We start from the raw sequence: 55,158 nt of genomic DNA, 5'->3' as shown, positions 1-55,158 counted from the left end.
CCCCTCCACACACCTCCCCGCGCCCCCCCCCCCCCAAACCCCCGCGCCGGCGGCAACCCCCCCGCCGCGCCCGCTGACACCCCCCCAGACCCGCTGCCCTCCGGTCGCGCCCCCCCCCGCCCCCCGCACCCCCGCCGAGCGGGGTCACGGTGTCGGCCTGCAGGCCGCGCTGACCCGGGCTGGCCGAGTACTCGACCCGCTGGCCCTCGTCGAGGCTCCGGTACCCCCCGTCGTCGGCGATGGCGGAGAAGTGGACGAAGACGTCCTCGCCGCCCTCGTCCTGCTCGATGAAGCCGAAGCCCTTCTCGGCGTTGAACCACTTCACGGTGCCCTGCGGCATCCACTAGCTCCTGCGTGTCTCGACATCCCGGCCGCTGCTGCGGCCGTGTTCAGCTGGTCCCCGCCCGCGCGTTCGCGCGCGTACTGGCACGGGAGCCGGGAGCAACTGTGCCCCACTGCGGCCAGGAATGCTCCTGGACGTGCCGCCGAGTTCCGGTCAGCGGGGGTCGGCGGGGGCCGGACCGGTGCTGCCGCGGACGACCAGCCGGAGCTCCGCGGGCGGCGGCGACACCGCCGGGCGGCCGGCCAGCAGGGCGCGGACCAGCGCGCCGACCGCCTGGCCGCGCTCGCGCAGCGGCTGCGCCACGGTGGTCAGCGGCGGGGTGGTGCCGGCCGCGGCCGGCGAGTCGTCGAAGCCCACGATCGACAGCGCGCCGGGGACGGAGACGCCCGCCGCCCGCGCGGCCCGGATGGCACCGCGGCCCAGCTGGTCGCTGAGCGCGAAGACCGCGGTCGGCGGCTGGTCGCCGGCCAGCAGCGGGGCGAGCGCCGCCCGCGCGGACTCGGGGTCGTTGGTCGCGCACTCGACGACCGGCACCGCCGCCCAGTCCAGCCCGGCCCCGGCGGCGGCGGTGGCCGCACCGGCCAGCCGCTCGCGGACCACGGCGTAGGTGGCGCTGCGCTGCCGGTCGAGGTCGGCCGGGCCGCTGACCCGGTCGGCGGCCATCGGCATCGACAGCACGGCGAGCCGGCGGTGCCCGAGGTCGGTCAGGTGCCGGACGGCGGCCGCCGCTCCCCCGGCGTCGTCGACGCCGACCACCGGGACGCCGGGCAGCACCGGCTGGTCGAGCACGACCACGGGCCGGCCGCGCTCGAGGGCGGCGGTGACCGCGGGGTGGCCGTCGGGCAGCGACTGCAGCACCCAGGCGTCGACGGCGGCGTTGCGGACGTGCTGCAGGTCGCCGTCCACCGGGCCGGAGGCGTGCAGCAGCAGCCCCACGCCGTCCTCCTCGAGCTCGCGGGCCAGGCCGTCGAGCAGCTGGACGGCGGTCGGGTCGGAGAACGCGTAGGACAGCCCCTCGTCGACCAGCACGCCGACCGCGCCCACCCGGCCGCGGCGCAGCCCGCGGGCCATCGGGTCCGGGCCGGAGAAGCCGAGCTCGGCGGCGCGGGCCAGGATCCGCTCGCGGAGCGCGGGCGAGAGCTGGTCGGGCCGGTTGTAGGCGTTGGACACCGTCGCGCGCGAGACGCCGAGGTCCTGGGCGAGTGCGAGCAACGTCACCCGCCCGGGGTGCGGTTCGGCGGCCTCGTTCTTCGACATGTCTTAACCGATTCAGTAGACTCGTTGCTGTAACGATCAAGAAGGTACTGGCCAGGGACACCGACGCCCCTCCCAGCCCCTCTCGCCCGAGCAGGAGGCCCACGGTGACCGTCCGAACCACCACCCCCACGACCGATCCCAGCACCGAGCTCGCCGCGCTGCGCGCCGAGTACACCCGCAAGGTCAACGCCGCCCTCGAGGCCGGCCGTGACGACCTCGCCGGGGAGCTCGCCGCCGCGTACACCGACGAGTCGCTCCGCGTCATCACCGACGCCGAGGCGCCCGCCGGCGGGTCGGCGTCCGGGTCGTTCCGCACGCTGCTGCGCCGCTTCGACCGCTACACCCTCGAGGCGTTCCGGCCGGCGGCCCCCTACCGCATCGAGCTGGTGCGCTCCGGCCGCTGACCGGCCACCGCACCACCGAGCACCAGCACTCCCCAGCACGAGCACCCAGCAGGACCCCCGGGCGCCGCGCCACTACGGTGACGCGGTGCCCGCGCCGTTCATCGCCCGCCCCGCCCTGCTCGACACCCCCGACGCCGACCCGCTGCAGCCGACCGGCCGCCCGGTGGGCTGGGGCGTGATCGCCACCGGCGCGATCGCGGCCACCGTCACCGCCGACCTCGCGCTGCTGCCCGACGCCGTGCTCGCCGGGGTCAGCTCCCGCCGCGCCGAGAACGCCCGGGCGTTCGCCGACCGGTTCGGGTTCGCCGCCGCCTACTCCGACGGCCCCGCGGGATCCGGCCGCGACCAGCTGCTCGCCGACCCGGCGGTCGAGGTCGTCTACGTGGCCACCCCGCACGCCCAGCACGCCGACGACGTCCGCGCCGCCCTGCTGGCCGGCAAGGCCGTGCTGTGCGAGAAGCCGTTCACCCTCAACGCCGGCCAGGCGCAGGAGCTCGCCGACCTGGCCCGGGAGCGCGGGCTGTTCCTGATGGAGGCGGTCTGGACCCGGTTCCTGCCGGCGATGCAGCGGGTGTTCGAGATCGCCGCCTCGGGCGAGATCGGCACCGTGCGCTGGGTGTCCGCCGAGGTCGGCTTCGTCGCCCCCGCCGACCGCACCGCCCGCATCTGGGCGCCGGGGGCCGGCGGCGGTGCGCTGCTGGACCTCGCCGTCTACCCGACCCTGTGGGCGTGGGGCACCCTCGGGCTGCCGGCGTCGGTGACCGCCACCGGCACGCTCAACGACGAGGGCGTCGACGCGCAGGACGCGCTGGTGCTGCGCTGGCCGTCGGGCGCCCAGGCGCAGCTGACCACCTCGCTGGTGGCCACCTCCCCGCACTCGGCGATCGTCGCCGGTGACCGCGGCTGGATCCGCACCTCCGGCGCCGACTCGGTCTACCGGCCCACCCGGCTGGAGGTGCAGGCCGGCGAGGGGCCCTCGCGCACCGAGGAGTTCCCGCTGGTCGGCTCCGGCTACCCCGGCGAGCTGCGCGAGGTCACCCGCTGCGTGCAGGAGGGCCTGACCGAGAGCCCGGTGCTGCCGCTGGACCACACGCTGGCGATGATGCGGCTGCTCGACGACGCCCGCGCCCAGCTCGGCGTCGTCTACCCCGGCGACTGAGCACCGCGCCGCCGGACGGCGGATCATGAGGTCGTGAGCCGAGGCAACGACCTGTCCGTCCAGCTCACCGACGACGTCCTCACCCAGCAGCCGCGCGCCCGCAGCCCGCGGGCCTGGCTGCGCGAGGCGGTCGACCGGCTCGCCGGCGCCGACCCCGGGCTCAACCAGCTGCGGATGGGCCTTCAGGCGGTGCTCGGCATCGCGCTGGCCGTGGGCCTCGTCCACGGGTTCGTGCAGTGGACCGGGGGCCTGCAGGTGGCCCCCGGCAGCGCCCCGCCGGCCGCGGTCGCCGCCGGCGACCACGCGCTGCTGGTCGTCTCGATGCTGCTGGGCGGCATGGTCGCGATGATGGCGTCGTTCGTCGCCAACGACCCGCGGCCGCGCGACCAGCTGGTGACCACGGTGCTCCTCCCGCTGCCGATGCTCGCGGCGGTCGGCGCGGGCCTCGCGATCGGCTCGTACCGGGTCCCGTCGCTGGCGTTCCTGGTCGTGCTGCTCACCCTCGCCGTGTACGTGCGCCGCTGGGGGCCGCGGGGCTTCGCCGGCGGGATGGTCGCCTTCAACGGAGGCTTCCTCGGGTTCTTCCTGCACGCCCAGCTCGGCCTCGGCGACCTGGGCTGGCTGGCCGCCGACCTCTACCTCGGGGTGCTCGCGTCGCTCGTCGTCCGGTTCGGGCTGCTCCGCCCGGACACCGGGCGCACCCTGGCGCGGATGCGGCGGTCGTGGGAGGCCCGGGCGCGGCGGCTGCTGCGGCTCTCCGCCGCGGTCCTGACCGAGGACGACGGCCGCCGCCGCACCGACCGGCAGGAGCAGCTGCGCCGCCAGCTGGTGCGGCTCAACGAGTCGACGCTGATGATCGACGCCCAGCTCGCCGCGGCCGTGCCGGCCACCGCGGAGGTCCAGGCCCAGCGGCTGTACGACGCGGAGGTGTCGCTGGCCAACTGCGCCCGGTTCGCCTCCGCGCTGGCGGTGACCGGGGCGCCGGCCACGGTGCGGGTGGCCGCGCAGAGCGCGCTGGCCGCGCTGCTCACCGGCGACGCGCAGGCCGTCGGGGCCGCGACCACCGCCCTGCGCGCCAGCGGGACCGGCACCTCCGCGCGCACCGGCCTGCTCGCCGCCCGACTCGCCACCTCGGTCGACGACCACGCCGGGGCCCGGCGGGCGCTGACCGCAGCGGTCACCGACCGCCCCGACGGCCCGCCGGCCGCGGAGTTCGTGCCGGCGGTGGAGCTCGCCGCCGGGTGGCTGCCCGGCTCGTTCCCGGTGAGCCTGGCGGCGTCGACCACCCCCGGCCGCGGCGGCGTGCTGGACCGGTCGGCGATGCCGCCGTACGTGCGCACCGCCGTGCAGATCGCGGTCGCCGGCACCCTCGCCGTCGTCGTCGGCGACCTGATCAGCCCGCAGCGGATGTACTGGGCGGTGCTGTCGACGTTCCTCGCGTTCATGGCCGCCACGAACTCCGGTGAGCAGCTGCGCCGGGCGCTGTTCCGGGTCACCGGCACCGCCGCCGGCATCGTGCTCGGCGACCTGCTGGTGCACCTGACCGGCGGGAACACCTGGGCGTCGCTGCTCATCGTGCTGGTCGCGCTGTTCTCCGGCATCTACCTGATCCGGGTCAACTACGCGTTCATGGTCATCGGCATCACGGTGACCATGTCGCAGCTGTACGTGCAGCTCGCCGAGTTCAGCTGGCACCTGCTGCTGCTGCGGCTGCTGGAGACCGCGGTCGGGGTCGGCGCCGTCGTCGTCACCGTGCTGCTCGTCGTCCCGCTGCGGCCGCAGCGGGTGCTCACCGCCGGGGTGCTGCTGTGGGCGACCGCGCTGCGCCGGCTGGTGGAGGCGACCCTCGACCGGTTGTCCGGCGCCGGAGAGGAGCCGCTGCGGCCGCTGGTGCGCGAGGCCGACGCCGCCTACGCCGGGCTGGTCGACACCGCCCGGCCGCTGCGCAGCACCACCTTCGGCCGCAACTCCGACCAGCTCGCCGAGCTGCTGGCCACCAGCGCGGCGGCCCGCGCCTACGCCCGGTCGCTGGCCGCGCAGGCCGACGCCGTCGACGCCCCGGTCCCGGACGCCGGCCTGGCGGCTGCATCGGACCGGCTGCGGGAGTCGCTGGCCGCGGTCCAGCACCGCATCGAGACCGGTGAGCACGGGCGCTACGTGCGCTCGGCCGCGCTGGTGGAGCTGGCCGCCGAGCAGCTGCGCCCGCGGCACACCGCGCTGCACGACGCGCTGCGCGACCTGATCATGCTCGACGGGGCGCTGGCCCGGCTGGCCACCGCGCTGCGGATGGACGTCGCCGACCTGGACACCACGACCCCGTCCGGGCCGGCGCTCGGCGGTGCGGTGCCAGCGGCCTGAGCTCCGGGCTCAGCCGCGGGGCGGCACCGGCACCGTCTGCAGGTCCTCGGCGACCACCAGCTCGCCGTCGAACACCGCCGCTGCCTCGTCGGCGAACGCCTGCGGGTCGCGGTAGCGCTGCGAGAAGTGGGTGAGCACCAGGGTGCGCACCCCGGCCCGCTGCGCGACCTCGCCGGCCTGCCGGGCGGTCAGGTGGCCGTGCTGCTCGGCCAGCGCCGCGTCGGCGGACAGGAACGTCGACTCGGCCACCAGCAGGTCGGCGTCCTCGGCCAGCGCGTGCACGCCGTCGCACAGCCGGGTGTCCATGACGAAGGCGAACCGCTGGCCGCGGCGCGGCTCGCTCACCTCGGCCAGGTGCACCGTGCGGTCGCCGACGGCCAGCGAGCCCGCCTCCTGCAACCGGCGCACGTCGGGCCCGGCCACGCCCGCGGCCGCCAGCGCCGCAGGGAGCATCCGCCGGCCGTCGGGCTCGACCAGCCGGTAGCCGAACGACTCGACCGGGTGGCTCAGCCGGCGGGCCTCCAGGGTGCCGAACGCGCCGGTCGCCAGCACGCCGTCGCCGGCCACCGGCTCCTCCCGCAACTCGGCCACCTCGTGGAACACCGAGGCGTGCCGCAGCCGGTCGAAGAACTCCTGCCCGGACGCCGGGTAGTGCGCGGTCACCGGGTGCGCGACCCGGTCCAGCGACAGCCGCTGCACCACCCCGGGCAGCCCGAGGCAGTGGTCGCCGTGGAAGTGGCTCAGGCAGATCCGGGTGAGCGCGCTGGCCGGCACGCCCGCCCGCAGCAGCTGGCGCTGGGTGCCCTCGCCGGGGTCGAACAGCAGGCCCTCGCCGTCCCAGCGCAGGAGGTACCCGTTGTGGTTGCGGTGCCGGGTGGGCACCTGGCTGGCGGTGCCCAGGACGACGAGCTCCCGGGCGGCCATGCGCCGAACGGTATCGGCGGCGGCCGCGCTGGGTAGGGCGGGCGCATGGACGTGCGGGCGGTGGGGCAGGCCGGGCTGGCCGGCTGGCGGGCGAAGGTGGCCGACGCGGTGGCGGCGCCGGTGTCGCAGCGGTCGGGGGTGGACGCCGAGCAGGTGCGCGCCGCGGTCGGGGCGCTGTTCTTCGTGCTGTCGGTGGTCTACGTGGTGGGCACGGTGCGCCGGGCGGCGGCCGCCCGCTGATCGGCCGCCGGAACAGCCCGGTGCCCGGGCCGGTTGGGCCGGGCATGGCGGACGACGGGCAGGCACGGGACCGGCTGGGGCGCTTCGGGGTGTGGCGGCGATCGGCCGACGTGACCCCGGAGCTCGCGCGGGAGCTGGAGCGGCTGGGCTACGGCACCGTGTGGCTGGGCGGCTCCCCCGCCGGCGACCTGCGGATCGTCGACGAGCTGCTGGACGCCACCACGACGCTCACCGTGGCCACCGGCATCGTGAACGTCTGGGACAGCGACGCCGCCGAGGTGGCCCGCTCGTACGCCCGCATCGTCGCGCGCCACCCCGGCCGGTTCCTGCTCGGCGTCGGCGTCGGCCACCGCGAGGCGACCGCCGCGTACCGCTCCCCGTTCGAGACGCTGGCCGGCTACGTCGACACCCTGCTCGCCGACGGCGTCCCCGCGGCCGACCTGGTGCTGGCCGCGCTCGGCCCGCGGGTGCTGCAGCTGTCCGCCGAGCGCACCGCCGGCGCCCACCCCTACCTGGTGACGCCGGAGCACACCCGGTCCGCCCGTGAGCTGGTCGGCGCCGGGCCGCTGCTCGCCCCCGAGCACAAGGTGGTGCTGGAGGCCGACCCCGACCGGGCGCGCGCCATCGGCCGCCCGCCGGTCGCGCGCCCCTACCTGGGCCTGACCAACTACACGACCAACCTGCGCCGGCTCGGCTGGACCGACGCCGACCTCGCCGACGGCGGCAGCGACGCGCTGATCGACGCCCTCGTCGCGCACGGCACCGCCGACCGGGTCGCCGCGCAGCTCGCCCGGCACTGGGACGCCGGCGCCGACCACGTCGCCGTCCAGCTGCTCACCGCGCCGGACGCCGACCTCTCCGCCCAGTACGCCGAGCTGGCCGCCGCCCTGCGCGGCTGACCTCATCCGGGAGGCGGCTCCCGCTGCTGCTCGTCGTCGACCGCCTCGTCGTCGGGTGCGCTGTCCTCGAGCGCACTGTCGTCGGGTGCGCTGTCCTCGAGCGCGCTGTCCTCGAGCGCGCTGTCGATGAGGGCGGCGAGCCCGTCGATGCTGCGGTGCGGGCCGCCCCGCCGGTGGACGACGGGCTCGACGACGTCGTCCTCGTCCTCCCGCAGCGCCTCCCCGAGCCGGTGCGCCGAGGTGGACACCGCCTTGCCGAACCGGTCCACCGCCACGTGCTGCGGCAGCGGCGGCGGATCGTCTTCCGGACGGCCGCTCATCGGAAGTCCTCTCCGCAGCGCATGGGCGCCGCCGCGGCGGGTAGCTGAGGGCGGGCGCGCCAGATCGCGGTTCGTCCTCTCCCCCGTCGATGGAGGACGATCCGTGAGCACCCGGATCGAGGTGACGTGGCACTGCACGCCGTGCGAGGTCGGCGGTCAGGACCCCGTGCCCGAACCCACCTGCTGGAACTGCGGCGGCACGGTCGTCGTCACCGCCCGGCCCACCGTCCCGGCACCACCCCCCTCCTACTGCGGCGACCGCCCGCCGCCCAGCCCCTGCGGGCAGCGGGCAGCCGCGGTGCTCAGCTCGTCACGGCGCACTGTCCCCGGTCAGCCCGGGCAGGACCTGCCGCTGACGGCGTGACGTCGAAGTCGAAGATGGCCGTCGGCAGGTAGAGCGAGCAGCAGGCGTTCGGGATGTCGACGACGCCGCTGACCCGGCCCTCGATCGGCGCGGACCCCAGCAGCAGGTACGCCTGCTCACCGGAGTAGCCGAACTTCTTGAGGTACTCGACGGCGTTCAGGCACGCGTTCCGGTAGGCCTGGGTGGCGTCGAGGTAGAGGTTGCGGTCGTCGCGGTGGTCGACCGAGATCCCGATGAACGTCAGGAACTCCGAGTACCGGGGCTCCACGTTGCCCGGCATGAACACCGGGTTGGTGGTGACGCCGTAGGTCTCCATGCCGCCCTTGATCAGGTCGATGTGGAAGTCGATGAAGCCGCCCATCTCGATGGCGCCGCAGAAGGTGATCTCGCCGTCGGCCTGGCTGAAGTGCAGGTCACCGCCGGAGAGCTTCGCGCCGTCGACGTGCACCGGGTAGAAGACCCGGGAGCCGCGGGTGAAGTTCTTGATGTCGTGGTTGCCGCCGTTCTCCCGCGCCGGCACCGTGCGGGCGCCGTCCCGGCCGATGGCGTCGGCGACGTCCCCGCTCGCCTGCCCGGCGAGGGTGTTCTCCGCCAGGGGCGGCAGCGCCAGGGCCGGCACCCGGTCGGGGTCGGTGGCGATGAGCGCGCGTTCACGGGCGTTCCACCGGGCCAGCAGGTCCGCCGAGGGCGCGGTGCCGAACAACCCGGGGTGGGTGATGCCGGTGTACCGGACGCCCGGGATGTGCCGGGAGGTGGCCACCTGGCCGGAGAAGTCCCAGATCGCCTTGTACGCGTCGGGGAAGTAGTCGGTGAGGAAACCGCCGCCGTTCACCTTCGCGAAGACGCCGGTGTAGCCCCAGCCCTGACCGGGTGCGCTCCCGAACTCCTGGGGTGCCTGCACCGGGCCGAGGTCGAGGATGTCGACCACGAGCAGGTCGCCCGGCTCGGCACCCTCCACCCCGATCGGCCCGCTGAGCATGTGGGCGTGGGTCAGGTCGACGTCCCGGACGTCGTTGGCGGAGTCGTTGTTGCCGATCTGGCCGTCGGTCCACTCCCGGCACTCCACCCGGATGCTCTGCCCGGGGCGGACCATCGTGGCGACGGGCACGTCCGGGTGCCACCGGTTGTGGCCGGGGACGGCCTGGTCGCGCATCGACTTGGCCTGGTCGACGGTGAAGACGACGTCGGGCATCTCGTTCCTCCGGGGGTGCGGGACGGTCGCGCGCGCAGGTCACGGGCGCGGGAGGGAGTCCCACCGGGGGTCGCGGCGGGCCGGCCGGCGGGCGGCGGCGGGGACGGACGACGTCACCTGGGGCGCGTCCGCGCTGGCCTCCATCCGCTGGCGGGCCGCCGCGGCGGCCGGCGGCGTGCGGCCCAGCAGCGGCGGGGTGTAGGCGCGCCGGCCCGGGCGGCCGCACGCCGGGCAGGGCAGGGTGGGCTCGGCGGTGCCGATCGGCAGCCGCACCTCCCACGGACCGCACCCGGTGCAGCGGTACTCGTAGCCGGCCATCGCTCCTCCTCGCCCTGGCGGGCCGAACGGGAACGCTCCGGAAGCTAGTCGCGGCCGCCGGCCGCAGCGGCCGTCCCGGCACCGCCGCTCGCCCGCCGGGCCGGTCGTCACGCTCGGCGGCGTCCCCGCGACCTGCCGCGCCCGGGAGCGCTCCCGCACCCGCGCGGTGCCCCGGCGGGTCCGGCCGGTCACGGCGCGCAGCCCGGGTGCCGGGCCGCGACCGGGGTCGTTGACCGGTCCACCGGCCGGGCGCAGCGTGACGCCACCGCCGGTCCCCCGGGCGGGCCGGCCCCACCGCGGGAGGCCACCCCATGGCCAGTGTCGGCCTGCTCTACGTCGGCGCAGTGCTCATCGTCAACGGGCTGATGCTGCTCGGCCGGGTGGAAGCCCGGGCGGCGGCGCCGCTGAACCTGTTCGTGGGCGGCCTGCAGGTGCTCACGCCGACGTACCTGATCATCACCTCCGGCGGCGACGAGACCACGATCCTCGCCGCGTCGGGGCTCTACCTGTTCGGCTTCACCTACCTCTACGTCGGCATCAACCTGCTGGCCGGCCTCGACGGCACCGGGTTGGGCTGGTTCTCCGCGTTCGTGGCGGTGGCCGCGGTGGTCTACGCGGGGCTCAACTTCGGCGACCGGCTCGACGACCCGGCCTTCGGCGTCATCTGGCTGTACTGGGCGGTGCTGTGGGCGCTGTTCTTCCTGGTGCTGGGGCTCGGCCGCGCCGAGCTCACCCGGTTCACCGGCGCCGTCGCCGTGGTCGCCGGCGTGGTCACCTGCATGGTGCCGGCGTTCCTGCTGCTCACCGGTAAGTGGACCGGGTACCGGACGGAGGCGACGGTCGCGCTGGCCGTGGTCTGCGGGCTGTCGCTGCTGCTGTGGGTGCCGCTGCGCGGCAGCGGGGTGCCGGCCGAGCCGGCCCGGCCCGCGCCCGGCGACCAGCCGGCGGGCGGCGGCTCGGGCACGCCCACCCCGCGCACCGAGGCGGCCGGGCCGGAGGTCGTCGGGGCCGCGTCACCGGACCGGCCGGCCGCCGGGACGACGACCGAGCCGCGCCGCTGACGCACCGCCGGTACCCGGGGTGCGGCCCCGGGTACCGGCGGCCCGGCTGTGCCACGCTGCGGTCCATGTCGAGCACGCAGGACCGGGTCGAGCAGCTGCTGGCCGTCTACGGCGCGCCGGACGCCACCGCCGCCGAGCTGCTGTGCGACCGGCACCCCGCCGACGCGGTGGCGTTCACGGTGGTCGAGCCGGACCTCTCGGCGACCGACCTCACCTACGGTCACCTGCGCGCCGAGTCGGCGCGGTTCGCCGCGGCACTGGCCGGCCTGGGCGTCGGGCCCGGCGACGCGGTCGCGGTGCTGATGGGCAAGTCGGCGGAGCTCGTCGTCGCGCTGCTGGGCATCTGGCGCCGCGGCGCGGTGCACGTGCCGCTGTTCACCGCCTTCGCGTCACCGGCGATCGCCCTGCGGCTGACCGCGGGCGCCGCGAAGGTCGTGGTCACCGACGCCGACCAGCGCGGCAAGCTCGCCCCGGGGGAGGACCTGCCGGCCGACGCCCCGTGGCAGGTGGTGGTCGTCGGCGGGGCCCCCGAGGAGGGGCAGCTGTCCTTCGCCGAGCTGATGGCCGCGACCTCCCCCGACGACCCGGCGGGCGCCGCGGTCGCCGTCGGCGGCGACGGCGACCTGGTGCTGCTGTTCACCTCCGGCACGACCGGGACGCCGAAGGGCGTGCCGGTCCCGGTGCGCGCGCTGGCCGCCTTCGAGGGCTACCTGGAGCACGGGCTGGACGTCTCCGCCGACGACGTGTTCTGGAACGCCGCCGACCCCGGCTGGGCCTACGGGCTGTACTACGCGCTGCTCGGCCCGATGGCCGCCGGCCGGCGCAGCCTGCTGCTGCACGCCGGGTTCTCCCCCGCGCTGACCTGGCAGGTCGTCGAGCGGTTCGGGGTGACCAACTTCGCCGCGGCGCCGACGGTCTACCGCGCGCTGCGGGCCGCGCCCGACCCGGTGCCCGCGGGGCTGCGGCTGCGCCGCGCGTCGTCGGCGGGTGAGCCGCTCACGCCGGAGGTGATCACCTGGGCCGAGGAGCACCTCGGCGTCCCGGTGCGCGACCACTACGGGCAGACCGAGCACGGCATGATGATCGTCAACGGCTGGGGAGACGAGGTGCGCACCGACGTCCGGCCCGGCTCGATGGGCCGCGCGCTGCCCGGCTGGACCGCCGCGGTGCTCGCCGAGGAGACCCCCGACGTGCAGCCCGCCGGCGAGCTCGGCCGGGTCGCCGTCGACGTGCCCGCCAGCCCGATGATGTGGTTCCGCGGCTACCTGGACGCGCCGGACAAGACCGCCGAGCGGTTCACCGTTGACGGCCGCTGGTACGTCACCGGCGACGCCGGCAAGACCGACGAGGACGGGTTCTTCTACTTCTCCGCCCGGGACGACGACGTGATCATCATGGTCGGCTACCGGATCGGCCCGTTCGACGTCGAGAGCGTGCTGCTCACCCACCCGCGGGTGGTCGAGGCCGCGGTGGTGGGCGTGCCGGACGCGCTGCGCGGCGAGGTGCTCGAGGCGTTCGTGGTGCTCCGGGCCGGTGACGCCGGGGACGACGCGCTCGAGGGTGAGCTGCAGCGGCTGGTCAAGACCCGGTTCGCCGCGCACGCCTACCCGCGGGTCGTGCACGTCGTCGACGGGCTGCCCAAGACCAGCAGCGGCAAGGTGCAGCGGTTCGTGCTGCGCGCGCAGCGGCGGGCCGAGCTCGGCACGGACTGACCTGGCAGCCGACCGGGCTGCCGTCGACACCGGGGGCCAGGCCCGGCAGGCTGGGTGCCCACTCACCTGCGGGAGGAACGGTCGATGGCTGCGCGCTACGAGTACAAGGTCGAGGAGATCCGCGAGGGCATGATCGGGGGCAAGATGTCCGGCGACAAGCTGGAGAAGGTGCTCAACGACCGCGCCCGCGACGGCTGGCAGCTCAAGGCCATCACCTCGGTCGAGGTCAAGGGCCGCGTCGGACCGGGCGGCGTCGACGGCGTGCTGGTCACCTTCGAGCGCCCGGTCGGCTGAGCGCGGGTCAGCCGGCCTGCAGCATCGCGCCGACGCTGCCGCGCACCGGGCGGCCGGGCAGCAGCAGCATCTGCACCAGGTGGTACGCGTCCGGCTTGCCCGCCCAGGTGCCCGAGCCCACCGCGCCCTCCGGGGTGAGCTCGTGGAACCAGCTGCCGGTCGCCGGGTCGAGGAACAGCCGGTCGCCGAGCTCCTCCCAGGTGCGCTGCAGGGTCGCCGCCCGCGGGTCGCCGGTGACGGCGTAGCGCACCGCCGCGGCCGCCACGGCCTCGGTGACCACCCAGTGCATGCGGGCGCCGACCACCGGCCGGTCGTCCCAGTCCAGCGTGTACGGGAAGCCCTCGTGCCCGTCGGCGGCCCAGCCGCGCTCCTCCGCGGCCCGGAACAGCCCCTCGGCGTCGGTGGTCAGCCAGCCGGGCGCGCTCTCCCCCAGCGCGGCGGCCAGGTGCAGGCACAGCCGGGCCCACTCGAACTGGTGCCCGATGGTCACGCCGAACGGGCGGAACGGGTCGGCCGGGCGGTCCCGGTTGAGGTCGGGCAGCGGCTGCCAGTCGGCGGTGAAGTGCTCCGGCAGCCGCCAGTCCCGCTCCCGCGCCCAGGTGTGCACGACCCGCTCGGTGGCGCGCAGCGCGTGCGTGCGCAGCCGGGCGGCCGCACCGGGGTCGGCCGGGGCGAGCGCGTCGGCGGCGGCCAGCGCGGCCTCCACCCCGTGCATGTTCGCGTTCGCGCCGCGGTAGTCCTCGGCGTGGCTCCAGGAGCGGTCGAACGACTCACGGGCCAGCCCCTCGTCGTCGTCCCAGAACCGCTCCTCCCAGACGCGGAGCGCCTCGTCGAGCAGCTCGCGGCCACCGGTCACGCCGGCCGTGGTGGCGGTCGCGCCGGCCAGGACGACGAAGGCGTGCACGTACGCGGCCTTGGTGCCGTCGTCCGCGCCGGCGCCCACCGCGGCCAGCCAGCCGCCGTGCTCGCCGTCGTGCAGCGGCCCGCTGCGCAGCGCCGCGACGCCGTGCTCGACGAGCTCGCGGGCGTCGGGCCGGCCCAGCAGCGTGGCCAGCCCGAACACGTGGGTCATCCGGCCGGTGATCCACGTCTCGACCGGCTTGTCGGCCAGCACGGTGCCGTCGTCGCCGAGGTAGCCGAAGCCCCCCGGGACGCGGGAGCCGGCGGCGAAGGCGAGGACCTGGTCGAGCTGGGTGCGCATGCGCTGATCCTGCACCCCGCGCCCTCCGGGCCCGCATGCCAGGCTGGACCCGGCCCGCCCGGGCCACGGAGCAGTCAGGAGGACCAGTGATCTGTGTCGTCGGTGAGCTCGTCGTCGACCTCATCCCCGACCCGTCCGCCGGCGCCGGCCCGGAGGGGACGGCACCGCACTTCGTCGCCCGCCCCGGCGGCAACGCGCTCAACGCGGCGGTCACCGCGGCCCGGCTCGGCTCCCCGACCCGGCTGCTGGCCCGGCTCGGGCGCGGTCCGCTGCGCACCCACCTGCGCCGGCACGCCGAGCTGTCCGGGGTCGACGTCAGCGCGTTCGTCGACAGCGACGACCCGGTGAGCGTGGCCATCGTGGCGCTCGACGAGCACGGCTCGGCCGACTACTCCTTCCACGTCCTCGGCGCCGCCGACTGGCAGTGGACCGACGAGGAGCTCGCCGCCGGCTGGCCCGCGGACGCCGCGGTCGTGCACGTCGGCTCCATCTCGTCGTGGACGGCGCCGGGCAGCGAGGCCATCGCCCGGCTGGTCGAGCGGCTGCACGCCGACGGCAGCGCGCTGGTCAGCGTCGACCCGAACATCCGGCCGATGCTCGCCGAGGGGTTCGGCAACACCGCCGACGCCGTCCGGGCGCGGCTGGACCGGCTGGTCGCCGCCGCCGACGTCGTCAAGGTCAGCAGCGAGGACCTCGCCTGGCTGGAGCCCGGCACCACCGACCTGGACGACGCGGCGCAGCGGTGGGCCGGCCGCGGCCCGGCGCTGCTGCTGCTCACCGACGGCGGGGCGCCGCTGCGGGTGGCCCGCCCCGGCAGGCCGCTGCTCACCGTCACCCCGCCCGCGGTCGAGGTGGCCGACACCGTCGGCGCCGGCGACGCGCTGGCCGGCGGGCTGCTCACCGCGCTGGTGGACGCCGGCGTCACCAGCCGGGCGGCGCTCGAGGGCATCGACGACGCGCTGCTGGACCGGGTGCTGGCCGACGCCACGCTGGTCGCCGCGCTCACCTGCGGCCGGGTCGGCGCCGACCCGCCGACCCGCGCGGAGCTCGACGCCGCCCGCTGAGACCCCGGCGGGGTGGCCCGTCGGCGTCAGCGCGACGGGTGCACCCCGCCGAGCACCACCCGCGCGACGGCGACGGCCTCGGGGACCGGGGCGGCGGCGGCCGACCGCAGCCACGCGGCCAGCGGGCCGGCCAGCGCCGGCGACACGGTGGTGATCCACTCGACGGTGGCCGCCCGGGCCTCGGCGACGTGCTCGCTCCCGGCGTCGGGCGTACGGGCGACCACCTCCGGGCGGCTGGCCAGCAGCCCGGCCCGCTCCCACCGGCCGGGCGGGGTGCGGGCGGCCAGCTCCGCCAGCCGGTCCGCGGCGGCGGTCAGCAGGTCGGCGTCGTCCATCGGTCGCTCCTCGGTCGTCGGGGGCAGCGGTCGTCGGGGGCAGCGGTCGTGGCGCCGGAGGCGCTGCGGGCAGACTGGCGCCGTGTCGAACTCGATGACGATCGAACCGCAGGGCAACCACGAGTACACCGTCCGGCTGGAGGGCGACGGCGAGGTCGTCGAGTCGTGGTTCCGGGTGGACCCCGACGTGCTGGCCGACCTCGGGCTGCCGGCCGACGACGAGGAGGGCGCGGTGCGCCGCACCGTCGACTTCCTGCTCCGGCACCAGAGCGTCCCGGACTTCCCGCGGATGGTCGAGCTCGAGGACGTGGTGGCCAGCTACGACGACTTCCGCGAAGGGCTCGCCGCCGGCTGACCGGAAGCGGAACTGATCGGTCCGCGCGTCGGACCGCAAAGGGGTTGCCGCGGCCGTCGCGGCTCCCCGAGGCTCGGTGGTGCCCTCGTGGGGGCAGCGGCGGCTGCCCCTCCCGGATCTCCTCGTCGGGAGTGCAGCCCATGACCAGCACCGAGGTCGCCCAGCCCCCCGCGCCCCCGGAGCGGCCCCGCCGCCGGCTGACCCGCCCGGTGATCGGCATCGGCGTGCTGGCCGTGGTCATGCTGCTGTTCGGCCTGTTCGGCAGCTCCTACCAGGGGCGGCTGGGCGAGGTGCAGAAGAACGACAACGCCGCCTACCTGCCCTCCACCGCCGAGTCGACCGAGGTGTCCGAGGAGGAGGAGGCGTTCTCCGACGTCGGCGTCCTGCCCGGCTTCATCGTGTACCAGCGCGACGGCGGGCTCACCGCCGCCGACCGGGCGGCGATCGACGCCGACGCCACCGCGCTCCGCGAGCTGCGCGGCGTGGCCGGCGACCAGGTCACCCCGCCGCAGCTCAGCAGCGACGGGACGACGGCCTCGCTGGCGGTGCCGCTGATCGGCCGGGAGGGCGGCACCGAGGTGGACGGCGACGACCTGGTCGCCGTGCAGGAGCGGGTGCTCGACATCGCCCGCGCGGGCGCGCCGGACGGGCTGGCCGTGCACAGCGCCGGGGCCGGCGGGCTACTGGTGGCCTTCTTCGACGTCTTCGAGGAGATCGACGGCGTCCTGCTGCTCGCCGCGGGCGTCGTGGTCATCGCCATCCTGCTGGTCGTCTACCGCAGCCCCGTGCTGTGGTTCGTCCCGCTGTTCAGCGCGCTGCTGGCGCTGGGCTCCGCGTCGCTGATCGTCTACCAGCTGGCCAAGAACGACGTGCTCACCCTGAACGGGCAGAGCCAGGGCATCCTGTTCGTGCTGGTGCTGGGCGCGGGCACCGACTACGCCCTGCTGCTGATCAGCCGCTACCGCGAGGAACTGCACCGGCACGAGAGCCGGCTGCAGGCGATGACCCGCGCCTGGCGGGGCGCCGCGCCGCCGATCATCGCCTCGGGCGCCACGGTGTCCATCGGCCTGCTGTGCCTGCTGTTCGGCGAGCTCAACTCCGACAAGAGCCTCGGGCCGGTGTGCGCGATCGGCATCGCCTGCACCGTGCTGGTGATGCTCACCTTCCTGCCGGCCTTCCTCGTGCTGTTCGGCCGCTGGGTGTTCTGGCCACGGGTGCCGCACGTCGACCAGGCGTCGGACCTGGCCACCCACGGTGTGTGGGGCCGCTTCGCCCCCCGGCTGAGCCGGCGCGCCCGGCCGGCCTGGATCGGGTCGGTCGTCGTCCTGCTCGTCTGCGCGGCCTTCCTGCCCACGCTGCGCACCCAGGGCCTGTCGGTGGTCGACAGCTTCACCGACGAGCCCGACGCGGTGGTCGGGCAGAAGATCTTCGACGAGCACTTCGCCCAGGGCACCGGCGCCCCGGCCGAGATCACCACGAACGCCGACGCCGTGCCCGACGTGGTCGCCGCCGTCGCGGACGTGCCGGGGGTGGCGTCGGGACCGGGTGCGGTGTGCGTGGCACCGGACTACGCGCGGCTGGCCGGCACCGCGGCCGGCGGCGGCGCGATCACCCCCGGCGCCGACGGCTGCCTGCCGCCGGAGTTCCAGGTGCGGCCCGCGGACGGGCGGCTGCTCGTGAACGCCCAGCTGGCCGACCGCTACGACACCACTGCGGCGATCGACACCGTGCAGCGCATCCGCGACGCCGTGCACGCGGTGCCCGGCGCGGACGCCCGGGTCGGCGGGCAGACCGCCATCACCCTGGACACCCTCGACGCCTCCCGGCACGACCGGAACCTGATCATCCCGATCATCCTGGCGGTCATCCTGGTGGTGCTCGCCGTGCTGCTGCGGGCGATCGTGCTGCCGGTGCTGCTGGTGGCCACCGTGGTGCTCTCGTTCTGCGCGTCGCTCGGGGTGAGCGCGCTGGTGTTCACCCACGTGTTCGGCTTCGCCGACTCCGACCCGGGGTTCCCACTGTTCGCCTTCGTGTTCCTGGTGGCCCTGGGCATCGACTACAACATCTTCCTGATGACCCGGGTGCGGGAGGAGACGCTGCTGCACGGCACCCGCGAGGGCATCGTCCGCGGGCTGGCGGTCACCGGCGGGGTGATCACCTCCGCCGGGCTGGTGCTGGCCGCGACGTTCGCCGTCCTCGGGGTGCTGCCGCTGGTGTTCCTCGCCGAGATCGGGTTCGCGGTCGCGTTCGGCGTGCTGCTGGACACCTTCCTGGTCCGGTCGGTGCTGGTGCCGGCGCTGTGCACCGACATCGGCCGGCGGATCTGGTGGCCCTCCCGGCTGGCCCGCGGCGCCGACTGAGGCGGCGTCAGGCCAGCCGGGCCTCCGCCGCGGCCCAGTGCGCCTCCGCACCGGCCGCCGGCGCGTAGGTGCGCACCGGCTGGGTCTCCCGCAGCAGCGCACGCAGCGCGGGCAGCCCGCCGGTGACCGCTCCCCCGGCGCGCGCCTGCACCAGCACGTTGCCCAGGGCCGCGGCCTCCACCGGGCCGGCGACCACCGGCCGGCCGCACGCGTCCGCGGTCAGCTGGCACAGCAGCTCGTTGCGGGCGCCGCCGCCGACCAGGTGGACGACGTCGACGTCCCGGCCGGTGAGCTCCACCGCCCGCCGCACGGTGCGCCGGTAGGCCAGCGCGAGGCTGTCGAGGATGCAGCGCACCGTCTCGGCCTGGCTCTGCGGGGGCGTCTGCCCGGTCTCCGCGCAGTACGCGGCGATCCGGGCCGGCACGTCCCCCGGCGGCAGGAACCGGTCGTCGTCCGGGTCGACGACCGCGGTGAAGGCCGGCACCCGGGCTGCCGCCGACAGCAGCTCCGGCAGGTCCGCCGGGAGCCCCGCCGCCGCCCAGGTGCGCTGCGACTCCTGCAGCAGCCACAGGCCCATCACGTTGCGCAGGTAGCGCACCGTGCCGTCGACACCCAGCTCGTTGGTGAAGCCGGCCCGCCGGCTGGCCTCGGTGAGCACCGGGGCGTCGAGCTCGACGCCGACCAGCGACCAGGTGCCGCAGGAGACGTAGGCGAACCGGTCGCCGGCCGCCGGCACCCCGACCACCGCGGACGCCGTGTCGTGCGACCCGACCGCGGTCACCGGCACCGGCCCGGTCAGCCCCGTCTCGGCCAGCACGTCCCCGGTCAGCTCACCGACCCGGTCGCCGGGCTGCACCAGCGGCGGGAACAGGCCGCGGGGCAGCCCCAGCCGGCCGATCACCTCGTCGGACCACTGCCGGGTGGTGGCGTCGAGCAGGCCGGTGGTGGAGGCGTTGGTGACCTCCGCGCCGACCGCGCCGGTGAGCCAGTGCGCGAGCAGGTCCGGCACCAGCAGCGCGCACCGGGCCGCCTCGAACGCGGCCCGGCCGCGCATCCCGGCCAGCTGGAACACGGTGTTGAACGGCAGGTGCTGCAGCCCGCCGATCCGGTACAGCTCCTCGGGACCGACCACCGCGTGCACGGCCGGCACCGCGGCGGCGTGCCGGGGGTCGCGGTAGTGCACCGGGTTGCCGACCAGCTCGCCGTCGGCGTCCAGCAGGCCGACGTCGACCGCCCAGCTGTCGATGCCCACGCCGTCCAGCCGCCCGGCGTCCCGGCCGGCCGCGCGCAGCCCGTCCAGCACGCCGGCGTACAGCGACAGCACGTCCCAGTACAGCGTGCCGCGCACCCGCACCGGCCGGTTGGCGAACCGGTTGACCTCGTGCAGGTCCAGCCGCCCGGGGCCGACCCGCGCGGCCATCACGCGGCCGCTGGAGGCCCCGAGGTCGACGGCCGCGAGGGTCAGCCCGCGGGTCATCGCAGGAAGGCCGCGGCGACGCCGGAGTCCACGGGCACGTGCAGCCCGGTCGTCCGGGTGAGCTGCCCACCGGTCAGCGCGAACACCGCGTCGGCGACGTGGTCGGGCAGCACCTCGCGCTTGAGCAGGGTGCGCTGGGCGTAGAACTGGCCCAGCTCCTCCTCGGGCACGCCGTAGACGGCGGCCCGCTGGGCACCCCACCCACCGGCGAAGATCCCCGACCCGCGGACGACGCCGTCGGGGTTGATGCCGTTGACCCGGATCTGGTGCTCGCCGAGCTCCGCGGCCAGCAGCCGCACCTGGTGGGCCTGGTCGGCCTTGACCGCCGAGTAGGCGACGTTGTTCGGGCCGGCGAACACCGAGTTCTTGCTGGAGATGTAGACGATGTCCCCGCCGAGGCCCTGCTCGACCATGATCCGGGCCGCCTCGCGGGAGACCAGGAACGAGCCCTTGGCCATCACGTCGTGCTGCAGGTCCCAGTCGCGCTCGGTGGTCTCCAGCAGCGGCTTGGAGATCGACAGCCCGGCGTTGTTGACCACCAGGTCGACGCCGCCGAAGGCCAGCACCGCCGCGCGGAACGCGGCCGCCACCGCCTCGCCGTCGGACACGTCGGCGGCGACGCCCACGGCGACGTCGGACGAGCCGAGCTCGGCGGCCGCCTCGGCGGCTCTGGCCAGGTCGAGGTCGGCGACGACGACGCAGGCGCCCTCGGCGGCCAGCCGCTGGGCGATCGCCTTGCCGATGCCGCTCGCCGCACCGGTGACCAGCGCGACCCGGGTGGCCAGCGGCTTGGGCTTCGGCATCCGCTGGAGCTTGGCCTCCTCCAGCGCCCAGTACTCGATGCGGAACTTCTCGCTCTCGTCGATCGGCGCGTAGCTGCTCACCGACTCGGCGCCGCGCATCACGTTGATCGCGTTGACGTAGAACTCGCCGGCCACCCGCGCGGTCTGCTTGTTCGCGCCGAAGCTGAACATGCCGACGCCGGGCACCAGCACGATCGCCGGGTCGGCGCCGCGCATCGCCGGCGAGTCCGGGGTGGCGTGCCGCCGGTAGTAGGCCGCGTACTCGGCCCGGTACTCCTCGTGCAGCTCGCGCAGCCGCGCGACGACGTCCTCGACCGGCGCGGTCGCCGGCAGGTCGACGACCAGCGGGCGCACCTTGGTGCGCAGGAAGTGGTCGGGGCACGAGGTGCCCAGCGCCGCCAGCCGGGGGTGCTCGGCGCGGGCCAGGAACTCCAGGACGACGTCGCTGTCGGTGAAGTGGCCGACCTGCGGCCGGTCCGTGCTGGCCAGCCCGCGGACGACCGGGGCCAGCGCAGCCGCCTTCGCCCGGCGCTCGTCCTCCGGCAGCGCCTCGAAGCCCGGCAGCAGGGCGCCGAAGGGCTCGGGCTTGCCGTGCTCGGCGAGGAACCGCTCCGCCGTCCGGATGATCTCCAGGCTGTTGGCCTCGCACTGCTCGCTGGTGTCGCCCCAGGCGGTGATGCCGTGGCCGCCGAGGATGCAGCCGATCGCCTGCGGGTTGGCCGCCTGGATCGCGGCGATGTCCAGGCCGAGCTGGAAGCCGGGCCGGCGCCACGGCACCCAGACCACCCGGTCGCCGAAGCACTCGCGGGTGAGCGCCTCGCCGTCGGCCGCGGTGGCCAGCGCGATGCCGGAGTCGGGGTGCAGGTGGTCGACGTGCGCGACGTCGACCAGGCCGTGCATGGCGGTGTCGATGCTGGGCGCGGCGCCGCCGCGGCCGTGCAGGCAGTAGTCGAACGCGGCGACCATCTCGTCCTCGCGCTCGACGCCCGGGTAGACGTCGGCGAGCGAGCGCAGCCGGTCCAGCCGCAGGACGGCGAGGCCGTTCTCGGTCAGCGTGCCCAGATCACCGCCGGAGCCCTTCACCCACAGCAGCTCGACCTGCTGCCCGGTGACCGGGTCGGTCTCGCTGCCCTGGGCGGAGGTGTTGCCGCCGGCGTAGTTGGTGTTGCGGGGGTCGGCGCCCAGCCGGTTGGACCGGGCGAGCAGGTCACTGACCACGGGGTTGGTCACGTCAGGAGCCCTTCGGTGGTGAGGTGCCGCTTTCTCGCGAGAAACCGGTCCGGTTTGTTGCGAGAGAGCGGGCGTGGTGGTGGTCAGGCGCCCCAGGAGGCCTGCTGGCCCCCGACGCGGTCGGTGGCGATCTGCTCCTGGTGCCCGGAGGCGGCGTAGGCGCGGTAGGGGTCGGCCGGCAGGCCCTGCGACTCCCGCAGCTCGGCCAGCAGCGGGCGGACGTCGGTGTTGTAGGCGTCCATCAGCACGGCGTTGGCGCCGAGCACGTCACCGGCGAGCTGGGCCGCCCGCAGCGCCTCGCGGTCGACCAGCAGCGCCTTGGCGGTGGACTCCTGCACGTTCATCACCGAGCGGATCTGGCCGGGGATCTTCGGCTCGATGTTGTGGCACTGGTCGAGCATGAAGTTGACGCCGGAGTCCGGGCGCAGCGCGTCGGCCCGCACGATCTCGTTCATGATCCGGAACAGCTGGAACGGGTCGGCGGCGCCCACGATGAGGTCGTCGTCGCCGTAGAAGCGGGAGTTGAAGTCGAACGCGCCGAGCCGGCCCACCCGCAGCAGCTGGGCGACGATGAACTCGATGTTGGTGTTGGGCGCGTGGTGGCCGGTGTCGAGCACCACCTTCGCCTGCTCGCCCAGGGCCAGGCAGTGCAGCAGCGACGTGCCCCAGTCGGGGATGTCCATCGTGTAGAAGTACGGCTCGTAGAACTTGTACTCCAGGATCAGCCGGTGCCCGGGGTCGAGCTCGGCGTAGATCTGCTGGAGCGACTCGGCCAGCCGCTCCTGGCGGTCGGTGATGTCGTCCTGGCCGGGGTAGTTGGTGCCGTCGGGCAACCAGATCTTGAGGTCGGTCGACCCGGTGGCGCGCATGACGTCGATGCACTGCACGTGGTGGGCCACGGCCTTGGCCCGCACGGCCGGGTCGGCGTTCGTCAGCGACCCCAGCTTGTACTCGTCGGCCTGGAACAGGTTCGAGTTGATCGCGCCGATCGAGACGCCCTCGTCGGCGGCGTGCTGGGCGAGCTTCCCGAAGTCGTCGACGAGGTCCCACGGGATGTGCAGCGAGACCCGGGGCGCGACGCCGGTGTACCGGTGCACCTGGGCGGCGTCGCTGATCTTCTCGAACGGGTCGCGCGGCACACCGGGCGTGCTGAACACCTTGAAGCGGGTGCCGGCGTTGCCGAACGCCCAGGACGGCAGCTCGATGGTCTGGGTGGCCAGGGCCTCGAGGGCGCGGGCGCGCAGGTCGGTCACGCTGTGTCTCCGATCGGGGTGGTGGTCTGCCCGGACGCCGTCAGCTGGGCGTCCAGGTCGAAGACCAGGTCGAGCTCGTGCTTGCCGCGACCGGGGAGGTCGTCGGCGGAGTCGGTGGGAGCGGTCAGGAGGTCGCCCATGGCGGCCTCCCAGCGGGCGCTCACCTCGGCGGCGTCCACGGCGGCCTGGGCGGCGGCGAGGTCGTCGGTGACGAGCGTGCCGACGAGCAGGCCGTCGTCGCGCAGGAAGAGCTGGTAGTCGTGCCAGCCGGCGTCGCGCAGGGCGGCGAGCATCTCGGGCCAGACGGCGGCGTGGGCGGCGCGGTACTCGGCCAGCCGGTCGGGGCGGACCTGGAGGGTGAAGCAGACGCGGGGCACGGGGTTCCTCCGGGGTCCCCGTGGCCGCCGGCGCACCGGCCGGCGGCCACGGGGGTGGGGCTCAGAAGTCGAACTGGTCGATGTTCTGGGCGGTGAACACGGTCGGGTCGCCGAGGACGATCTGGCCGTCCTTGCCGACCGTGTACTCACCGAGGTCGCCCGCGGAGAACTTCTCGCCCTCGGCGCCGGTGATCTGCCCGGCCGACAGCGCCGCGCCGGCGTAGGCGGCCAGGTAGCCGAGGTCGGCCGGGTTCCACAGCGCGAAGGAGGTGACGGTGCCGTCCTTGACGTACTCGCGCATCTGGTTGGGCGTGCCCAGGCCGGTCAGCGCGACCTTGCCCTTGTACGAGGAACCGGACAGGTAGCGGGCGGCGGCGGAGATGCCGACCGTGGTGGGCGAGATGATGCCCTTGAGGTCGGGGTACTTCGACAGCAGACCCTGGGTCTCCTGGAAGGACTTCTCGTCCTCGTCGTCGCCGTAGACGGTCGCCACGATCTCCAGCTGCGGGTACTTCTCCCCCGCGTAGGACTTCATCAGGTCGATCCAGGCGTTCTGGTTGGTCGCGTTCGCCGTCGCCGACAGGATCGCGACCTTGCCCGCGCCGCCGATCTGCTTCGCCATCTCGTCGATCTGGGTGTGCGCGATGCCCTCGGCGGTGGCCTGGTTGATGAACAGGTCACGGCACTTGGGGTCGGTGTCGGAGTCGAAGGTGACGACCTTCGCGCCGCCGCTGCGGGCCTGGTCCAGCGCCGAGCAGATGGCGTTGGGGTCGTTGGCGGAGGTGACGATGACGTCGGCGCCCTGCTGGGTCAGCGTGTTGATGTAGCTCACCTGCGAGGAGGCGCTGGCCTCGGTCGGACCGACCTCGCTGTAGTCGCCCTTCAGCGCGTCGACGGCCTTCTTGCCACCGCCGTCGGCGACGGAGAAGTACGGGTTGTTCAGCTGCTTGGGCAGGAAGGCGATCTTCAGGCCCGAGGGGATCTCGGCGTCCGGGTTCGCGCTGGCGCTGGACCCGCTGCCGCTGCTGTCGTCGGCGGCGGCGTCGTCCCGGGTGGTGCCTCCGCAGGCCGCGGTGCCGAGCACCAGGGCCGCGACGGCGGTGCCGGTGATCACGCCGCGCAACCGCCGGGCGGTCAGGAAGGTGGACATGGGTTCCCTCTCTGTGCACCGGCACGCCGTCGTGCCGGGGTGGTTGGGGGTGGCCGGGGCCGGCCGGGGTGGTGCGGGAACGGGCGCCGGCGCTCAGGCCGGCGCGGATCGGGGGCGGGTGCGCCGGCGCAGCCGGGCGGTCACCTGCGGACCGACGACGGCGACGATGAGCAGCGCGCCGGTGACGATGTTGAGGACGTCGGAGGGCACGTTGACCAGCTGCAGCGCGTTCCGGACCGAGGCCAGCAGCAGCGCCCCGGCCATCACCCCGAGCAGGCCGCCGCTGCCACCGAAGATCGAGACGCCGCCGAGCAGGATCGCCGCGACGACCTGGAGCTCCAGGCCGGTGGCGTTGTCGGCGCGGGCGCTGCCGTAGCGCAGCGTCCAGAACACCCCGCCCAGCGCGCTGACCACGCCGGCCGCGACGAACAGCCACAGCTTGGTGCGGGCGACGTCGATGCCGCTGAACCGCGCGGCGTCCTCGGAGTTGCCCATCGCGAACAGCGCCCGGCCCACCGGGGTGGCGTGCAGGACGACCGCCGTGACCGCGACGAGCACCAGCAGCGGGACGACGGCGTGCGGGATGCCGCTGCCGCCGTAGGAGCTGATCGCCCACGTCGTCCAGCTGCGCGGGAAGTCCGCGACCGCCTGGTCGCCCAGCACGACGAACGCGAGCCCGCGGTAGAGCGCCAGCGAGCCGATGGTCACCGCCAGCGAGGGGAGCCCCAGCTTGGTGACCAGCAGGCCGTTGACCGCACCGAGCACCGCGCCCAGCAGCAGGCAGAGCGGGATGATCAGCTGCAGCGACAGCCCGGCGAACCACAGCTTGCCCATCACCGCGCTGGACAGCCCCACCACGCTGGCCACCGACAGGTCGATCTCGCCGGTGACCACGATCAGCGTCAGGGGCAGCGCGATCAGCGCGATGACCACGACGTCCAGCAGCAGGAAGCCGGAGTTCCGGGTCGAGGCGAAGCCGTCGACGGAGAACGAGGCGATCAGCAGGAACAACACCAGGAACGTCGTGATGACGCTCCCGGTCGGCAGCGTGAACCCGCGCGGGCCCCGGGCCGGCGGTGGGGTGGCGTTCCCGGCCACCGGCCCGGGGGTGGTGTCAAGAGCCACGGAGGTTCCTCCCTCGCAGTCGGGCGGCCAGCCGCTGGGTGAGCGTCCGGTCCAGGGCGATGGCGGCGATGATCAGCGCGCCGACGGCGGCGTCCCGCCAGAAGGGGTCGAGCCCCAGCTGGGGCAGCGCGGTGCCGATCGTGGTGATCAGCAGGGCACCGAGCGCGGCGCCCCAGGCGCTGCCGGTGCCGCCCGCGATCGCGACGCCGCCGACGACGGCCGCGGCCACCACGTTGAGCTCCAGCCCGGTGCCGGCCGTGGTGTCCAGCGTCTGGAACCGCGCGGCGTAGAGGACGCCGGCCAGCCCGGCGAGCGCGCCGTTCACCACGAAGGCGGTGAGCACCCGCCGGCCGACCGGGATGCCCGACAGCCGGGCGGCCTCCGGCGCCGAGCCGATGCCGTACAGCTCGCGGCCGCTGCGGTAGGAGCGCAGGTACCAGCCGACGACGAGCACCACGGCGACGGCGATGAGGAACAGCACCGGGACGCCGAGCACCCGGTACCCGCCGAAGGACTTGAACCCGCTGGGCAGGTCGGCGGCGTTGATCTGCAGCCGGTCGCTGCTGCTGGCCCACAGCGAGTCCAGCCCGCGGATGGCGTAGAGGGTGCCGAGGGTGACCACCAGCGAGGGCACCTTGGCGACCGCGACGACCGCGCCGTTGACCAGGCCGCAGACCGCGCCGACGACGATGCCGGCCAGCAGCGCGACGACCACCGGGGTGCCCGGCCGCTCGACCAGCAGCGTGCCGGTGGCGTAGGCCGACAGGCCCAGCACCGAGCCGACCGACAGGTCGACGTTGCGGGTGATGATGACCATCGTCTGGCCGGCGGCCAGCACGACGAGGATCGCCGCGGACAGCATCAGGTCGCGGACGTTCTGCCCGGACAGGAACCGCGGGTTGGCGATCAGCGTGGCACCGATCAGCAGCACCAGCGCCGCGACGATGCCCAGCTCCCGGACGACGACCAGCCGGTGGGCGAGCGCCGTGCCCCGGCGGGAGCGGGCCGTGGGCTCGCCGGCGGCGGTGGCCCCGGCCGGCGGCGACGTGGTGGGCGCGCTCATGCCGGCACCCGCCCGCCGGCCTGCCCGGTCGCGGCCAGCATGACGCTGTCCTCGTCGGCGCGGGCGCGGGGGATGTCGTCGACGAGTCGGCCCTCGTGCATCACGAGGACGCGGTCGGCCATGCCGAGCACCTCCGGGAGTTCGCTGGAGACCATGACGACGGCCAGTCCGTCGGCGGCGAGCTGGGACAGCAGCCGGTGCACCTCGGACTTCGTGCCGACGTCGATGCCGCGGGTGGGCTCGTCGACGATCAGCACCGTCGGGTCGGTGGACAGCCACTTGGCCAGCACGACCTTCTGCTGGTTGCCGCCGGAGAGCGTGGCGACCGGGTCGGTGAGCCGGCCGGCCTTCACCTGCAGCTTCTTCGACCACTCGGCGGCGGTGGAGCGCTCGGCGCGACCGGACAGCCAGCCCAGCCGGGACAGCTGCCAGCGGCGGGTGAGGGTGGCGTTGCGCTCGACCGACAGCTCCATGACCAGGCCCTGCTGGCGGCGGTCCTCGGGCACCAGCGCGAGGCCCGCCGCCATCGCGGCGGCCGGGCTGCCCGCCTTGAGCCGGCGGCCGTGGACGCTCACCGTGCCGGCGTCGTACGCGTCGACGCCGAACACCGCGCGCACCACCTCGCTGCGGCCGGCGCCGACCAGCCCGGCCAGCGCCACGATCTCGCCGGCCCGCACGTCGAAGGAGACGTCGCTGAACACCCCGCGGCGGGTCAGCCCGCGCACCTCGAGGACGACGTCCCCGGCCGCGACGTCCTGCTTGGGGAACAGGGAGGCGACCTCGCGGCCGACCATCCGGCGGACCACCTGGTCGACGGTGAGGTCGCCGACCGGGTCGGTGGAGACCCACTGCCCGTCCCGCATGACGGTGATCCGGTCGCACAGGTCGAAGACCTCGTCGAACCGGTGCGAGATGAACAGCACCGCCGCGCCGCGCTCGCGCAGCGCCCGGGCGACGGCGAAGAGCCGGTCGACCTCGACGCCGGACAGCGCGGCGGTGGGCTCGTCCATCACCAGCACGCGGGCGTCGAAGGACAGCGCCTTGGCGATCTCGACCATCTGCTGGTCGGCGATGGACAGCCCGCGGGCCGGCCGGTCGGGGTCGAGCCGGACGCCGAGCCGGTCGAACAGCTCGCGGCACCGGTCGGCCAGCGCGCGCCGGTCGATGCGCCGTCCGCCGGCGAGCGGCTGGCGGCCCATGAAGATGTTCTCCGCGACCGACAGGTCGGGGAACAGCGTGGGCTCCTGGTAGATGACCGCAATGCCGGCGGCGCGGGCGGCGGCCGGGCTGTCGAGCTGCACCGGCTGCCCGTCGAGCAGCACGCGCCCGGAGTCCGGGCCGTGCACGCCGGCGAGGATCTTCACCAGGGTCGACTTGCCGGCGCCGTTCTCGCCCACGAGGGCGTGCGCCTCCCCGGCCCGCAGCTCCAGCTGCGCGCCGCGCAGCGCCGCCACGGCGCCGAACGACTTCGCCACGTCCTCCAGCGCCAGCACCACGGCGCCGGGTGCGGCAGGGGGTGTCCCGTCGGCCACGCGACCTCCTCGTCGAATGTGGACCGCTCGGATGAAACGTTTCATCCGGTGTGTGGCGTGGACCATAGGGAGCCTGCTAGGAATGTGTCAACCGCCACGCGAACGCCGTGTCCTGGCCGTTGTCGATCCGATCTGGCGACGTTGAGTCGTTTCAACCGGCGACGCGCGACGGACCGGCTACCGTGGCACCACCCCGACCAGCGAGGAGGCAGTGCTGACCGCGAGCATCCGGGACGTCGCCGTCCGCGCCGGGGTCTCGGTGGGCACGGTCAGCAACGTCCTCAACCGGCCCGACGCGGTCAGCCCGCCCACCCGTGAGCGGGTGCAGGCGGCGATCGCCGCGCTGGGCTTCGTGCGCAACGAGCAGGCCCGCCACCTGCGCGCCGGGCGCAGCCGGACCATCGGCCTGGTGGTGCTGGACATCGCCAACCCGTTCTTCACCGACGTCGCCCGGGGCGTCGAGGACGTCGCGGGCGAGGCGGGCCTGGCGGTCATGCTGTGCAACTCCGACGACCGGGCCGCCAAGGAGGCCGCGCACCTCGACGTGCTCACCGAGCAGCGGGTGCAGGGCGTGATCATCACCCCGACCGCCGAGCTGTCGCCGCACGTGGAGGCGCTGCGGTCGCGCGGCACCCCGGTGGTGCTGCTCGACCGGCGGGCCACCGCCCCCGGTCAGTGCGCGGTCGCCGTCGACGACGTGCTGGGCGGCCGGCTGGCCGCCGACCACCTGCTCGAGCGCGGGCACCGCCGGATCGCCTTCATCGGCGGGGCCTCCGGCCTGCCGCAGGTGCAGGAGCGGCGGCAGGGCGTCACCGCCGCCGTCCGCGAGGCCACCGGCGACGAGGACGCGCTGACGGTGCTCTCCCCCGACACGCTGACCGTCGCCGGCGGGCGGGAGGCGGCCGCGCAGATCGTCGGCCTGCCCGCCGCCCGCCGACCCACCGCCGCCATCTGCGCCAACGACCTGCTGGCGCTGGGCGTGCTGCAGGAGATGGTCCGGCACGGGGTCTCGGTGCCCGAGGACTTCGCCATCGTGGGCTACGACGACATCGACTTCGCCGCCGCGGCGGCCGTGCCGCTGTCGTCGGTGCACAAGCCGCGCCAGGAGCTGGGCCGGCGCGCCGCCGAGCTGCTGCTGGACGAGGCCGCCGGCGGGCACGACGGGCACCCGCACGAGCACGAGCAGCCGGTCTTCGAGCCGACCCTGGTCGTCCGCGAGTCGAGCATGGTCCGGCGCCGCCGGACCCCAGCGAGCTGAGAGGAGGGCCGGTGCGGATCAGCCTGTTCGCCACCTGCCTGGTCGACACCATGACGCCGTCGGTCGCCTTCGCGACCGCACGGCTGCTGGAGCGGCTGGGGCACGAGGTGGTGGTGCCGCCCACCCAGGCGTGCTGCGGCCAGATGCACGTCAACACCGGCTACCGCCGCGAGGCGCTGGGCATCGTCGCCAACCACGTGCGCGCCTTCGACGGCGCCGAGGTGGTCGTGGCGCCGTCCGGCTCGTGCGTGGCCTCGATCCACCACCAGCAGGCCGCCGTCGCCCGCCGGGCCGGCGACGAGCCGCTCGCCCGGGCCGCCGAGGAGCTGGCCGGGCGCACCTACGAGCTCTCGCAGTTCCTGGTCGACGTGCTGGGCGTGACCGACGTCGGTGCCTACTACCCGCACCGGGTCACCTACCACCCGACCTGCCACTCGCTGCGCCTGCTGCACGTCGGCGACCGGCCGCTGCAGCTGCTGCGCGCGGTGCGCGGGCTGGAGCTGGTGGAGCTGCCGGCCGCCGACCAGTGCTGCGGCTTCGGCGGCACGTTCGCGGTGAAGAACGCCGACACCTCGACCGCGATGCTCACCGACAAGATGGCCAACGTGCTCGGCACCCACGCCGAGGTGTGCACCGCCGGCGACGCCTCCTGCCTCATGCACATCGGCGGCGGGCTCTCCCGGCTGCGGGCGGGCACCCGCACGGTGCACCTGGCCGAGATCCTCGCCTCGACGGAGGAAGCAGTGACCCCCGACCAGAAGGCCGTGCCGGCGGTCCCCCACCCCACCACCCCGGCGGTCCCGCGATGACCGCCGTGGACCTGGGCATGCCGGCCCTCCCGCACGCCCCCCGGGGCGTGGGGCACCTGCGCGGCGAGCAGTCGTTCCCGGACGCCGCCCGCACCGCGCTGCGCAACGGCCAGCTGCGCGCCAACCTCGGTCACGCGACCACCACCATCCGCGGCAAGCGGGCGAAGGTGGTCGCCGAGGTGCCCGACTGGGAGCAGCTGCGCGCCGCCGGCAAGGCGCTCAAGGCCGCCACCATGGCCCGGCTCGACGAGCACCTCGAGGAGCTGGAGCGGCAGGTCACCGCCCGCGGCGGCACGGTGCACTGGGCCCGCGACGCGAACGAGGCCAACGCGATCGTCACCCGGCTGGTGCAGGCCACCGGCACCCGCGAGGTGGTCAAGGTCAAGTCGATGGCCACCCAGGAGATCGCGCTGAACGAGGCCCTGGAGGCCGTCGGCATCGACGTCTTCGAGACCGACCTCGCCGAGCTGATCGTGCAGCTGGGCGAGGACGCGCCCAGCCACATCCTGGTGCCGGCGATCCACAAGAACCGCGCCGAGATCCGGGAGATCTTCGCCCGCACCATCCCCGGCGTCGACCCCGGCCTCACCGACGACCCCCGGCAGCTGGCGATGGCCGCCCGGGCCCACCTGCGCGAGCGCTTCCTGCGCGCCCGGGTCGCGGTCAGCGGCGCCAACTTCGGGGTCGCCGAGACCGGCACGCTGACCGTGGTCGAGTCCGAGGGCAACGGCCGGATGTGCCTGACCCTGCCGGAGACGCTGATCACCGTCATGGGCATCGAGAAGGTGGTGCCCACCTGGCGCGACCTCGAGGTGTTCCTGCAGCTGCTCCCCCGCTCCTCCACCGGCGAGCGGATGAACCCCTACACCTCCACCTGGGCCGGCGTGACCCCCGGTGACGGGCCGCAGGAGTTCCACCTGGTGCTGCTGGACAACGGCCGGACGGCGGTGCTCGCCGACGAGGTGGGCCGCGAGGCGCTGCACTGCATCCGCTGCTCGGCGTGCCTGAACGTCTGCCCGGTCTACGAGCGCGCCGGCGGGCACGCGTACGGCTCGGTCTACCCGGGCCCCATCGGCGCGATCCTGTCGCCGCAGCTCACCGGGGTCGAGGACAACGCCTCGCTGCCGTACGCCTCGTCGCTGTGCGGCGCCTGCTACGAGGTGTGCCCGGTGGCGATCGACATCCCCTCGATCCTGGTGCACCTGCGCGCGGAGCACGTCGAGGCGCAGGAACGCCCGACCGCCGAGGGCACCGCGTTCAGGGCGCTGGCGAAGGCGATGGGCAGCCCGCGGCTGTGGCACCTCACCCAGCGCGCCGCCCGGCTCGGCCGGCTCATCAGCCGGGGGCGCCCGACGCTGCCCAACGCCTTCCCGCCGCCGATCGCCGGCTGGACCCGCAGCCGCGACCTGCCCACCCCGCCCACGAAGACGTTCGTGCAGCAGTGGACCGAGGAGCACGGGCAGTGACTGCACGCGAGGAGGTGCTCGGCCGGATCCGGACGGCGCTCGGCGACCAGCGCCCCGCCGTGCCCGTCGAGCGGACCTACCGGACCGCGGAGGTCACCCCGGCGGACGACGAGCTGCTCGCGCTGCTCGTCGACCGGGTCGAGGACTACCGCGCCGAGGTGCTGCGCTGCTCCCCCGCGGAGATCGGCGCGACGGTGCGGACGGCGCTGGACCGGGGACTCGGCACCGGCTGGGCGGCGTCCGGGGTGGTCGTCGCCCCGGGGCTCCCGGACGACTGGCGGCCGGACGGCTGCGACGTCGACGACGACCGCCCCGCCGTGCACCTGGCCGACCGCGCCGCCTCGGTGACCGCCGTGGCGGTGGCCATCGCCGAGACCGGCACCCTGGTGCTCGACGGCTCCCCGGCCTGCGGGCGGCGGGCGCTGTCGCTGCTGCCCGACGTGCTGATCTGCGTGGTCACCGCCGGCCAGGTGGTGCGCGGCGTGCCCGAGGGCATCGCCCGGCTGGACCCGCTGCGCCCGCTGACCATGGTCAGCGGGCCGTCGGCGACCAGCGACATCGAGCTGGAGCGGGTCGAGGGCGTGCACGGCCCGCGCACGCTGCTGGTGGTCCTGGCCGGCTGAGCCCCTACTCGACCCGGAAGAAGTCGAACACCACGCCGCGCGGGTGCCGCACGCCGGTGCCCACGTGCAGGTGGGCGGTCAGCGTCGCCAGCCGCGCGGACGCCGTCTCGAACCGCGGCCACGAGCGGAAGTAGATGCGCGCCGGGTCGACCGGGAGGTCCGCCCGCAGTCGGGCGATGTCCTCGGCCGAGCCGGTGCGCAGCCCGATGTTCTCGACGTAGACGGTCTCCCCCTCGTCGGTCTCCAGCACGTACCGGGCCTCGGCGACCGTCTCGGTCTCCGTCCGGATGACCTGGAAGTCGGCGCCGCCGGGCAGCACCCGCCCGGTCAGCAGCGGCCCGCCCACCGTGCCGCCGAGGATCGGGATCACCCGGCGCAACCCGGCGGGGGTGGGCCCGACCTCCACGGGTGGCCCGACCTCCACCTCGAGGTGCAGGACGTGGGTCAGCGACGGCGGGACCGGTGACGGCGGGGTGGCGGACATGCGCCCACCCTGCCGTAGCCGGCGCGACACGGACATCTGCAGGGTCCGCATGTTTGCAGTGTCTGCACGTTTCTGCCAGGGTCTGCGGTGTGACGGCCGGCCTGCGCGAGCGCAAGAAGCAGGCCACCCGGCTCGCGCTGCACGAGGCGGCGCTCCAGCTGGTCGCCGAACGGGGGCTCGAGCACGTGTCGGTCGACGACGTCGCCGCCCGGGCCGGCGTCTCGCCGCGGACGTTCTTCAACTACTTCCCGACCAAGGACGACGCGGTCGTGGGCCTGGACCCGCGGCAGGCCGGCGAGCTGGCCGAGGCGGTGCGCGCCCGCCCGGCGTCCGAGCCGCCGGTCACGGCCGTGCGCGCCGCCATGCTCGACCAGGCCCGGGAGGTCGCCCGCGAGCCGCAGCTGTGGCCGCTGCGGCTGCAGGTGGTCGACGCCCACCCGGCCCTCACCGCCCGGCTGTCCGCCGTCTTCGAGGCCTCCGAACGGGCCCTCGCCGCGGTGGTGGCCGAGCGCTCCGGCACCCGGACCGACACCGATGCCTACCCCGCCCTGCTCGCCGCGGTGCAGGCCGCCGTCATGCGCACCGCCCTGCACCGGTGGCTGGCCAGCGACTTCACCGCCGACCTGCCGGCGCTGGTCGACGAGGGCTGGGACCTGGTCGCCGCCGGCCTGCCCGCGCCGACCGCCTGAACCCGCCGCCCCCGCACTCCCCCGCCCACCGACTCCCGAGGAGCCGCATGTCCAGCGCGCCCACCGCCGCGCCGATCGTCCTGACCCGCCGCCGGATCAACCTGATCTTCTCGGCCCTGCTCGCCGGCATGCTGATGGCCGCGCTGGACCAGACGATCGTCTCCACCTCGATGCCCACGATCGTCGGCGACCTGGGCGGCGTCTCGCACATGGCGTGGGTGACCACCGCCTACCTGCTGGCCACCACCCTGGTGATGCCGGTCTACGGCAAGTTCGGCGACCTCTTCGGCCGCCGCACGCTGTTCCTGCTGGCCATCGGGCTGTTCACCGCGGCCAGCGTCGGCGCGGCGCTGTCACCGGACTTCACCTGGTTCGTGGTCTGGCGCGGCGTGCAGGGCCTCGGCGGCGGCGGGCTGATGATCCTGTCCCAGGCGATCATCGCCGACATCGTGCCGGCTCGGGAGCGGGCGAAGTACATGGGCCCGATCGGCGCGCTGTTCGGCCTGTCCGCGGTCGTCGGCCCGCTCGTCGGCGGGTTCTTCACCGACTCGTCGCTGGGCTGGCAGTGGTGCTTCTGGGTCAACGTGCCGGTCGGCGTCGCGGCCTTCGCGATCGGCTGGGCCACCCTCACGCTGCCGCGCAAGCGCAGCACCACCCCGCTGGACGTCGCCGGCATCGTGGCGCTGTCGGCGACCACCACCTGCCTGGTGCTCTTCTCCGACCTGGGCGGCAGCGAGGGCTGGGGCTCGTGGCAGGCGCTCACCCTGCTGGCCGGGTTCGTGGTCGCGGTGGCGGTCTTCATCGCCGTCGAGCGCCGGGCGGTCGAGCCGATCGTGCCGCTGTCGCTGTTCACCAACCGGACCTTCGTCGTCGCGACCGCGCTCGGCCTGGCCGTCGGGCTGGGCATGTTCTCCGCGATCGCGTTCATGCCGACCTACCTGCAGATGAGCTCGGGGCTGTCGGCCACCACCTCGGGCCTGCTCATGCTGCCGATGACCGTCGGCATCATCATCACCATCCAGGGCTCGGCCGGGTTCATCCAGCGCACCGGCCGCTACAAGGTGTTCACCGTCGCCGGCGTCGCGGTCATCCTCGCCGCGGTGGTCTGGATGACCACCCTGGCCGGCGGCACCTCGCTGTGGACCGTCGGCGCGATGTTCTTCGTGCTCGGGGCCGGGCTGGGGCTGATCATGCAGAACGTCGTGCTGGCCGCGCAGAACGCGGTGACCGCCGACCGGATCGGCACCGCCACCTCGACGAACAACTACTTCCGCGAGGTCGGCGCGACCCTCGGCGTCGCGGTGTTCGGCACGCTGTTCACCAGCCGGCTGGCCACCGAGCTGTCCGCGGCGCTGGCCGCGAACGGCGAGCAGGCGGTGCGGGCCGGGATCACCTCGCCGGACTCGCTCACCCCGGCGGCGGTCGACGCGGCCGGTGAACCGCTCCGGGCGGCGATCGTCGACGCCTACGCCGGCTCGCTGGCCCCGGTGTTCTGGTACCTGGTGCCGATCCTGGTCGTGGCGCTGCTGCTGTCGCTGGTGCTGAAGGAGGTCCCGCTGTCCGACGTCGCGGGCATGGTCGCCCGCGGCGAGGCGGTGGAGCGGGAGGAGGACCTGCCGGCGGCGGCTCCGGCGGTCCTCCCCGTGCCCTCCCCGGCGGACGACCGGGACGACGACCTGACCGACCGGGACGACGACCTGGACGACGCCCCGGTTCGCGCCTAGCGCCCGGGCCGGGCCCCCGCGCCGGCCAGCCCGATGCCGACGACCGTGACGTCGTCGGCGTCGGGCGGGTCCAGTGCCGCCAGCACCCGGTCGACCAGCTCCTGCGGCGGGAGCGACCCGGCCGCCGCACCCGCCGTCCGCAGCACCGCGAGCCCCGCGGAGAGGTCGGCGCCGCGCCGCTCCACCAGCCCGTCGCTGCACAGCACCAGCCGGTCGGCGGGCGTCAGGACCGTGCGGGTCTCCTCGAACCCGGCGTCGGGCAGCAGCCCCAGGGCCGGGCCGCGGTCGACGTCCAGCCAGCCGGCGCCCTCGGGGCCGACCCGCAGCACCGGCACGTGGCCGGCGGTCGCGACGGCGACCTCGCCGGTGGCCGGGTCGAGCTCGACGGCCACCAGGGTGGCCAGCTCGTCGGGCAGCAGCCGGGCGACGAGGTCGTTGAGCGCGCCGAGGGCGGCGGCCGGGCCGGCGTCGCGCAGCAGGGTGGCGCGCAGCGCGTGCCGCAGCTGGGCGGTGACCGCCGCCGCGGAGAGGCCGTGCCCCGCGACGTCGCCGAGCACCACGGCCACCCGGCCGCTGGGCAGCGGCACCACGTCGTACCAGTCACCCCCCACGACGTCCTGGGCGCTGGGCAGGTAGCGGGCCGCCAGGCTCAGGCCGGGGACCGGCGGCGGCGACTCCAGCAGCAGCGTGCGCTGCAGCGTCGCGGCGAGCCGGTCGTCCTCCTCCGCGCGGTCCAGCCGGGCGGTGGCGAGCGCGGCGGCCAGCGCGCGGGCGGCGTCCACCTCGTGCGGCCGCCACGGCTCGGCGGTGCCGCGCACCACCTCGCTCCACGCGGCGAACGACCGGCGTGGCGACAACCGCAGCGCCCCGTCGTCCTCGACCAGCTCCTTGGTGTGCGGGTCGCCGCCCCAGGTGACGGTCCGCAGCGTCTCGGGGCGGAACCAGGCGAGGAAGTCGCCGCGGCCGCCGCCGACCTCGACGGCGAGCACGCCGCTGGCGGTGCCCGCCACGTCGGCACCGTCGGGCATCACCCGCGGCACCCGGTCGGTGACCGGGGTGCCCGCGGCGAGCAGCTCGGCGACCAGCGCCGGCACCCGGTCGGCCGGCGGGGTGCTGCCCAGCAGGTGCAGCCGGCCGTCCAGCCGCACCGCGGCGCCGCCGGCGGGCAGCAGGTCCAGCACGGTGACCGGCCCGTCGACCAGCGCGGCGGCCGGCCGGCGCGGCGCCCGGCCCAGGGCGGCGGTGAGCCGGGCCTGCTGCCGGGCGACCGCCACCTGCTGGTCGCGGTCGCCGGTCTCCTGCACGGTGCGCAGCAGCAGGGAGGCGGTGCGGCCGAGGAACTCCGCCGCCGTCCGGTCGGTGGAGGAGGGCCGGTGCGCGCCGTCGTACTGGTGGCAGGAGATGAGCCCCCACAGCCGGCCGCGGTCGACCAGCGACACGGACATGGAGGCGACGACGCCCATGTTGGCCAGGTACTCCAGGTGCACCGGGGAGACGCTGCGCAGGACCGAGCCGGACAGGTCCAGCGGACCGCCGGTCAGCGGGTTGCCCGCGGGCTCGATCGGCACCGGGGTGTAGCGGGCGTCCGGGATGAGCCGCAGCCACTGGCGGGTGTACAGCTCACGGGCCTGGGCCGGGATGTCACCGGCCGGGTAGTGCAGGCCGAGGAACGGCTCCAGGTCGCCGCGGCGGTCCTCGGCGACGACCTCGCCGTTCCACTCCGGGTCGAACCGGTAGACCATCACCCGGTCGAAGCCGGTCAGCGCCCGCACGTCCCGGGCCAGGGCCGCGGTCAGCTCGTCGGTCGTCGTGCTCTGCGCCAGGCGGGCGAGGACGGCGGGCAGCCGGGCGTGCCAGCTCGCCGGCGCCTGCTCCGCACCGGCCAGCGGCTCCCACTCGCCGATCAGGAGCCCGCCGTTGCGGTGCAGCACCAGGTCGACCGGCTCGCCGCCCACCGTCTGGCGCAGCGGGTTCACCTCGGTCAGGTCGCCGGCCAGCCCCGCGCGCAGGGCGGCGAGGTCGCGGGCGTCCAGCAGGTCGGCGAGCGGGCGGCCGAGCACCGCGGCGCCGAACAGCCCGGGGCCGTTGGCCGAGGCGGCGACGACGACGAGGTCGGGCTCGGTGAGCGCCAGCAGCACGCCGTGCGGCTGCACCGCACCGGGGACGGCGATCGGCTCGTCGGCGCAGTGCTGCAGTGCCTCCTCGGTCACCCGGGAGGAGGTCGGGACGGTCATGCCGGCGACCCTACGGGCGGGTGTCGCGGCCGATCAGGTCGGTCGACGGGAGCACCGGCACCAGCCGGTCGATGGACAGCAGGCCGAAGACCAGCTGCACCGGGTGGTTGTCCGGCGGGCACACCACCTGCACGGCGGTGCCGACCGCGCCCGCGGCGCGCGCCGAGCGGACCACCTGCCGCACGCCGCTCGAGTCGAGGAACGTCGTCCCGCTCAGGTCGATGGCCAGCACCGCGGGCCGGTCGGCGAGCGCGGTGTCGACCGCCTCGGCCAGCTGCGGCGCGGTGAGCCCGTCCAGCTCCCCGTCGACGACCAGGACCGGGACCTCGCGCACCGACGTGTGCTGCACGCCGAACGACACGTGTCCCCCCTCCCGTGGTGAACTGGGACGTACCGGAGCGTAATGGGCCCGGATCTTGTGGAGGTGACCGACCGTGCAGATCAGCCTCTCCGTCGTCCTGCCGGGTGAGCCCGGCAGCGTGCCGGTCGCCCGCGCGCTCGTGCGCCAGGCCTGCGAGCAGCTGGGCGTCGAGCAGGCGGTCGCGGAGCGGGTCACCCTCGCGGTCGGCGAGCTCGCCGCCAACGCCGTCCGGCACACGGGGTCGCCGTCCTTCGAGGTCCGCGCCGAGCTCGACGGGCGGTCCGGCCGGTTCACCGTGCTCGACGACGGCCCCGGCCTCCCCGAGGAGGTCCCGACCCCCGGGCACGACGGCGGCCACGGCCTGACGATCGTGCGCGCGCTGGCCGACACCCTGGACGCCGGGCGCGGTCCCGACGGCCGGCACCGGGTGCGGATCACGATGCCGCTGACCGCCCGGGAGACCCTTCCCCGCTGAGGCTCAGACCCGCCGCGGGTCGACGTGCACCTTCGGGCCGGGGCCCGCGCCGGGCGGCCGCTCCCCCGCCAGCACGGCACCCGCCTCGGCCAGCCCCACCGTCGCCGCCACCAGCGGGCGCGGGTCGACCAGGCCGGCGGCGTAGGCCTCGATCGTGGCGGCCAGGCCCGGCGACGCCGACAGCACCCCGACCGCGGTGACGTCGGCGAGCACCAGGTCACGCGTGTCGACGAGGCTCGGGGTGCCGGCCAGCCCGATGCCGACCACCCGGCCGGCCGGCTCGACCAGCTCGAGCGCGCGGGCGGGCATCCCCGGTGCGGTGGTGGCGTCGACGACCGCGTCGAACGGCAGGCCGGGGAGGTCGTCGGCGGTCCACACGTGCGGGAGGCCCAGCGACCGGGCGACGTCCAGCGAGCCGTCGGGCAGGCCCAGCACGTGCACCTCGGCACCGGCGGCGCCGGCGAACAGCGCGGTCAGCAGCCCGATCGTGCCCGGGCCGCAGACCAGCACCCGGTCGCCGGCGCCGGCGCCGGTCGCCCGGGCGGCGCGCAGCGCGTTGCCGCCGGGCTCGACGAGGGCGCCGAGCTGCGCGTCGACGGTGCCGGGCAGCGCGTGCAGCGACGACGCCGGGACGGCGAGCTGCTCGGCCAGCGCCCCGGCCCGGCCACCGCGGATGCCGACCTCCTGCCGGTCGGCGCAGACGTGCTGGTGCCCGCGCCGGCAGCGTCGGCACGACCCGCAGCCGAGCATCGTGTCGCCGGTGACCCGCCGGCCCCGCCACCCGGGGTCGACGCCCGCGCCGACCGCGGACACGGTGCCGGCCCACTCGTGGCCCAGCCGCATCGGGTAGGCGGCGTGCCCCTGGTGCAGGTAGGCCATCTCGCCGGTCCAGAACTCGACGTCGGTGCCGCAGATGCCCACCCGCTCGACGTCGACGACCACCTCGCCGGGGGCGGCGACCGGCGGTGGCACCTCCTGCACGGCGCCCTCGCCCGGACCGGTCAGGACGAAGGCGCGCACCGGCGCATCCTCTCAGCCGGCCGTCCGGCGCCCGTGCAGCCGCAGCTTGGCCAGCAGGTCGGCCACCAGCAGCCGGTGGTCGACGTCGGTGAACACCCGGCGCCGCGGCTCCCCCGTGCTGGTGCTCGACGCGTCGTCCAGCGCGGTGACCAGCACCGGCGGGCTGTCGCCCAGCGGCCACACCTCGCCGAGCTGCACGAAGTCCGGGATCGGCAGTTCGAGGAACCGCTGCCAGAGCCACGCCCCGACCGCTCCGGCGCCGCCCAGGTCGGCCTCCAGCTCGGCGACCGAGCTCGTGCACCGGCGGTAGGTCTCCAGCGGGAACTGGTCGACCGCGAGCTCGGGGACGCCGAACACCTCGGCCGCCGCCCGCGGGTCGGTGTCCCGGTTGTACTCGGGGGCCGCCGGGTCCAGCGCACCACCGACCCACACCAGGGTGAACCGGCCGGCGACCTCCGGTGCCTGGCGCAGCGCCTGGGCCACGTTGGTCAGGGGCCCGCCGCAGACCACGAACAGCGGCAGGGGGTCGTCCCGGCGCGCCTCCGCGACGATCGCGTCGGCGGCAGCGGAGGTGGTGTCGCCGTCGCCGATCGGCACGTCGCAGCCGGCGGCGACCACCGGCTGCGGCCCGCCGACCAGCGCGACGAGCTCCCGGGCGAGCCGGGCGCCGGCGGCCGCGGTGCCCGCCGGCGGGCCGAAGACCGGGTTCAGCTGCGAGCTGGTCACCGCCTCCACCCGGTTCGCGGGGCTGAGCAGGTGGTGCGCCAGCGCGACCAGCCCGTCGGGGTCGCCGGCCCAGTCGTTGTCGACCACGACGCGGCAGCGGGGCCGGATGCGGAGGCCGCTCACGCGTCGTCCCGCCCGGTGTAGCGGAACGAGCGGACGACGAGCGAGCCGGCCGAGCACCAGACGCCGAGCAGCCGGCCGGTCATGCCCCCGGCGACCTCGGTGGAGACGTACCGGCCGTCCAGCCGGCCGAGCTCGGTGAACACCTCGTCCCGGCCGACGACGCCGGCCACCAGCTGGTCGGGGCCGAGCGCGGTCGAGGAGAAGTGCCCCTCGGCCGGCACGGCCCGCACCTCCAGGACGACGTCGCCCGCGGGCACCGTCACCTCGCCCAGCAGCGACCGCAGCGCCCCGACCTGGGCGACCGCGCGGACGACGTCCCCGGCCACCTGCAGGTCGAGGTGGTGGCGGGCGTCGATGCGCACCGTCAGCCCGCCCACGCCGCCGGCCGCGTCGACCACCGCGCGGGCAGAGCAGTGCAGGTGCTCCTGCCGCCGCCCGGCGAAGGCGAGGTCCTCCGCCGCCGGGTCGGCGTCGACCGCGGTCAGCCGCCAGCCGCCCTCGCCGCGGGTAAGCACGTCGCCGGGGAAGCGGCGCGGCGCCACCCACGACGCCGGCAGCACCGCGCCGGCCAGCTCCTCGACGTCGACCGGGTCGTCCGGCGGGGTCAGCCAGGCACCGAGCCGCGGCCAGCCGTCCTCCCAGACCACCTCGGCGGCGAAGGTCTCCCGGCCCAGCACGTGGAACTCCGGGCTGGTGCCGCGCGGGCGCACGCCGTGGAAGACGATCGCCCAGCTGCCGTCGGGGCGCTGCACGAGGTCGGCGTGCCCGGTGTTCTGCACCGGGGAGCCGGTGCCGCGGGCGGTGAGCAGCGGGTTGGCCGGGCCGGGCTCCCACGGGCCCTGCGGTGAGGGGCCGCGGGCGATCGTCACCGCGTGCCCGCGCTCGGTGCCGCCCTCGGCGATGAGCAGGTACCAGGTGTCGCCCACCCGGTACAGGTGCGGGCCCTCCGGGAACTTGCCGCCGGTGCCCTGCCACAGCGGCCGCCGCTCGGTGAGCGCCGCGCCGGTGGCGGGGTCGACCGCCTGCTGCACCAGCCCGGCCGGGCCACCCGCGCCGAACCCGGCGTAGGAGACCAGCAGCGTGCCGTCGTCGTCCCAGGCGAGGTCGGGGTCGATGCCGCGCACCCCGGGCATCCGCACCGGCTCGGACCACTCCCCCAGCGGGTCCTCCGCGGTCACCAGCGTCTGCCAGCCGCCGTCGGCCAGGTTGGTGGTGACCAGCCAGAACCGGCCGTGGTGGTGGCGGATCGTGCACGCGGTGATGCCGCCGGAGCCGGGCGCCGCCGACACGTCCAGCTGGGACGGCCGGGCCAGCACGTGCCCGACCTGCTCCCAGCGCTCCAGGTCAGGAGAGCGGTACAGCGGCACGCCGGGGGCGTACTCGAAGCTCGAGTGCACCATCCAGTACGTGTCGCCCACCCGGCAGACGCTCGGATCCGGGTGGAAGCCGGGGACGACGGGACGGGCGGTCACGAGTGCGCCTCCGGGTCGAAGAACAGCGCGGGCTTCTCCACCGGCGCCGGCACGGTGATCGTCCGCTCGAACAGGTGCCGACCGGAGCCGACCTCGAGCACGTCGCCGCCGTCGGGCAGCGCGACCTCCGCGGTGGTGTTCGGCGGCACGGTCAGCTCCAGCGCGAACGCGTCGCCCGCCACCGTCCAGGACACCGCGGCCGGGCCGTACGGCGTCTCGTGGGTGGCCGCCGCCGAGCTGATCCCGGGCCCGGGGCGGGGCGCGACCCGCAGCCGCCGGTAGCCGGGAGCGGCCGGGGCGAGGCCGGCGACGGTCCGGTGCAGCCAGTCGGCGACCGCACCGAGCGCGTAGTGGTTGAACGACGTCATCTCGCCGGGGTTGATGCTCCCGTCCGGGAGCATGGAGTCCCAGCGCTCCCAGATCGTCGTCGCGCCCATCGTCACCGGGTAGAGCCACGACGGGCACTCACGCTGCAGCAGCAGCTCGTACGCGGTGGCAAGCTCGCCGGCGGAGGTGAGCGCGTCGTTGACCAGCGGCGTGCCGAGGAAGCCGGTCGCGATGCGGAAGTCGTCCTTGAGCACCTGCTCGGCGAGCAGCCGGCCGGCCTCCTCCCGTTGCTCCGGCGTCAGCAGGTCGAACTCCAGCGCCAGCGCGTACGCCGTCTGCGACGGGTAGGCGACCCGCCCGTTCGGGGTCACGTACTCCGCGCGGAACCGCTCGGCGGCCCGCTCGGCGAGATCGGCGAACCGGGCGCCGTCCCGGCCGAGCACCTCGGCGGCCTGCGCGACGGTGCGGGCCGAGCGGGCCAGGTACGCCGTCGCCACGCACTGCCACGGGGTGCGCGCGGCGGCCGGGTTGTCGGGGGGCGCCGCGGCGTCCAGCCAGTCGCCGAAGGAGAACCCACCCCCGGGGAAGTCGAGGTCGCCCCCGGCGCGCGCGGCGAAGGCGTCGATCCAGGCCACCATGCTGTCCCACTGACCGGCGAGCAGCCCGGCGTCCCCGGTGCGCTGGTACAGCACCCACGGGACGACGACGGCGGCGTCCCCCCAGCCGACGTCGGCCTGCATCGGGATGGGCATGAACTGCAGGAAGGGCACGTAGGGGGGCACGACCCCGCCGTGGTCGCGCAGCTGCTCCGCGGACAGGTCGGCCAGCCAGGAGCGCAGCATGCCCGCGGTGTCGTAGAGGAACGCCGCGGTGGGGGCGAACACCTGGATGTCCCCCGTCCAGCCCAGCCGCTCGTCGCGCTGCGGGCAGTCCGTCGGCAGGTCCAGGAAGTTGCCGCGCATGCCCCACACGACGTTCTCGTGCAACCGGCTGACGTCCGGGTCGGAGCAGGTGAAGGTGCCGGTGCGGCGGAGGTCGGTGTGCAGCACCACCGCCTCCAGCGCGTCGGGGGTCAGCTCGCCGGGCCAGCCGGTGACCTCCGCGTACCGGAAGCCGTGGAAGGTGAAGCGCGGCTCCCAGGTGCGCGGACCGCGCCCGTCCAGGACCACGACGTCGGTCGCTCGCGCCGCCTTCAGCGGGCGGGTGCCCAGCTCCCCGTGCTCGAGCACCTCGGCGTGCCGGACGGTGACCTCCGTGCCGGCCGGCGCATCGGGCAACGTGAACCGGATCCGGCCGACCAGGTTCTGACCGAAGTCGACCAGCAGCGCGCCGGACGGGGACCGGGTGATCGCCTGCGCCGGCACGGTCCCGGTGCGGCGCACCGGCGGGCCGGTCGGCGCGGTGAGGGTGGCGGTGTCGAGGCTGCCCACCTCGACCGCCACCCAGCCGGTGTCGTCGAAGCCGGGCGCCGACCAGCCGGGCAGCTCGCGGCGCAGGTCGGCGGTCTCGCCGGAGTACAGCCCCGAGGTGCGGGTGGGGCCCTCGGTCGTGGCCCGCCAGGCCGGGTCGGTGGTCAGCACGGTGCGGGTGCCGTCGGGGTGGTCCACCTCCAGCTGGAGCAGCAGCCCGGTGCGGTCGCCGTACCAGGTGCGCCCGCGGGTGAAGCCGACGTACCCGGCGAACCACCCCTCCGCCAGGTGCGCGCCGAGCACGTTCGCGCCCTCGGACAGCAGGTCGGTGACGTCGGACGTCGAGTACCGCAGCCGGTGCCGGTAGCTGGTCCACCCCGGCGCGAGCACGGAGTCGCCGACCCTCGTCCCGTTCAGCTCCGCCTCGTAGACGCCCTGCGCGGTCGCGTACAGCCGGGCCCGGGCGACCGGGCGGTCGAGGGTGAACTCCCGGCGGAGCAGCGCGACCGCCTCCTCCCGGGCGCCGGTGAGCTGCGGCTGGACCAGCTGCGCCGTCCAGTCCGCCGGCGAGAGCAGCCCCGCCTCGACGACGACCTCGTCGCTCCAGGCCGAGGGCTCGCCGTCGGCCGTCCCCCACACCCGGACGCGCACGGTGCGCCGCTCCCGGCTGGTCAGCGGCGGCGCGCCCCACGGCACGAGCACCGACTCGGCCGAGTCGACCCGGCCGGACGACCACGTCCCGACCTCGAGCTCGTAGGCCGCCTGCCGCCAGTCCGGCAGCTCGGTGGCCGTCACCCAGGACAGCCGCGGCGTGGCCTCGCCGATGCCGAGCGGCTCCCGGTGGTGCTCGACGGTGACGGGCCGGACCCTCACGTCGCTCACCGCAGGTGGTCCACGAGGTACTGCACCGACCGGTCGACGATCGCGTCGACGTCGTCGTGGCCGAGCCAGATGTGGCCCGCGCCCTCGACCGGCTCGAAGGTCACCGGGGCGCCGGCGGCCGCCAGCGCAGCGTGCAGCTGCTCGCTCTGCGCGCAGGGCACCAGCCAGTCGCCGGTGCCGTGCAGGAGCAGGAACGGCGGGGCGCCGGCCGTCACGTGGTTCACCGGGCTGGCGTCGGCCAGGGTGTCGCCGGTGAGCCCGCGCAGCAGGTGGTCCTCCGGCGGGGTGCGCATCTCCGCCGGCAGCAGCGCGGCGATCTCCGGCGGCGGCGCCTGCCGCGGCATGGTCTCCAGGTCGGCGAGGCCGTACCAGTCGACGACGACGTCGACCGCGCTGGACGGGCCCGCGACGCCGTGCGTCCCCTCCAGGTCGGCGCGGTGGCCGGTGAGGCCGAGCAGCGCGGCGACGTGTCCGCCGGCCGACTCGCCCCACGCGCCGACCCGGGTGGTGTCGACGCCGAGCTCACCGGCGTGCGCCCGCAGGTACCGGACGGCGGCCTTCGCGTCGTGCAGCTGCGCAGGGAACGGCGCCTCGAGCGCGTGCCGGTAGTCGATGGAGGCCACCGCCAGCCCGGCGGCCAGCAGCGCCTCGAAGACCTGGCCCGGCCGCAGCGTCTCCGGCAGGTACCGGCGGTCGCCCATCATGAACGCCCCGCCGTGCACGTAGACCACCAGCGGCGCCGGCGCGGCCGTGCCGGGCACCCACACGTCCAGCTGCAGCGGTCGGTAGCCGAACGCGACCGCGTAGGTGAGGCCGGCGAAGTGCCGCGCCCCGTCCGGGCGCCGGGTCGGCTCGTGCGGCGGGAGGAAGCGGGCGGGGCCGGCCCACTCCACGGTCTCGGCGGTCATCGGAGGCTCTTCTCGAGGGTGCGGACGGTGGTGGTGAACGCGTGCTCGCCGGGTCCGGCGGAGCGGGTGGTGCCGTCGGGCAGGACGACGGTCGCCTCGGCGCCGGCCGGGACGACGACCCGCAGGTGCAGCTCGCCGTCCGCGATCGACCAGGCCGACTCGATGCGGCCGTAGGGCGACTCGTGCGCCGCCTCCGCCCGGGTCAGCCCGCCGCCGGGGCGGGGCTCGACCCGGAACCGGCGCCAGGCGGGCTCGAGCCGTTGCAGCCCGGCGGTGTACCGGTGCAGGAAGGAGACGACCGCGCCCTTGGAGTAGTGGTTGAGCGAGTCGTGCGGCACGTCGTCGGCGTCGACGCCGTCCCAGTCCTCCCAGACGGTGGTGCCGCCGCGGTCGACCATCACCAGCCAGCCCGGGGCGGTGTCCTGCAGCAGCAGCTCGTAGGCGACGTCCAGGTGGCCGGCGTCGGCGAGCACCGGCAGCAGGTGCGGCGTGGCGAGGAAGCCGGTGCCCAGGTGGGTGCCGGCGGCGCGGACCAGCTCGACCAGCCGCTCGGCCACCCCCGGGCGCAGCTCGGCGGGCACCAGGTCGAAGGCCAGCGCCCGCACGTGGTCGGCCTGGGTGTCCGACGCCAGCCGGCCGTCCTCGGTGAGGTACTCGGCCTGCCAGGCCGAGCGCACCGCGGCGGCGAGCCCCGCGTACCGGTCGGCGTCGGTGTCCCGGCCGAGCACCGCGGCGATGCGCGCGGCGAGCCCGGCGCTGTGCGCCAGGTACGCCGTGGCGACGACGCCCTTGTCGGCGCGCGCGAACGCGTCCAGCGGACCGGGGTCGCTGCCGGGTTCGAGCCACTCGCCCCAGTGGAAGCCGGTGTCCCAGAGGAACCGCTCGTGCGGCGCCGGCCGTGGGCGGCGGGCCACCCGGTCGGGGTGCCGCTGCTCGCGGGCGGTGCGCTCGGCGCGGTCGAGCCAGGCGGTGATCGTCGGCCACAGCTCGGCGAGCACCTGCTCGTCGCCGTAGGCGCGGTACAGCTCCCAGGGCACCAGCACCGCGGCGTCGCCCCAGCCGGCCGAGCCGTTGAGGAAGGCGATCGGCCCCTCCCGCCCCTCGGCCCGCGGGCAGGGGCTGATGTTGGCCACCGTCCCGTCGGGCCACTGGTCGGCGGCGACGTCGCGCAGCCACTTGGTGGCGAACCCGGCGACGTCGAAGAGGAACGCGGCCGTCGGTGCGAAGAGCCCGAAGTCCCCGGTCCAGCCGTGCCGCTCGCGGTGCGGGCAGTCGGTCGGGATGTCGCAGGCGTTGTCGCGGAAGCTCCACACCGCCGCCTCGTGGAACCGGTCGACCCGCGGGTCGCTGCTGCGGAACCAGCCGGTGCGCCGCAGGTCGGTGTGCACCACGACACCGCGGACGTCGTCGGCGGTCAGCGGGCCGGGGTGGCCCTCGATGCGGGCGTACCGGAACCCGTGCGTGGTGCGCCGCGGCTCGAACACGTCGCCGGGCACCCCGGCCGAGACCACCACGTCGACCTGGCCGGCGGGCAGCGGGTGCGGGAGGAACGGCACGGCGGGCCGCAGGTGGTCGGTGGTCAGGTCGCCGTCGGGGCCGAGCCACTCCCCGTGGGTGAGGGTGAGCTCGGTGCCGGCGGGCCCGAGGTCGGTGAGCCGCAGCCAGCCGTTGACGTTCTGCCCGAGGTCGACCAGGTGCCGCCCGGGCATCAGCTCGGTCACCGCGGCCGGGACCAGCTCCTGCACCCGGCGCACCGGGGGCGCGGGCGAGTCGACCAGTCCGGCGTAGCCGTGCTGGACGACGGCCACCGCCTCCCAGCCGGTGTCGTCGTCGAAGCCGGGGGTGTCCCAGCCGCGCGGGAGCCGGCCGAGGTCCCACCGCTCGCCCTCGATCAGGTCGGCGGCGACCACGTGCCCGGCCGCGCTGCGCCAGTCACTGCCGGAGCCGACCACCGAGACGCTGCCGTCGTCGTGCACCAGGTGCAGCTGGGCGAGCAGCGCGAGCCGGGTGCCCCACTGGTCGGCGGAGCGGGTGATGCCGGTCTGACCGCGGAACCAGCCGTCGGCGAGGACGACGCCCAGCGCGTTGCGCCCCTCGCGCACCGCCGCGGTGACGTCGACCGTCTGCACCTGCAGCCGGGCGTCGTACTGCGTGTACCCCGGGGTGAGCTCGGCGTCCCCGGCCCGCTGCCCGTTGAGGAACGCCTCGTACAGGCCCTGGGCGGTGGCGTGCAGCCGCGCGGCGACCACCGGCCGCGGCACCTCGAACTCCAGGCGCAGCAGCGCGGCCGGCCGGTGCCCCGCGGGCCCGTCGGGCATGGTGCCCGGCTCGATCCAGGCGGCCTGCCAGTCCTCGGCCCACAGCAGCCCGGTCTCGAACCAGGCCGGCTCCGACCGCGGGCTCTCCCCCAGGTCGGTGCGCACCTGCACCTGCCACGCGACCCGCTGCCCGGAGGTCAGCGGCGGGCCGGCGTAGGGCACCAGCAGGCTGCGGCTGGAGTGCACCCAGGCGGAGTCCCAGCCGTTGTCGGCGGTGATCCGGTACTCCTGCTGCTCCCGGGCGCCGGCCGGCAGCCGCCACGACAGCCGGGGCGCCGTCGTCCGGATGCCCAGCGCCTCGTCCAGGTGCTCGACCCGCAGTCCGGTCGGTGCCGTGCTCACAACGACGGGACGCGGTCGGCGTGGTGGCACGCCGCCCGCGAGTCGCCGACGGGCCGCAGCGGCGGGCGCTGCTGCACGCACACGTCGGTGGCCAGGGGGCAGCGCGGCACGAACGGGCAGCCGGTCGCCGACGGCGCCGCCGCGCCCGCCGTCCCGAAGCCGGCGGACTCGCGGGCCGCCCGCCGGGCGGCCTGCTCGGCCGGGCGCGGCACCGGCGCCGCCGCGGTCAGCGCCACCGTGTACGGGTGGCGGGGCTGCTCACCGACGGCGTCCGCGGGGCCGGCCTCCATCACCTGGCCGCGGTAGAGCACGACCGTCCGCTGGGACAGGAACCGCACCACCCCGAGGTCGTGCGCGATGAACAGGAACGACAGCCCGCGCTGGTCGCGCAGGTCGGCGAGCAGGTTGAGCACCGTGGCCTGGGTGGACAGGTCCAGCGCGGACACCGGCTCGTCCAGGACGACGACCTTCGGGTCGCACACCAGCGCCCGGGCGATCGCGATGCGCTGGCGCTGCCCACCGGAGAACTGGGCGGGGTACCGGTCGGCAGCGTCCGGGGGCAGCCCGACCGACGCGAGCGCGGCCCGGGCGCGCTGCGCCGCGTCGGGCCCGCGCACGCCGAGCAGCCGCAGCGGCTCGACCAGCGTCTGGCCGATGGTGCGGGCCGGGTTGAGCGAGGAGTACGGGTCCTGGAAGACCACCCGCAGGTCGGCGACCGTGCGGCTGCGCTGCTTGAGCGACATCGCGGTGACGTCCTGCCCGTGCAGCCGCACGGTGCCGGCGGTCACCTTCTGCAGGCCGAGCACGGCCTTGCCGATCGTCGACTTGCCCGAGCCGGACTCCCCGACCAGGCCGAGCGTCTCGCCCGGCGCGATGTCGAAGCTGACGCCGTCGACCGCCGGCGCCGCGTTCCGGGCCTTCCGGCCCGAGCCGTAGCGGACGACGAGGTCGCGCACCTCGAGGGCCGGCGTGGTGGTCTGCGCGGGCGGGGAGACGGCGGCGGCGGTCATCGGGAGGCTCCGGCGGTGGGCAGGGGCGGGGTGGGTGGGGTGAGCGTGGACGCCGCGGGGGCCGGCACCGTCTCGGCGCCGACGGCGACAGCGCCCCAGCGGGCCCCGGACAGCTCGGCCGCACGGATGCACAGCACCGTGCCGTCGCCGTGCGCCGGGAGCGCCGGGAAGGGGGTGGTGCACTGCTGCTGGGCGAACTGGCAGCGGCCGGCGAACCGGCAACCGGTCGGCCAGGACCCCGGCGGTGGCACGGTGCCGGCGATCGAGGCCAACCGCACCGGCACGGGCTCGCCCGCCGGCACGTGCGGGTTCGCCGCGAGCAGCGCCATCGCGTACGGGTGGGCCGGCTCGTCGAGCACGCCGGCGGCGGTGCCGGACTCCACGACCGCGCCGGCGTACATGACGGCGACGTCGTCGCAGATGTCGGCGACCACGCCGAGGTCGTGGCTGACGACCACCACCGACAGCCCGGTGTCGCGGACCAGCGCCCGCAGCAGGCTGAGGATCTCCGCCTGCACGGTGACGTCGAGCGCGGTGGTCGGCTCGTCGGCGACGAGCAGCTTCGGCTCGCCGGTGAGTGCCAGCGCGATGGCGACGCGCTGGGCCATGCCGCCGGAGAGCTGGTGCGGGTGGCTCGCGAGCACCCGCTCGGCGTCGACGATGCCCACGTTGCGCAGCAGCTCCGCGGCGATCCGGCGGGCCTCGCCGCGGCCGGCACCGCGGAACCGGCGGATCGGCTGCACGAGCTGGTACTCGACGGAGAACATCGGGTCCAGCGCGACCATCGGCTCCTGGGAGATCATCGCGATCTCCCGGCCACGGACGGCGTTGAGCTCCTTCTCCGGCAGATCGGCCAGGTCGCGGCCCTGCCAGAGGATCACCCCGCCGGAGACGGAGACCCCGTCGGGCAGCAGGCCCAGCAGCGACCGGGCGGTCATCGTCTTCCCGCAGCCGGACTCCCCGACCAGGCCGAGCACCCGCCCCGGCCGCAGCGCGAACGAGACGCCGCTGACCAGCTGGGGTCCGCCGTCGACGGAGACGCTGAGGTCGCGGACCTCCAGCACGTTCGCCGGGTCCGCGGGAGCGGCCGCCGCGGCGGCGGTGCGCAGCGGGGCGCGGCGGCGGGCGCGGGGGCGCTCGTCCCGGCCCGCGGCCTTCCCGGCGAGCGCGTCGGCGAGCTCGTTGGCCGCGACGACGGTGAGCGCGAGCACCAGGCCGGTGGGCACCAGCAGCCACGGGTCGTCGTAGATGTGCTTCGACGCGTCCTGGATCATGAAGCCCCAGCTGGGCTGCGGCTCCGAGGGGCCGAAGCCGAGGAAGGCGAGCCCGGCGTTGATCAGCAGGCCGATGCCGAACAGCTGCGCGGCCTGGACGGCGATGACGGTCGCCATCGACGGCAGCACGTGCACCACGTTGACCCGCAGCGAGCCGAGGCCGTTGACCCGCGCGGCGTCGACGTACAGCCGCTGGCGCACCGACTGGGCGACCCCGAGCATGACCCGGTAGACGGCGGCGGAGATCAGCACGCCCAGGGCGGCCATCACGATGTACATCCGGCTGCCGATCACGCCGATCAGCGCCAGCAGGATGATCGTGCTGGGCAGCGCGAGGAACACCTCGGTGACCCGGCTGATCACCTGCTCGACCCGCTTGCCCCGCTCGGCGGCGATCAGCGCGAGCGGCAGGCCGATCGCGAAGGCGACCAGCACGGTGAGCGCCGCGGACAGCAGCGGCTCGGCGCCGGCGGTGGCGATCCGGCTGAGCACGTCGCGGCCGGTGGGGTCGGTGCCCAGCAGGTGCGCACCCGAGGGCAACGCGAGCCGGTGGTCCAGGTCCTGCTCGTCGACGGCGTAGGGCCGCCACAGCGGCGCGGTGAACGACGCGACGACCACGACGACCAGCCACGCCGCGCCGAGGGCGCCGCCGGGCCGGCGGAGGAACCCGGGCACGCCGCGCCGGCGCTGCGCCGGCGGGACGGGCTCGGTCGGCGCGGCCTCGGCCGCGATCGTGTCCGCGTCGGGCAGGGGGAGCACGCTCATGCGGCACGCACCTTCGGGTCCAGCGCTGCGACCAGCAGGTCCAGCAGCAGGTTGGTGACGACGACGACCACGGTCGCGACCACGACCACGCCGATCAGCGCCGGGAAGTCGTGCGCGGAGACGGCGGCCTGGCTGGCCTGGCCGAGGCCCGGCAGCGCGAAGAGGTTCTCGATGATCACCGAGCCGCCGAACAGCGCGATGAACTGGATGCCGAGCACCGAGACCACCGGCACGCTGGCGTAGCGCAGCGCGTGCACGTAGCGGATCCGCCACGGCGGGGTGCCCAGCGCCCGCAGCGTGCGGATGTGCTCCTGACCGAGCGCGTCGCGCATGCCGGCGTTGGCGGTCCGCGCCACGATCGCCGCGCCGCCGACGGCCAGGGTGAGCACCGGCAGCACCAGGCTCTGGAACCAGCCCACCGGGTCGTCGGTGAAGTTGACGTAGCCGGTGGCCGGCAGCCAGCCCAGCTGCAGGGAGATGACGTAGACCAGCAGGATGCCGACCCAGAACGCGGGAAGGGAGAGGGCCACGCCGCTGCTGGAGGTGATGGCCTTGCCGAATCGGCCGCCGCGCACCGCGGCGGTGACCCCGACGACGACGCCGACGACGCCGGACAGCAGCGTGGCGAACAGCGCGATGAAGCCGGTGACCGGCAGCCGGGTGGCCAGGTCGGTGGCGATCGACCGGTTGTCGATCAGCGAGGTGCCGAGGTCACCGCGGACGAGGTGACCCAGGTAGTCGACGAACTGGGTGACCAGCGGCCGGTCCCAGCCGAGCTCGTGGTTCTTGGCGGCGATCGCCTCGGGGGTGCCGCTGGGGCCGAGGGCCACGGCGCCGGGGCTGCCGTCCGCGGAGTGCACCAGCAGGAAGCTGATCACCACCGCGGCGAGCACCGTGCCGACCGCCATGGCCAGCCGGCGGGCGATGTATGCGGGCATGTCGGGTTCTTCCCTCGCAGGGCCGGGACGGGGCGGGCCGGTGACCGCGGGGTGCCGCGGCCACCGGCCAGGAGCGAGCCGTCAGCTCGCGGGCTTCACCGAGGCGAGCACGACGTAGCCGTAGGTGGGCGAGATCGCCGGCTCGGCGACCTTGCTCTCGTCGTAGCCGTAGCTGATGAACGACTCGTACAGCGGGACGTACCAGCCCTCGTCGGTGACCGCGGCGTTCAGCTTCCCCAGCGCGTCGTCCTTGGCGCTGCCGCTGCCGCCGAGGGCCCCGCCGAGCGCGGACTCGATGGCCGGGTCGGTGGCCTTCTGCAGGTTCATGAACCCGCCGTAGAGCACACCGGCCACGAAGCCGGCCGGGTTCGTGCCCACGGTGAAGCCGGTCGGGTTGAACGCCAGCGGCTGGGTCTGGGCGGCGGCGAACACCGCGTCGGTGGAGGTCGCGTTGATGAAGTTGAGCTTCACGCCGACCTCGGCCCACTGCTTCTGCACCGCGATCTGGTCGTCGCTGGGCTGGCCCACGACCGTCTGGTCGATGGTGAAGCCGTCGGCGTAGCCGGCCTGCGCGAGCAGCTGCTTCGCCTTCGCCGGGTCGTAGGCGTACCGGTCGTTGATGCTCGCGTCGTAGCCGGTGGCCGCCGCCGGGAAGAGCTGCGCGGTGGCCTTGGCGCCCGGGTGCAGCTTGACGAGCGCGTCGCGGTCGGTGGCGTAGTTGAGGGCCAGCCGCACCTCGGGCTTCGCGAACGCCGGGTTGGTCTTGCCGGTCTTGTCCAGCACCGGGAACCCGAAGATCGTGCCGCCGACGTCGGTGACGCTCTTGCGCGACTTCACGGTGTCCACCGTGGTCGGGTCGAGCTGGCCGGCGACGTCGACCTGCCCGGAGACGACGGCGTTGGCGAGCGCCTGGTCGTCGGTGATGATCCGGAAGGTGATCTGGTCGTAGGCGAAGGCGTCGGCGTTCCACGCCTTGTCGTTCTTCGTCAGCGTGTAGGTGCTGCCTCGGGTGGTCGACCCGGTGTCGAGCGTGTACGGGCCGGAGCCGTCGGGCGTCGTCTTCAGCGAGGCCGGGTCGGACACGCCCTTGCTGCCGATGATGACGCCGGCCTCGTCGGCCAGCGCGGTGCCCGGGTCGGCCTGCGGCGTGTTCCAGGTGATGACGACCGTCTGCGCGTCCGGCGCCGCGACGTCCTTGATCGAACCGGCGAGCTGGCCGTACGCGGCGAGGGTCGCGTCGCTGCGGCGGTCCAGGTTCTGCTTGACCAGCGTCGCGTCGAGGGTCGACCCGTCGGAGAAGGTGACGCCGTCCTTGAGCTTCAGCGTCGTCTGGGTGTTGTCCGCGCTGTTCTCCGCGGAGGTCACCAGGCTCGGGCTGACCTTGCCGTCGGCGTCGCTGACGAACAGCGCGTCGTACAGGCCGGCGAAGAAGCTGAACTGCGCCGAGCCGTAGAGCAGCGGGTCGTAGCCGTTGGCCGCGGCGTCGGAGTCGACGCCGATGGTGACGTCGTCGGTGCTGCTGCCGCCGCCCGAGCCGCCGGACGAGCCGCCGCAGGCGGCCAGCGTCGAGACGGTGGCGACCGCGACGACGGCCCCTCCGGCCCGCACCAGCACGCGTCGGCGGGTTGCCGGTCCGGCCATCCGGCCGAGGGTCGTGGATCGCTTCATCCCGAGCAGGCTCCTTCGCTCCGTTACGAGGGGGTCGTGTCGGCCGTCGTGCGGCCCGCCGCGGGACGACGTCCTCCGGCGTTGGCGGCAACCATCCGGTCGGCGTCCGTGTGGCGTCAGGCACAATGCCGACCAATGGCAAGCAACTGTGGTCCAGACCTCACCGGCTGCCCCCGGTGACCAGTCCCGCGCGGGCCCGCGGGCACCGCCCACCGAAGGGCGATCCGGTCGTCGATCGGGCGCTCTCGCTGCTGGCCGCATTCGACGCCGGCCACCCGCAGCTCACGCTGAGCGAGCTGAGCCGGCGCAGCGGCATCCCGGCCAGCTCCGCGCTGAGGCTGGCCCTGCGGTTGCAGGAGTGGGGCGCACTCGAGCGCAGCGCCGACGGCCGGTTCACCATCGGCCTGCGACTGCTGGAGGTCGCGTCGCTGGCCCCGCGCGGCCACGGGCTGCGCCAGGTCGCCCTGCCGTTCATGGGCGACCTCGAGGACGTCACCCGCCACCACGTGCTGCTCGCCGTCCGGGAGGGCGACGAGGCGCTGCTGGTCGAGCGGCTGTCGTCGCACGGGGCGGTGGCCGCCCTCTACCGGCCCGGCGGCCGGATGCCGCTGCACTCGACCGGGGTGGGGCTGGTGCTGCTGGCGCACGCGGAGTCCCGCGTGCAGGAGGAGGTGCTCGCCCGGCCGCTGGTGCACGAGCCGGAGAAGGTCCCGGTGTCCGCGGCGGCGCTGCGCCGCACGCTGGCGGAGATCCGGCAGACCGGCCTGTCCGTGTTCCGCCGCGGCGCCCCCGGCCCGATCGTCTCGGTCGCGGCCCCGGTGCACGACGCGGAGGGTCAGGTCGTGGCGGCGCTGTCGGTGGTCGTGCCCGCGGAGAACGCGGAGCCGCGGCTGATCGGGCCGGCGGTGCGCACCGCCGCCCGCGGCATCTCGCGCAGCCTCGGCGCCCGGCGGCCCGCGGGCGGCTGAGCCCGCCTGCCATTGACCGGCAAGGGAGCTGATCACCCCGCGACTCGTCGCGCATGCTCCTGGGGTCCGGTTGTGGCGGCTGCCACAGCGCGCCGGGCGTCCCAGCCGCCGTCGCCGAGGAGCACCTGCGCATGACCACCTCCCCCGCCGTCTCCTTCCCCGACGGCTTCCTCTGGGGCGCGGCCACCGCCGCGCACCAGGTCGAGGGCGGCAACGTCAACAACGACCACTGGGAGCTCGAGCACGCCCCGCACTCCCCGTTCGTCGAGGTCAGCGGGGACGCCTGCGACTCCTGGCACCGGTGGGGGGAGGACCTCGACCTCGTCGCGGGGGCCGGGCTGACCAGCTACCGGTTCAGCCTCGAGTGGAGCCGCATCGAGCCCGAGGAGGGCGAGTTCTCGCGCGCCGCGCTGGACCACTACCGGCGGATGGTCGACGGCTGCCGCGACCGCGGGCTCACCCCGATCGTCACGCTCGTGCACATGACGCAGCCGCGCTGGCTGGTGCACGACGGCGGCTGGACCGGTGAGCGGACCGGCGACCGGATCGCCCGCTACGCCGAGTTCGTCGCCCCCGCGCTCGCCGATGCCGGGTACGTGGTCACGCTGAACGAGCCGAACCTCATGGCGGTCCAGCCGGTGATCGGCGCGATGGCCCGCCGCGGCGAGGAGATCAAGGGCCTCCCCGTACCCGACCAGGGCGTCGCCGAGTCGCT

The 55,158-nt window shown here is 75.3% G+C and carries 48 protein-coding genes and 1 pseudogene (1 of these 49 running past the window's edge); 20 read left to right on the top strand and 29 right to left on the bottom strand.

The genetic code is table 11. From position 1 onward, the window contains the following. Positions 1–139 precede the first annotated feature (139 nt). Both AB0J00_RS08960 and AB0J00_RS08955 read right to left on the bottom strand, forming a co-directional pair. Positions 140–340: pseudogene (locus tag AB0J00_RS08960) on the bottom strand (cold-shock protein); the annotation flags it as partial. A 156-nt stretch (positions 341–496) separates the two neighbouring features. Beyond that, positions 497–1,561 (bottom strand): LacI family DNA-binding transcriptional regulator, encoded by a 1,065-nt coding sequence (locus tag AB0J00_RS08955; protein WP_357743235.1) that lies wholly within the window; start codon positions 1,559–1,561, stop codon positions 497–499. Between the two features lie 143 nt (positions 1,562–1,704). Here AB0J00_RS08955 and AB0J00_RS08950 point away from each other — a divergent pair, with 143 nt between their 5' ends. From AB0J00_RS08950 to AB0J00_RS08940, 3 genes are all read left to right on the top strand, one after another. Next, complete coding sequence (locus AB0J00_RS08950; RefSeq protein ID WP_357743233.1) at positions 1,705–2,004, top strand: hypothetical protein; 300 nt, start codon at positions 1,705–1,707, stop codon at positions 2,002–2,004. 85 nt (positions 2,005–2,089) lie between these two features. Then, positions 2,090–3,163: a Gfo/Idh/MocA family oxidoreductase gene (locus AB0J00_RS08945; RefSeq protein WP_357743230.1), complete on the top strand. Its 1,074-nt coding sequence runs from the start codon at positions 2,090–2,092 to the stop codon at positions 3,161–3,163. Positions 3,164–3,196: 33 nt separating this feature from the next. Continuing rightward, a complete protein-coding gene (locus AB0J00_RS08940) occupies positions 3,197–5,521 on the top strand; it encodes an FUSC family protein (protein WP_357743228.1) in 2,325 nt (774 codons plus the stop codon). A gap of 9 nt (positions 5,522–5,530) precedes the next feature. On the opposite strand, the gene AB0J00_RS08935 is transcribed toward AB0J00_RS08940, so the two are convergent. Then, a complete protein-coding gene (locus tag AB0J00_RS08935) occupies positions 5,531–6,445 on the bottom strand; it encodes a ribonuclease Z (RefSeq protein WP_357743225.1) in 915 nt (304 codons plus the stop codon). A gap of 45 nt (positions 6,446–6,490) precedes the next feature. On the opposite strand from AB0J00_RS08935, the gene AB0J00_RS08930 reads away from it, so the two are divergent. After that, a complete protein-coding gene (locus AB0J00_RS08930) occupies positions 6,491–6,685 on the top strand; it encodes a hypothetical protein (RefSeq protein WP_357743222.1) in 195 nt (64 codons plus the stop codon). Positions 6,686–6,729: 44 nt separating this feature from the next. Beyond that, complete coding sequence (locus tag AB0J00_RS08925; protein WP_357743247.1) at positions 6,730–7,584, top strand: LLM class F420-dependent oxidoreductase; 855 nt, start codon at positions 6,730–6,732, stop codon at positions 7,582–7,584. A 2-nt stretch (positions 7,585–7,586) separates the two neighbouring features. Here AB0J00_RS08925 and AB0J00_RS08920 read toward each other — a convergent pair whose 3' ends face one another. The 3 genes from AB0J00_RS08920 to AB0J00_RS08910 all read right to left on the bottom strand — a co-directional run bounded on the left by AB0J00_RS08920 (position 7,587) and on the right by AB0J00_RS08910 (position 9,778). Continuing rightward, positions 7,587–7,904: a hypothetical protein gene (locus AB0J00_RS08920; RefSeq protein ID WP_357743219.1), complete on the bottom strand. Its 318-nt coding sequence runs from the start codon at positions 7,902–7,904 to the stop codon at positions 7,587–7,589. Positions 7,905–8,206: 302 nt separating this feature from the next. After that, positions 8,207–9,460 carry a formamidase gene (fmdA, locus tag AB0J00_RS08915; RefSeq protein WP_357743216.1) on the bottom strand — a complete coding sequence of 418 codons (1,254 nt, stop codon included), beginning with the start codon at positions 9,458–9,460 and terminating at the stop codon, positions 8,207–8,209. A 39-nt stretch (positions 9,461–9,499) separates the two neighbouring features. Then, entirely contained in the window at positions 9,500–9,778 is a 279-nt protein-coding gene (locus AB0J00_RS08910; protein ID WP_357743213.1) for an FmdB family zinc ribbon protein, read from the bottom strand. 311 nt (positions 9,779–10,089) lie between these two features. Between AB0J00_RS08910 and AB0J00_RS08905 the strand changes: the two genes are divergently transcribed. From AB0J00_RS08905 to AB0J00_RS08895, 3 genes are all read left to right on the top strand, one after another. Then, entirely contained in the window at positions 10,090–10,839 is a 750-nt protein-coding gene (locus AB0J00_RS08905) for an AmiS/UreI family transporter (RefSeq protein WP_357743210.1), read from the top strand. Between the two features lie 65 nt (positions 10,840–10,904). Continuing rightward, complete coding sequence (locus tag AB0J00_RS08900) at positions 10,905–12,551, top strand: AMP-binding protein (RefSeq protein ID WP_357743208.1); 1,647 nt, start codon at positions 10,905–10,907, stop codon at positions 12,549–12,551. Positions 12,552–12,635: 84 nt separating this feature from the next. Further along, the gene (locus AB0J00_RS08895; RefSeq protein WP_357743205.1) at positions 12,636–12,845 is read left to right on the top strand and encodes a DUF4177 domain-containing protein; all 210 of its coding nucleotides are present in this window, start codon (positions 12,636–12,638) and stop codon (positions 12,843–12,845) included. A gap of 7 nt (positions 12,846–12,852) precedes the next feature. Here the strand turns inward: AB0J00_RS08895 and AB0J00_RS08890 are convergent, their stop codons facing one another. After that, positions 12,853–14,046, bottom strand: a complete 1,194-nt coding sequence (locus tag AB0J00_RS08890; RefSeq protein ID WP_357743202.1) for an AGE family epimerase/isomerase — start codon at positions 14,044–14,046, stop codon at positions 12,853–12,855. An 86-nt stretch (positions 14,047–14,132) separates the two neighbouring features. On the opposite strand from AB0J00_RS08890, the gene AB0J00_RS08885 reads away from it, so the two are divergent. Next, positions 14,133–15,110, top strand: a complete 978-nt coding sequence (locus tag AB0J00_RS08885) for a carbohydrate kinase (RefSeq protein WP_357743200.1) — start codon at positions 14,133–14,135, stop codon at positions 15,108–15,110. A 26-nt stretch (positions 15,111–15,136) separates the two neighbouring features. Here AB0J00_RS08885 and AB0J00_RS08880 read toward each other — a convergent pair whose 3' ends face one another. Further along, positions 15,137–15,445 carry a hypothetical protein gene (locus tag AB0J00_RS08880; protein WP_357743197.1) on the bottom strand — a complete coding sequence of 103 codons (309 nt, stop codon included), beginning with the start codon at positions 15,443–15,445 and terminating at the stop codon, positions 15,137–15,139. 82 nt (positions 15,446–15,527) lie between these two features. Between AB0J00_RS08880 and AB0J00_RS08875 the strand changes: the two genes are divergently transcribed. Beyond that, complete coding sequence (locus tag AB0J00_RS08875) at positions 15,528–15,800, top strand: hypothetical protein (RefSeq protein WP_357743194.1); 273 nt, start codon at positions 15,528–15,530, stop codon at positions 15,798–15,800. 140 nt (positions 15,801–15,940) lie between these two features. Further along, positions 15,941–18,160, top strand: coding sequence for an MMPL family transporter (locus tag AB0J00_RS08870; RefSeq protein WP_357743192.1), 2,220 nt, complete (start codon positions 15,941–15,943; stop codon positions 18,158–18,160). 7 nt (positions 18,161–18,167) lie between these two features. Here AB0J00_RS08870 and AB0J00_RS08865 read toward each other — a convergent pair whose 3' ends face one another. From AB0J00_RS08865 to AB0J00_RS08830, 8 genes are all read right to left on the bottom strand, one after another. Continuing rightward, positions 18,168–19,637, bottom strand: coding sequence for a rhamnulokinase family protein (locus AB0J00_RS08865; RefSeq protein WP_357743189.1), 1,470 nt, complete (start codon positions 19,635–19,637; stop codon positions 18,168–18,170). Beyond that, entirely contained in the window at positions 19,634–21,670 is a 2,037-nt protein-coding gene (locus AB0J00_RS08860; RefSeq protein WP_357743186.1) for a bifunctional aldolase/short-chain dehydrogenase, read from the bottom strand. The genes AB0J00_RS08865 and AB0J00_RS08860 overlap by 4 nt, the downstream gene beginning before the upstream one ends. An 83-nt stretch (positions 21,671–21,753) precedes the next feature. Then, complete coding sequence (gene rhaI / locus AB0J00_RS08855; RefSeq protein WP_357743183.1) at positions 21,754–22,923, bottom strand: L-rhamnose isomerase; 1,170 nt, start codon at positions 22,921–22,923, stop codon at positions 21,754–21,756. Further along, complete coding sequence (locus AB0J00_RS08850) at positions 22,920–23,300, bottom strand: L-rhamnose mutarotase (protein WP_357743180.1); 381 nt, start codon at positions 23,298–23,300, stop codon at positions 22,920–22,922. Before AB0J00_RS08850 ends, rhaI begins: the two co-directional genes overlap by 4 nt. A gap of 61 nt (positions 23,301–23,361) precedes the next feature. Next, positions 23,362–24,450, bottom strand: coding sequence for a rhamnose ABC transporter substrate-binding protein (gene rhaS, locus AB0J00_RS08845; RefSeq protein ID WP_357743177.1), 1,089 nt, complete (start codon positions 24,448–24,450; stop codon positions 23,362–23,364). A 93-nt stretch (positions 24,451–24,543) separates the two neighbouring features. Continuing rightward, positions 24,544–25,575: an ABC transporter permease gene (locus AB0J00_RS08840; RefSeq protein WP_357743174.1), complete on the bottom strand. Its 1,032-nt coding sequence runs from the start codon at positions 25,573–25,575 to the stop codon at positions 24,544–24,546. Continuing rightward, a complete protein-coding gene (locus AB0J00_RS08835) occupies positions 25,565–26,638 on the bottom strand; it encodes an ABC transporter permease (protein WP_357743171.1) in 1,074 nt (357 codons plus the stop codon). Before AB0J00_RS08835 ends, AB0J00_RS08840 begins: the two co-directional genes overlap by 11 nt. Continuing rightward, complete coding sequence (locus AB0J00_RS08830; RefSeq protein ID WP_357743168.1) at positions 26,635–28,170, bottom strand: sugar ABC transporter ATP-binding protein; 1,536 nt, start codon at positions 28,168–28,170, stop codon at positions 26,635–26,637. Before AB0J00_RS08830 ends, AB0J00_RS08835 begins: the two co-directional genes overlap by 4 nt. Positions 28,171–28,381: 211 nt before the next feature. Between AB0J00_RS08830 and AB0J00_RS08825 the strand changes: the two genes are divergently transcribed. Genes AB0J00_RS08825 through AB0J00_RS08810 form a run of 4 tightly spaced genes read left to right on the top strand, consistent with a single transcriptional unit; the run spans position 28,382 to position 32,326 of the window. Further along, positions 28,382–29,428, top strand: coding sequence for a LacI family DNA-binding transcriptional regulator (locus tag AB0J00_RS08825; protein WP_357743166.1), 1,047 nt, complete (start codon positions 28,382–28,384; stop codon positions 29,426–29,428). Positions 29,429–29,439: 11 nt separating this feature from the next. Next, entirely contained in the window at positions 29,440–30,237 is a 798-nt protein-coding gene (locus tag AB0J00_RS08820) for a (Fe-S)-binding protein (RefSeq protein WP_357743163.1), read from the top strand. Further along, on the top strand, positions 30,234–31,703 hold the full coding sequence (locus tag AB0J00_RS08815; protein ID WP_357743160.1) for a LutB/LldF family L-lactate oxidation iron-sulfur protein: 1,470 nt from the start codon (positions 30,234–30,236) through the stop codon (positions 31,701–31,703). Before AB0J00_RS08820 ends, AB0J00_RS08815 begins: the two co-directional genes overlap by 4 nt. Then, the gene (locus AB0J00_RS08810; RefSeq protein ID WP_357743157.1) at positions 31,700–32,326 is read left to right on the top strand and encodes an LUD domain-containing protein; all 627 of its coding nucleotides are present in this window, start codon (positions 31,700–31,702) and stop codon (positions 32,324–32,326) included. Before AB0J00_RS08815 ends, AB0J00_RS08810 begins: the two co-directional genes overlap by 4 nt. Positions 32,327–32,330: 4 nt before the next feature. Here the strand turns inward: AB0J00_RS08810 and AB0J00_RS08805 are convergent, their stop codons facing one another. Next, on the bottom strand, positions 32,331–32,810 hold the full coding sequence (locus tag AB0J00_RS08805) for a DUF3237 domain-containing protein (RefSeq protein WP_357743154.1): 480 nt from the start codon (positions 32,808–32,810) through the stop codon (positions 32,331–32,333). An 89-nt stretch (positions 32,811–32,899) separates the two neighbouring features. Between AB0J00_RS08805 and AB0J00_RS08800 the strand changes: the two genes are divergently transcribed. Further along, positions 32,900–33,499, top strand: coding sequence for a TetR family transcriptional regulator (locus AB0J00_RS08800; RefSeq protein WP_357743152.1), 600 nt, complete (start codon positions 32,900–32,902; stop codon positions 33,497–33,499). A 47-nt stretch (positions 33,500–33,546) separates the two neighbouring features. Continuing rightward, the gene (locus tag AB0J00_RS08795; protein ID WP_357743149.1) at positions 33,547–35,223 is read left to right on the top strand and encodes an MDR family MFS transporter; all 1,677 of its coding nucleotides are present in this window, start codon (positions 33,547–33,549) and stop codon (positions 35,221–35,223) included. On the opposite strand, the gene AB0J00_RS08790 is transcribed toward AB0J00_RS08795, so the two are convergent. Both AB0J00_RS08790 and AB0J00_RS08785 read right to left on the bottom strand, forming a co-directional pair. Further along, positions 35,220–37,457 (bottom strand): SpoIIE family protein phosphatase, encoded by a 2,238-nt coding sequence (locus tag AB0J00_RS08790; RefSeq protein WP_357743146.1) that lies wholly within the window; start codon positions 37,455–37,457, stop codon positions 35,220–35,222. The genes AB0J00_RS08795 and AB0J00_RS08790 overlap by 4 nt on opposite strands. A gap of 10 nt (positions 37,458–37,467) precedes the next feature. Next, a complete protein-coding gene (locus AB0J00_RS08785) occupies positions 37,468–37,818 on the bottom strand; it encodes an STAS domain-containing protein (protein ID WP_357743144.1) in 351 nt (116 codons plus the stop codon). Between the two features lie 73 nt (positions 37,819–37,891). Between AB0J00_RS08785 and AB0J00_RS08780 the strand changes: the two genes are divergently transcribed. Next, a complete protein-coding gene (locus AB0J00_RS08780; protein ID WP_357743141.1) occupies positions 37,892–38,293 on the top strand; it encodes an ATP-binding protein in 402 nt (133 codons plus the stop codon). Between the two features lie 3 nt (positions 38,294–38,296). On the opposite strand, the gene AB0J00_RS08775 is transcribed toward AB0J00_RS08780, so the two are convergent. The 10 genes from AB0J00_RS08775 to AB0J00_RS08730 form a co-directional block, all read right to left on the bottom strand. Then, on the bottom strand, positions 38,297–39,313 hold the full coding sequence (locus tag AB0J00_RS08775; protein WP_357743139.1) for an alcohol dehydrogenase catalytic domain-containing protein: 1,017 nt from the start codon (positions 39,311–39,313) through the stop codon (positions 38,297–38,299). 12 nt (positions 39,314–39,325) lie between these two features. Further along, on the bottom strand, positions 39,326–40,162 hold the full coding sequence (locus tag AB0J00_RS08770) for a nucleoside hydrolase (protein WP_357743136.1): 837 nt from the start codon (positions 40,160–40,162) through the stop codon (positions 39,326–39,328). Next, positions 40,159–41,634, bottom strand: coding sequence for a family 43 glycosylhydrolase (locus AB0J00_RS08765; protein WP_357743134.1), 1,476 nt, complete (start codon positions 41,632–41,634; stop codon positions 40,159–40,161). The genes AB0J00_RS08770 and AB0J00_RS08765 overlap by 4 nt, the downstream gene beginning before the upstream one ends. Next, the gene (locus AB0J00_RS08760) at positions 41,631–44,243 is read right to left on the bottom strand and encodes a glycoside hydrolase family 78 protein (RefSeq protein WP_357743132.1); all 2,613 of its coding nucleotides are present in this window, start codon (positions 44,241–44,243) and stop codon (positions 41,631–41,633) included. Before AB0J00_RS08760 ends, AB0J00_RS08765 begins: the two co-directional genes overlap by 4 nt. Before the next feature lie 5 nt (positions 44,244–44,248). Continuing rightward, the gene (locus tag AB0J00_RS08755; protein ID WP_357743129.1) at positions 44,249–45,160 is read right to left on the bottom strand and encodes an alpha/beta hydrolase; all 912 of its coding nucleotides are present in this window, start codon (positions 45,158–45,160) and stop codon (positions 44,249–44,251) included. Then, positions 45,157–47,820, bottom strand: coding sequence for a family 78 glycoside hydrolase catalytic domain (locus AB0J00_RS08750; protein ID WP_357743126.1), 2,664 nt, complete (start codon positions 47,818–47,820; stop codon positions 45,157–45,159). The genes AB0J00_RS08755 and AB0J00_RS08750 overlap by 4 nt, the downstream gene beginning before the upstream one ends. Next, the gene (locus tag AB0J00_RS08745) at positions 47,817–48,830 is read right to left on the bottom strand and encodes an oligopeptide/dipeptide ABC transporter ATP-binding protein (protein WP_357743123.1); all 1,014 of its coding nucleotides are present in this window, start codon (positions 48,828–48,830) and stop codon (positions 47,817–47,819) included. Before AB0J00_RS08745 ends, AB0J00_RS08750 begins: the two co-directional genes overlap by 4 nt. After that, on the bottom strand, positions 48,827–50,869 hold the full coding sequence (locus AB0J00_RS08740; RefSeq protein WP_357743120.1) for a dipeptide/oligopeptide/nickel ABC transporter permease/ATP-binding protein: 2,043 nt from the start codon (positions 50,867–50,869) through the stop codon (positions 48,827–48,829). Before AB0J00_RS08740 ends, AB0J00_RS08745 begins: the two co-directional genes overlap by 4 nt. Further along, positions 50,866–51,807 carry an ABC transporter permease gene (locus tag AB0J00_RS08735; RefSeq protein WP_357743117.1) on the bottom strand — a complete coding sequence of 314 codons (942 nt, stop codon included), beginning with the start codon at positions 51,805–51,807 and terminating at the stop codon, positions 50,866–50,868. Before AB0J00_RS08735 ends, AB0J00_RS08740 begins: the two co-directional genes overlap by 4 nt. An 81-nt stretch (positions 51,808–51,888) precedes the next feature. Next, positions 51,889–53,475: an ABC transporter substrate-binding protein gene (locus AB0J00_RS08730; protein WP_357743114.1), complete on the bottom strand. Its 1,587-nt coding sequence runs from the start codon at positions 53,473–53,475 to the stop codon at positions 51,889–51,891. Between the two features lie 176 nt (positions 53,476–53,651). Between AB0J00_RS08730 and AB0J00_RS08725 the strand changes: the two genes are divergently transcribed. After that, positions 53,652–54,443 carry an IclR family transcriptional regulator gene (locus AB0J00_RS08725; protein WP_357743112.1) on the top strand — a complete coding sequence of 264 codons (792 nt, stop codon included), beginning with the start codon at positions 53,652–53,654 and terminating at the stop codon, positions 54,441–54,443. A 131-nt stretch (positions 54,444–54,574) separates the two neighbouring features. Beyond that, positions 54,575–55,158: the 5' end (the start) of a family 1 glycosylhydrolase gene (locus AB0J00_RS08720; protein WP_357743109.1), read on the top strand. It continues 604 nt past the right edge of the window; only the first 584 of its 1,188 coding nucleotides appear in the window; it begins with the start codon at positions 54,575–54,577; the stop codon falls past the right edge of the window.

This window comes from Modestobacter sp. NPDC049651 (assembly GCF_040659695.1).
Classification (GTDB): Bacteria; Actinomycetota; Actinomycetes; order Mycobacteriales; family Geodermatophilaceae; genus Modestobacter.
The sequence above is the reverse complement of the archived record's forward strand: the minus strand, read 5'-3'. Positions and strand labels throughout refer to the sequence as shown.

What these genes read in the sequence shown, in the direction of transcription:
- AB0J00_RS08900 (WP_357743208.1), top strand. Translation starts at nt 10,905, where the DNA reads ATGTCGAGCACGCAGGACCGGGTCGAGCAGCTGCTGGCCGTCTACGGC.
- AB0J00_RS08925 (WP_357743247.1), top strand. Translation starts at nt 6,730, where the DNA reads ATGGCGGACGACGGGCAGGCACGGGACCGGCTGGGGCGCTTCGGGGTG.
- AB0J00_RS08920 (WP_357743219.1), bottom strand. Translation starts at nt 7,904, where the DNA reads ATGAGCGGCCGTCCGGAAGACGATCCGCCGCCGCTGCCGCAGCACGTG.
- AB0J00_RS08835 (WP_357743171.1), bottom strand. Translation starts at nt 26,638, where the DNA reads ATGAGCGCGCCCACCACGTCGCCGCCGGCCGGGGCCACCGCCGCCGGC.
- AB0J00_RS08745 (WP_357743123.1), bottom strand. Translation starts at nt 48,830, where the DNA reads ATGACCGCCGCCGCCGTCTCCCCGCCCGCGCAGACCACCACGCCGGCC.
- AB0J00_RS08870 (WP_357743192.1), top strand. Translation starts at nt 15,941, where the DNA reads ATGACCAGCACCGAGGTCGCCCAGCCCCCCGCGCCCCCGGAGCGGCCC.
- AB0J00_RS08815 (WP_357743160.1), top strand. Translation starts at nt 30,234, where the DNA reads ATGACCGCCGTGGACCTGGGCATGCCGGCCCTCCCGCACGCCCCCCGG.
- AB0J00_RS08895 (WP_357743205.1), top strand. Translation starts at nt 12,636, where the DNA reads ATGGCTGCGCGCTACGAGTACAAGGTCGAGGAGATCCGCGAGGGCATG.
- AB0J00_RS08880 (WP_357743197.1), bottom strand. Translation starts at nt 15,445, where the DNA reads ATGGACGACGCCGACCTGCTGACCGCCGCCGCGGACCGGCTGGCGGAG.
- AB0J00_RS08930 (WP_357743222.1), top strand. Translation starts at nt 6,491, where the DNA reads ATGGACGTGCGGGCGGTGGGGCAGGCCGGGCTGGCCGGCTGGCGGGCG.
- AB0J00_RS08890 (WP_357743202.1), bottom strand. Translation starts at nt 14,046, where the DNA reads ATGCGCACCCAGCTCGACCAGGTCCTCGCCTTCGCCGCCGGCTCCCGC.
- AB0J00_RS08790 (WP_357743146.1), bottom strand. Translation starts at nt 37,457, where the DNA reads ATGACCGTCCCGACCTCCTCCCGGGTGACCGAGGAGGCACTGCAGCAC.
- AB0J00_RS08805 (WP_357743154.1), bottom strand. Translation starts at nt 32,810, where the DNA reads ATGTCCGCCACCCCGCCGTCACCGGTCCCGCCGTCGCTGACCCACGTC.
- AB0J00_RS08910 (WP_357743213.1), bottom strand. Translation starts at nt 9,778, where the DNA reads ATGGCCGGCTACGAGTACCGCTGCACCGGGTGCGGTCCGTGGGAGGTG.
- AB0J00_RS08735 (WP_357743117.1), bottom strand. Translation starts at nt 51,807, where the DNA reads ATGCCCGCATACATCGCCCGCCGGCTGGCCATGGCGGTCGGCACGGTG.
- AB0J00_RS08865 (WP_357743189.1), bottom strand. Translation starts at nt 19,637, where the DNA reads ATGACCCGCGGGCTGACCCTCGCGGCCGTCGACCTCGGGGCCTCCAGC.
- fmdA (WP_357743216.1), bottom strand. Translation starts at nt 9,460, where the DNA reads ATGCCCGACGTCGTCTTCACCGTCGACCAGGCCAAGTCGATGCGCGAC.
- AB0J00_RS08755 (WP_357743129.1), bottom strand. Translation starts at nt 45,160, where the DNA reads ATGACCGCCGAGACCGTGGAGTGGGCCGGCCCCGCCCGCTTCCTCCCG.
- AB0J00_RS08935 (WP_357743225.1), bottom strand. Translation starts at nt 6,445, where the DNA reads ATGGCCGCCCGGGAGCTCGTCGTCCTGGGCACCGCCAGCCAGGTGCCC.
- AB0J00_RS08795 (WP_357743149.1), top strand. Translation starts at nt 33,547, where the DNA reads ATGTCCAGCGCGCCCACCGCCGCGCCGATCGTCCTGACCCGCCGCCGG.
- AB0J00_RS08905 (WP_357743210.1), top strand. Translation starts at nt 10,090, where the DNA reads ATGGCCAGTGTCGGCCTGCTCTACGTCGGCGCAGTGCTCATCGTCAAC.
- AB0J00_RS08730 (WP_357743114.1), bottom strand. Translation starts at nt 53,475, where the DNA reads ATGAAGCGATCCACGACCCTCGGCCGGATGGCCGGACCGGCAACCCGC.
- rhaS (WP_357743177.1), bottom strand. Translation starts at nt 24,450, where the DNA reads ATGTCCACCTTCCTGACCGCCCGGCGGTTGCGCGGCGTGATCACCGGC.
- AB0J00_RS08740 (WP_357743120.1), bottom strand. Translation starts at nt 50,869, where the DNA reads ATGAGCGTGCTCCCCCTGCCCGACGCGGACACGATCGCGGCCGAGGCC.